Below are 57,671 nucleotides of genomic sequence, written 5' to 3' on the forward strand. Positions count from 1 at the left end.
ATTTAAGAAATTCAAACAAATATTATATTGAATATAAAAAATAAAATAATTACAAATCCTCAAAATTTTCTAACATTACTATCTTGTTTTAAAAATTTTTGTGGGATATATCGCATTGCCATTTGTATCTTTCCAATATTCAGTACGTCTCCAAATGCTACTATTATCTTTACTATATACCATTTCCTTAGAAGCATAAGACATTAAAAGCAACTTACTAAGCTTAAGCCTTAGATCAAAATCTATCCAAAATTCATCATAAATATCGCTATTGCTACTAGATGAAACTGGCGATTCACTATAAATACTGCTATTGCTACTAGATGAAACTGGCGATACACTATAAATACTGCTATTGCTACCAGAGGAAACTCGCCTTATAATATACCCCATAGTTAGTGTATTACCAGAACGGTTGTTACCTTCAGAGCGATAATTAACATATATAAGTTTCGCATCCGGATTTATATAAGCATCATACATTTCTATTGGGAATGAACTAGATATATCACCAAAATCATATATCTTCCCTAATTTAAAACTTTTAATTAAGTAATTGATCTTATCCTTTAAAGGCAAATCAGCATCTGTCCATTTAGTGACATTCAAATTATTAGGGTCTAAAACACAATATCTACCACTAACTTCAGTACCTATATCTGATGTTCCAAAAATCCTACCTTGATCATCAGTATATTCAGAACACTTAGGTTGAGGTATCTCAACACATAACCCCATTTCTATCGGATGTTTATTTCTTATTCCATAATTACTACTAATATGTGCTGCATTTGTATTGGGATTATAGAATTTATCACTACTTAAAAAATAATCTTTATAACTTTTAATATCTCCTGGTAAATCAGGAAACACTCTATCACTCAATATATTACTAACTTTGTTATTTACTATTTTGGATAAAACACATTGTGTAGTATTACTACTACAAGGCACCCAATTTGATATTTTTAAACAAGCATATTTCCCTCCTCTGATATACTGCCCATTTAAATATTCAATACCATGTAGATATACATTACTATTGGTACCATCTAATATTAAATCTTTATAATAACCTCCTATTGTGCTCGGACCTATAGACTTAATACCATCAAATGGCTGATATCTATAAGATTCATCTGTTACAAAAGAATCAAATATATAGCCTGCTAAGTTATTATGGCCTCTAGTATTAGTAGGATACCTACTGGTATTAGTAGTAACAATAGTAGAAGTAATATTTGTATCCTGAGATATAGATGCTATAAATTTAGGTTCATAATATATATCACTTGTATCACACACAATGGGGGAAGTAGTATCACCACATTTATATATCTTAGGTATTACAATATTGGCTCTGGGCTCACAACCTACAACAGTTTTCGTATCAATATCAAATACGCAAATATAGTTTGGATCTTGACGAAAATCATTATATTCTATCTTTATACCGGCACTACGAGTTATAGAAGCAGAAAAATCCTTTATAGCATTCATATTATCTCTTAAAGTAAAACTTTGTTCAAGCGGAGTATTGACATGAGAATCTTCTTCTGCAGGAAATTTTAATATTATATCTTTAAAATCTCCTAAATTGACTCCCCATAGTTCTTGACAAAAATCGTCACTATTATTTTGACATAAATTCACATCATCAAAGAAAAAATGGCTAATAAAAAATTGACCTCCAAATCTAACGCTATATACTAGCCTAGATTTACTTACAATAGATTTTCTTTTGATATTTGATAATATTAGTGATGAAGTATTTTTTAAATTGTTACTGTTAGCATCAATTACTGGAGAAAGGTAATTTTGTTCCCTTATGCTAGGAGTATCAATTATCCCAGAAGTTATTTCATCACTACTAGGGTTAACCCTAACACATCTTGAATAATTACCAACATTACATAGTGGTAGCATATATTCATAACCAACTCTAACTATATTATTTATTATATTATTTTTAGTACCACTCAATGTCCTAACGCAAGGGTTATCTATTTTAGATTGTTCATTATGTTCACAAATTCTCTGAGTTTTAATAACATTAGAATTCACATAATCATGTTCAAGTTTAATAAAATTACTTGTAATAGAATTATCAAAGATAGTATTGGAGACTGAAAATGAATCTGGTATTCTAGTACATCCTATCTGTGTTGCAGTAATAATATTTTTATTAACTGCTAATGTATCTGGATATTTATTCAATAAATACGCAAAAAAGAATAAATTATATCTTTTTTTCATATTCAAAATATCATTTTTATAAATAGTGTTTATATTTTTAATATAAACCTGAACTATTGACAATTGATCTGTTAAGGTAATTAAATCTTGCCATTTTAGTTTTTCACCAGAATCCCAAGGTTGTAAAAATTTACTTGCATCAAAATATTCTATACCAGTTCTATAAAAATTTAGGTCACTATTATTATCAATATATGCACAAAATTTTATATCAGAAATATCTTTTGACTCGCTGTTATCTTCTATCCTAGAACAAACACGTATAAAATCAGTAGTATAAGGATTATAATGAACAATTTTACAATCTCCATGGCCTTGCAATATTTGGTTACCTTCATTGCACTCATAAGCATCGCATATCTGATATCTTAATCTTAACTTTGGTACAAAATAACTACTACTGGCTATAGGTTCTACGCATAAATTTATTTTTAAATCCAGAGAAGAATGAATTAGATTGTGAATTATACCTGCAGAACCAATATCCGAGAGACAAGTATTACTACTAAGATTGCTATTAATTGGAGGACAAAAATTATTCACTATATCTGGATATGGACTGCAAATATTAGTAGGGCTATCTTCCCAGCTATAAGCTGCATATATATTGTGAGATATAATCCAAAATAAAATAACTAAATATAGTTTAATACTATTATTAATTACAGCAATCATATATCATCTAGTTTATTCAATTCATTAAAAAAATCATAAACCCAATTTTCTAATTCCACACCCTTATAACGATCAGAGAACTGATTGAAAATTGAAATTGTATTATCGTCAGATGACAATATATTACAAATATATGGAGGAAAATTTTTAGGGAGTCTTAATATAACAGTCTTACCATTTTTAATCATCAATATCTCACCAATAAAATTATCAAGACTCAGCAACATCTTACAGTCTTCTTTAGTAATATTGAGTATTATATCTAGTTTATCTATTGCTCTATTCATTGGTAGCAATATTTTTGTTGCGACTTGTTCCATTAAGAGATTTGAAATATCTTGATCGCCATCAAGATATAAATCATATAAATTTAACGTAGCAATAAATACAGAGTTATACGAGTGAGAAGTATTTATCAATCTAGAAATCTGAGTAGAAAAAGATTTGATATCTACTAAATGGCCTATATTATCTATAGCGATTATTTTATGCGAATCCTTATTATAAAAATAATATAAATGAGTTACAGACCAAATTATTGCCATTTTCACATTACATAATATATTCAACTGCTCATTAAATTCATGCAGTAAACTTTGATCTTGAGGAAAATATTGTTTACTGAATAACTCTTCTCCGAACTGCTCCAAATTAAGAATACAAATACCAAAATTCTCAATATTAAAAGGGATATCAGATTCAAATATCTGATAAAATTTACCAGCTGATGTGAACTCAAATAATCTTTTTTTAATATCTATATATTCAGGATTATTCTTAGTTATCCTATCAATAACTAAAGAAAGTAACCTCTCCTCCACCGGTAACAAAAGTATCTCTTCTACAAATTTTGTAATTAACTCTAGTGAAATAGTTTCCAATGTAGACTTGTAATAACCCATGATAATTTTAAAAAATTCTAATAAAAAATCACGAGAAGCTTCAGAAGAATCAATCATTAGTGGGTTAAAAATGGATCGAATATTATCGATCCAAAGTGCATGCCCTAAATTAGCGAATAAAAAGGCTTCTCTATTGTTGGTGATATATAAAATCTTAGGTAAAAATTTATAACTTTCTATCAGTAGTAAATTGAGTAAAAAACTTTTTCCAGAATCCTCTGTACCAATTATGAAATTACTACCAGATCTATCTTGATCATGAAAATTGAATAGATAAGGTACAGAATCTTTAGTACGAAATAATGTTATAAATTCTCCTAAGGGGCTAACTGAAAAATCTAATTGGGGTAAGGTAGGAATGGATGCAAATAACGCTACATATCTTAGATAATTTACATATTTTCTTTGAACAAATTTAAAATTTCCTGGCAATTGAGACCAAAAAATTTTTTCTAGATTAATATCCTCCCTTACCACTATGATACCAACATCAGCCATAATCTCAGATAAAATATACACATTATATTCTAACAATTCGACTGTATCTGCTATAACCATTAAAGACAACTGTTGATAACATAATTTACTATCTTTATGATTCTTATCACTAAAATTAGTTAAGCTCATATCAGTTAATAATTGAGTATCATGACTTAAACCGAGAATATATGACTGTAAAGTCAAATCCCCTGAAAGATCAGTAGGTACTACAGAATAAAATATCTCAGTAATAATCATATTAACATTTGATTGTAATATCTTATTTATCACAGAATCTGGCAGATCAGTACATTCTTTGATAGATAAAATTGCTGCAAACCGACTTTTATTTGTCTTACTCACGACTTCAATTTTGTTGTTACTAATTGCATAACTATGCTCGCCTAAATATTCTGACATATCTACAAAATTCAACTCTGGTACTGATGATTGGTCTAGCTGTATAATAGACTTATATATGAATAAATTTTCAGAAAAACAAATTTCATTTTCTAAATCCTTTTTTATAGATAATCTAGAGACATCATAATGCTTTAATCTTAACAATATAGAATCACTAATTTCTGTAATTTTTTTTAAAGCATGTACCAAGTTATGGTTTATACTATTTGCAATATTGTTCAAAAAATAATTATTAAAATTGCCTATATCTAGTTTAAAACTATTACTACAATAAACTATTGTTAGATAAATTTCGTTAAGCATATGAGAAGAACCATCATTTAGATCCACCCAATATTTATGGAAATTAGCAAAAAACAGAGAATCATATTCTATACTCTTATTATCATAATCTATTTGTTTATAAAGGTTATGGATCCAGAAAACTAATCTGGGATTATCAAAGCCAGATAATATACTACGAAGATCTGCTCTAATATTAGCGATATTACTAATATCACTTTTATTAGGGCCAGATATTTTTATAGTCTGGATCAATTCAGAGTTTTTTGTTAAAAGCGTACAGTCATTGAAATAACCTACTATAGGAATAAAATTCTTTGCAGATTGACTATAAAATAATTTTTTATATCGTGCATCGTAGGGCATTGTATACTACAGTATGTGTAAGTCTTGTATAAAATATTTCAATATTTAATAGAAGATTTATATCTTAATTAATTATTAATATCTCCTTCAAGATTATCTCACATAAAATAATAAGATTAAACAAAATCCCAGTTTGTAGCTGTATTTTATTGATTATTGTTACATCTTAACTAATGTAATATCTGATAAATTTAACTACCAAAACTAACTCCAAAAACTAAACTCTATCGCTACCACAATAGTAATAATAACATTAGGTTACAAAAATAATTTAACCATTAATCTATTGTTATCAGCTAAAATTAAATATAATAATCATTAATCTATAACAAAATAGTATAGATAATTACATTACGAATATGTTGTAACACAATCAAATTGTAAAATGGAAAAGATAGCTAAAATAATAAAACAAACACTTAATATTCATTCTAAACATTGTTTCAAGATATTCGCAGAAATCAGAAAACATAATGGCAAAATTAGAGTAATAGGTGGGGCAGTGAGAGATGCTTTACTAGATATACCATCACAAGATATTGATTTGGCTACTGATATCATTCCGGATAATGTAATTAAAATATTATCTGGTAAATCAATTAAAACATTTAAATCAGGGATAGAATTTGGTACTGTTACTGCTATAATAGAAGATGAGATATTTCAGATCACCACATTAAGAAAAGATAAAATTTGTTACGGAAGACATGCTAAAGTTGAATTTTCTAAAAGTTTTTTTAAAGATGCTTTAAGAAGAGACTTCACCATTAATGCACTAAGCTATTGCCCCATTGAGCATAAGATATATGATTATTTTGGTGGCATAGAAGACCTAAAAAACTCAATAGTCAGATTCATAGGTGATCCATATCAAAGAATTAAGGAAGATTATCTTAGAATATTGAGGTTCTTCCGTTTTTCTTGTAAATATTCAAATCATTTCCATAAGATATCATTAGATGCATGCATAGAACTCAAAATAAATCTTGCAATATTATCTCAAGAAAGAATCAAGATGGAATTAGATAACTTGTTAAGTTTAGAACAATGCAATAAAGCAATTGAATTAATGTTTAACAGTAAAATATTAGAACAAATTATTCCTATATATTCATTAAATACTGATTTAATGAATAAAATAGTCCAAGTTGCAAAACAATATAATTTAGAAATAACAAAAATCACAAGATATTCAATAATATTTCTGTCATTAACAAATATAAGCATTGACAAAATACTCAGTCTAAAATTTAGCAAAAAAGATGCTAAAATAACTTTTAACCTAATATCTTTCATAAAAGATATTTCATCTGACCTGTATACAATTGATGAATTACTGCATCAATTAACATTGATGAGATTAGAAAATGATATTATATATTTTAATCAATATTTCATTCTTGCAATATCCATAAAAGAACAATTTGCAACGAAAATTAATAAATTGTATAAATTTTTGATATCAATTGAAACAATTCCTAAATTTCCTATAAATGGATATGACCTAATTGAACTTGGTTCTCCAAGGCAAAACATAGGATTTTACCTAAAAATATTAAAGAAAAAGTGGGTTGAAAACAATTTTCATTTGACTAAAGATAGGTTAATTAAAATTGCGTATAAACTAATAAGACAAAAACATCATACCGACTTTATACAAAAGTAGATTTAATTCTTTTAATATCTACTCCGCACAGTGATAATTTACGCTCTATATCTTGATATCCCCTATCAAGGTGATACACTCTGTGTATTTTAGTAGAACCTTTAGCTACCAAAGCTGCTAAGATTAAAGCTGCGGCGCCTCTTAAATCACTTGACATCACATCAGTAGCAGAAAGAGATGAAACACCACATACTATAGCCCTATTATGTTCTATTCTGATATTAGCCCCCATTCTTATCAATTCATGAGCATGTAAAAATCTATTTTCAAATATTTGCTCATGTATGACAGATTTCCCTGAGCTCACACTCATTAATGACATAAAAGGAGGCTGTAAATCAGTTACAAAATCAGGATATGGAGAAGTATTGATATCGATCGGATAAATTAATCCATCATGTCTAATCCTAATACTTGACTGATATACATCAATAATAGAACCAACATTTCTCAATATAGTTATCAATTTCATGAGATGTTGTGGATTCAAATTATGTAGCACTAAATCTCCTTGGGCTATTGCTACAGCTATCATATAGGTGCCAGATTCTATTCTATCTGGAATTATCTTACATTTAGTACCTAATAAAAAGGCAACCCCATAAATTTTTATTGTATCTGTACCCACGCCCTCTATTTTAGCTCCCATCTGAATTAAACATTCACACAGTGCTACTATTTCAGGTTCTTTGGCACAATTCTGAAATACACTATCGCCTTCAGCTATTACTGCTGCTAATACGGCAGTAATAGTAGCACCTACAGATACCTTAGGAAAAGAAAAATTACAACCTCCTAATTTTTTTTTATTATTATTTGCTATAATATATCCAGATACTATTTCAATGGTTGCCCCCATGGATCTAAGTAACTCAATATGTAAATCAACCTGACGTACACCGATAGCACAACCCCCAGGTAACGAAACCCTAGCGCGCCCAAACCTTGCTAATAACGGAGCTAACACCCAAATAGAAGCCCTCATTTGACTTACTATCTTATAATCAGCTGTAAAATGATTAATATTATTAGAAAAAATTTTAAATGTTGAACTATGATCTGCTAAATCAGAATCAATAATACATCCATGAGATTCCAACAATATTTTCATAACATTTATATCAGAAAGAACAGGGATATTAGATATTTCTAACACAGATTCAGCTAATATTGCAGCAGCCATAATAGGCAGTGAAGCATTTTTAGATCCGCTAATACATATTTCTCCTTTTAACCTGTTACCACCATTGATAATAATACTATCCATTTAATATAATCCCACTAAAGCTGACTGATCTACATCATATAAAAATCTGCATAATTAACTAATATTGTAGATCAATTCTCCTCTTGTTTTGAAGCAGAACTTATTGTTATATCACTTTCAACATTAGTTTTAGATTCACCCTTAACAGAGGCTTCACTTTTTTCATTAGCTTCCTTATTATTTTCATTAACGGCTTGGTGTTTTTGATCATATTCCAATGCCTTAATTGATAAGTTGATTTTACCATTATCCTTGATAAATATTATCTTAGCATCAAAACTATCATTAATATGAAATTGCTTGGTATCTTGATATTGTTTATCAGAAGATAATTCAGATTTCTTAATAAACCCGTGTACATGATCATTAATTTTAACTCCAATAAATTCATCTTTTATATCATTCACAGTACATGTCACTACCATATTTTTACTCAATCCATTTACTACTCTTGCAGGTTCAGGAGTAAGCTGTTTAATACCCAACATTACCCTTTCTCTATCAAGATCAATATCTAATATTTTACACTCTACTAAATCACCTTTTGAGTAATTTTTAATAAGATCAGTGCCTTTATCAACCCAACTTATATCTGATTCATGTATCATACCATCATTGGTAGGGCTTACCTCAATAAAAAGACCAAAATCTGTAATATTTCTTACAGGTGCTTTAATCACTGTACCGACTGGATGTTTTGCTATAAAATCCACCAAAGGATTCTCCATACATCTTTTCATACTTAAAGAGATCCTATGTTTTTCGATATCAATTGCTATAATCATAAACTCTACTTCATCCCCAATTTTCAGTATTTTTCTGGGATTATAATTCACCTTACCCCAAGATATTTCAGATGAATGTACTAAGCCTTCTATACCATCTTTCAATTCAATAAATGCTCCATAATCGGTAATATTAGTAATTTTACCTTTCATTGCAGTTATTAAAGGAAATTCTTCAACAATTGTATCCCAAGGATTGGTCTCCAATTGCTTCATTCCTAATGAAATTCTTTTAATATCTTCATTATATTTTATTATTACCACCTTTAATTCCTGACCTAGTTGTAATATTTCAGAAGGATGATTAACCCTACTCCAAGAAATATCGGTAACATGTAACAATCCATCTATACTACCTAGATCTATAAAAGCTCCATAATCAGTAATATTCTTCACAACACCATCTAAAATCATACCTTCTTTAATTGTAGCCAACATCTCTTCTTTAGCTTCAGATCTCGATTCTTCTAACACTGCTTTTCTAGAAACTATGATATTGGATAATTTTTTATCTATTTTAAGTATCTGAAATGTCTGATTAACCCCCATCAAAGTAGTAAGATCCTTTATTGGTCTGACATCCACCTGACTCCCAGGTAAAAAAGCTACCACTCCATTAATATCAACAGTAAAGCCTCCTTTAATCCTACCGAATATCACACCTTGTACTTTTTCACCTTTATTAAAGGATTCTTCAATTTCTGACCATGAAACTTCTCTTAATGCTTTAGTCTTACTAAGTACTGTACCTTTGATACCCTCAATTTTTTCTATATAGATATCTATTATATCCCCTATATTAGGTAATTCCAGCTGACCATTTATAACAAATTCTGATGAAGCTACACAACCTTCACTTTTAAATCCTATATCCACCGTAACTAGGTCTTTATTAACATTTACTACTTTACCTTTGACTACGTTATTTTCCTGTATATCCTTATTAGCAAATTGATTTAGCAACATGCTAAAATCTTCCTGGTCTGGTTCAAAATCAGTTAATTGAGGCACAAAACGTTTTTTACTATTATTCATAATTATACTTATAAAACGTCTATACTTAAAGTATAACTAAAGTATAAACAAATTGTTATTATTAAATTTGAAATTTCAAATTTTCATTCAATTCAGCATTAACCACAAGAATATATAAACTCATCTATTTTCATTAATACATCTTCAGGAGACAAAGATGTAGTATTGATAACTAATCCATCTGTTGTTGCAGATAAAGGAGACAAATCACGAGTTGAATCTCTAATATCCCTAGCTTGCATACCAGATAAAACAGTACTAAAATCAACACATATATCACGTGAATAAATCTGCTCATAGCGCCTTACGGCCCTAACATTTATATCAGCCATCATAAATATTTTCAAATCTGCATTAGGCAAAACAACCGTAGATATATCTCTACCTTCTACCACCAACCTATTATTAGACTCTAGTAACTTATTAATATGTTGATTCACTACATATCTTAACTCTTTTATTGTCGCTAATTCTGAAGCTAACACCCCTATTTTTTCATTCTTTAATACAAGAACATCCAAACCCTCAGTATTAAATGGATCATTTAAAGCCAATAAAGCACTGACATCACAGCGATCCACATCACTCACAGATTCTTGTAAGCATCTATAAGCAAACATCCTGTAGTACATCCCAGATTCTATATGAGATAAAGAAAATTTATCAGCTAACATAGAAGAAACGAGGCTCTTGCCTGAAGCTGCTGTACCATCAATAGCTACAATAAAACTAGAATTTTTATTATGGGCTTTATAAGCCAAAGACATTGAACAAAAACAATTTAAAAAAATATACGATAACTTACACAAAAGCAATTTTTACATTATTTAACTAAATATTACAATAACTAATTTCGTAAATTAATACTAATAATTCTTACTCTACTACCTAAAATAATTATTCTAGTAAGAAATATACCTAGAAATTCAATAATATTTAAGAATTCTTAGGAATTAAATTAAGCTTGATTCTTAATTTTTATTAATATATTATATATAGTAGTCAAATATAATTATTAAATAATATTTACTTAAGTCTAATATGCAAAAATTCTACTTATCCCTTCTGTACGTATCTAAATTCTTGTTAATATCTATAATATTATTGACTAACACTACTGCAACAGCAATTGGGCCTGAGATTGACCCCAAGGATACAAAAGAAATTCTCAACTCCTTCCGGTATTTTTTTAAAAATGATAGCAATGTAGAAAGATTCACACAGCCAAACGCTCAGATAGTAAACACAAGTAAAAATAAAAAATTATTTTTAAAACAAATGATGTTTGGAAGAAAGACCATACACTCTTATCCTGAGATTACGAAGATATCTCAAGGTCAAAATAAAAATTTTGATGCAAATTTTATTCAAAACAATACAAACTTAATAAAAAGCAGTGATTTTTATAAACCAATAAATATTTTTTTCTCTGGAATTGGAGCAAATATAGGCGCAAATACAGAACTAGAGTTCATAAATCAATCTGATCAATCAATGCTGTCACAGATAGCAGCAAATAAAAATCCTGGTATTTCGGAGGATTATTTAAATATAAACTGTGCTCAAGTAGATCTATGTGGTCAAGGTATAATATCCCCCCCAGAAAACTCAAGTAATGATGATAGTAAGCGATACCATATAATAAATCATACCTTCACTCTAGGAATAAATAACATGCGAAATAACAATCAAGGATTAAGTAGTAATACCCAAATTAACAATCTATATAAAAAATTTTTAGCAAATGCACTTGATTCAAATATAAAAAATATAAAAACACATCTTGAAAAGAATGCAACATCATTAACTCAATATAAGAATATACTTTCAAACTATGTGTTTTTAGTAAATCCATTATTACCAAATATTAGCGATCAAACAATCGTAGATAAGGTCAAAATGAGAATAAACAAAATAATTATTTTTTTTAATTCCAAGCATCAAAACAAAAAGCAAGAATTATTACAGCTAGTAGCTGAATTACCTGAAATCCATGAAAACGTAAACAACATAGCAAAAATAGACAAAATCAATATTACTTATCCAGAAGCATTAGTACAAGAACAAAAATTACTAAATACAATTAAAAAAAAATTAGGAGAACTTAGTGGAGCAACACTAAAAGACAATATTGAAGAAATAGATATAAAACCTAGTGATATGGTAAACGTATATAATGCATTATCAGATACATGTCAAGCATATATCACTGATCATATACTAATCCGAATTAACAATTATGCAATGAGCATTAGCATGTTACTTAAAGAAATAGAAGATCAACAATCCACCAGCGAGAGCACAACAGCTAATAATACTGTAAATAATAATACCAGAGAGACTTCAGATAACAAAAATAATATCAATGCTAGCGGAACTGATACAAATTCTAATCAAGATGGATACCATACACCAAATCAAGAATCAGATAAAAAAATTGAACAAGACACTACGCAGCAATCAACAACAGACTTAAGGGCAAAACACGCTAAAGAAGACGAAGAAAGGAAATTACTATTAGCACAACTTCAAGCAAAAAGAGAAGCAGAAGAAAAAGCCGCACAAAAACAAGTTGCAAAAGAAAAAGCCGCAAAAGAAAAAGCTGCTCAAGAACAAACTCAAGAAGCAGAAACACGTACTAAAGCAGCGCAAGACAAAGCTAAAGAAGATGAAAAAAAACAACTATCAGAAGCAATACAAAAATTAACAGAAAAATACACTGAAGCAAAAACACGTACTGAAGCTGCACAAGGCGAAACTAAAGATGCACAAGACAAAGCTAAGAAAGCTGAACAAAACCTGGCGCAACTGCAACAACAAACTCAAGAAGCAATACAAAAATTGAAAAAACAAGCTGAAGAAGAAATACAAAAACAAAAAGAAGCAGAAACACGTACTAAAACTGCACAAGGCGAAACTAAAGATGCACAAGACAAAGCTAAGAAAGCTGAACAAAACCTAGCGCAACTGCAACAACAAGCTCAAGAAGAAATACAAAAATTGAAAAAACAAGCTGAAGAAGAAATACAAAAACAAAAAGAAGCAGAAACACGTACTAAAGCAGCACAAGAAGAATCTGGGAAATCTCAACAACACCTTGCACAACTATCAGAAGCAATAAAAAAATTAACAAAAGAATACAATGCAGCAAAAACACGTACTGCAGCAGTACAAGATGAAGCTGAGAAATCCGTACAAAACCTGACGCAACTAAAAAAACAAGCTCAAGAAGCAGAAAAAGTTCTAGAATTAATAGTAAATGAATCTAAAAATAAAGCTCAAAACGATGATGAAGTAAAATTTTTGAATGAATTTAAAGAGAAATTAAAGATAGAAATAGAACAGTTACAGAATGAAATAAAAGGATACAATAAAGCACTACAAGATATAGAAAATAAAAAAAGAAATCAAGAACAAATGAGATCAGTAAAACTCTTATTACAAAATAATCCAAATTGGAATGAAGAAAATGACAATGCTAACTTCAATAATTTAGCTAAATTAGCATATAAAAACACAGAAGAACAAGAAAATGCAAATACAAGTATAATACATAAAACAGCCAAATTATTACTAAACCCAGAAATATCTAACGAAATAAAATCAGATGCTTATTTCAGAATAACAAGGCTTAACCAAGATGAAGATTTGATATTATATAACATGCATAAATTGCCAGAATATTCTGTACAAGCACGTATCTTACTGCTAGCAATGAATAATGATTTGAATTCTCAATCTTATAACCTTGCAAGTAATAGTTCGATACCACATAACTTGGTACCAAATAAACATGAAAATAATAACAATATTTGGATAAATTACTATAATACACAAGAAAAACAGTCAAAACAGAAAAATACTATAGAATATAGTGCTAAAGCCAATGGTGTAATTTTAGGAGGTGAAATAGTCCGGAATAAAAATCTAATTTTGGGGTTAGGTATAGGTTATTGTAATAAAAATGTAAAATTTCATGCTCAACATGAAGGGAACACTGCTAAAATAGATTCAATATTAACAACACCATATCTATATTATAAATTTGATTCTAAAATATTTATAGAAGGCAATGTTAGTTTTAACATCAATTTGATAAAAAATGATAAAATACTAGTGGATCCTACAACAACTAAGAATTGTAATATGCTTGCAAACTATAGAAGACTATCTACAACTATCAATTCATTGATAGGATATCAACATACTATAGGAGAGGTAGCAATAATACCAAAAGTAGGAATGAAATTCTCTAAAGTAGGATCAATATCCTATACAGAAAAAAATTCTGACTTTAATCAAAACATCAAAGCAGACTCTGTAGATAATATATATGCATCAACCTCAATAGATTTAATAGGGAAGGCACTATCCAAAGGCAATTTTACTATAACACCAAAGATAAGCGGGTCATACATTATACCACTGCACAAACGCAACGTTAGCTATTCTTGTACAATACCAAATTTAAGCCCTAGCATCATTGATAATAACATTATAAAAGACTGTCCTGAATATAAGATAAGCATAAACTTAAGCAATCTATACCAACAAAATTGTCAATTTGATATAGGATATAGTCTAAACATGAAAGGTAAAAATGTCTCACATAATGCAAATTGTAAAATACGTTTTAACCTATAAAATATCCTTCCTACCTATAAAAAGGAAGAAGTTCAATTAATACAAATTATATGAAGCAGTCTAATAAAAGAAATGACATTAATTACCTCAGATGTATAAGATAAATCTACAGCTTTCTGGTATTACTAGATATTTGTCTATCTTTTACCAAACAAGAAAACGATGGTGGGCTTGAGAAGACTTGAACTTCTGACCTCACGCTTATCAGGCGTGTGCTCTAACCAGCTGAGCTACAAACCCATTTTATAAAAAATCTATACTATAACACAAGCCACCAAATAGATCAAAATACAAGCACAGCTACAAATAGTGAAGAAATGATCCAAAGCAAGGGGATTGTATCTTATAAGAATAGTATAATCAACTTTTAAATAATGCTTAATTAAAGCCTGCGCTGCATAATAATAAAATACTAATTGTCATGTTTCTTTTGGTTCACTATTTTTTCAAAAATGGTAAATATTTGAGATACAAAAGCCCCAGGATTATTTAAATCTGCTGGCAAGATAATGGTACTAGATTCTTTTGCTATATTCGAAAAAGCATTAATATACTGTTCAGCAATTTTAAACGCAACAGCTTCAGCAGAGCCATTTTGCATAAAGGCGGAGGCAACAGACTCTATACTAGCTGCTGTTGCATTGGCCAGCATAGCAATCGATTCTGATTGACCTTTTGACCTATTGACCCAGTCAGTATATGCTGCTTCTGAAGAAAGAACTACAGAGACTTTATCACCTTCCGCGGTATTAATTTTTGATTCCCTGATACCTTCAGATTCAAGTACTACAGCACGCTTTTTTCTCTCTGCGGCTACCTGTAATTCCATAGCTTGCAATATCGATTTAGGAGGTTGAATATCTTTAATTTCATACCTCATACATTGTATTCCCCAGTTGGTAGCAGCCTGATTTATAGATGTAACAATAGCATGATTTAGTGCTTCTCTTTCTTCGAAAGTCCTATCTAAAGTTAATTTACCAATTTCAGAGCGCATATTAGTTTGAGCTAACTGTGATATAGCATAATATGGATTACTCACTCCATAAGATGCTGATACAGGATCTATAATTTTCACATATAATACACCATCTATAGATAGGCTAACATTATCATTAGATATGGCAGTTTGTGCTTTTACATCTAACGCCTCTTCTTTCAATGTATGCTTATAGGCAATTCTTTGTATTATTGGTATTATAACGCTTAACCCAGGCTCTAATACTTTATCAAACTTACCTAATTTTTCTACCACCCATGCCTCTTGCTGTGGTACTATTTTTACTGCATTCAATATAATAAACACTGAAATTATACCAACAACCGATAAAGTGATTAACATAAAACTAATAATTATTAAATTAAGAATAAATCATCAATAGCTTTTAAATAAATATATTAGATCCAACTTACTATGTATCTAAAACAATATTAACTAAGCTAACAAAGCAAAAAGCTATCACTATTAGTGTAAATAATCAAACAAAAAGAAGCAATTTAATATTCGTCTGATATCCAATCATTAATAACAAATATAATTTTTAATTATTATTTATTTTTTAAATTGTCACTAATTTTTTTTATAGAGATAGAGCTATTAGCCAGATATTCTCTATTATCAGAAAAATTAATAATTTGTTTAGGTCTTAATTTATTAGAAAACCAAGTAATTTGTCTTTTAGCATATTGTTTAGTTCTAATAAAAATCAGCTCTATAGCTTTTTCTAAAGAAATTTTATGTTGCAAATAAGCAATAATCTCCTTAATGCCTAATGCATGTATTGCAGGATTATTTATCACACCAAAATTATCCAATAAAGATCGGATTTCTTCTATAACTAAATTGTCTGAGAACATATTATATAAACGATGTCTACATAAATCATATAAGTAATTTCTTTCTGGCAACAACATAATAACATCTAATGTAAAATCTTTTAAAGAGCTTATTTTGTACCTTTCTTGGTAGAAATCAAGTATTGAAGAACCGGTCTGAAGTAACACTTCATAAGCTCTACATATCCTCTGGGAATCGTTAATATTTATCCTTGTTTTCAGTAACGGATCTTTTTTACATAAGATATTAAATACTACTTCCCTACCAAATTTGTCATACAAATATTTAGCTTCTTGCTTAACATTAAGTTCAATACTAGGGATATTATGATACCCATATATCAAAGAATTAATGTACATACCACTTCCAGAGACTAATATAGCAGTACTACCTAAATTAGATAAATTTTTAATTACATCGATTGCAGTTTTACAATATAAATCCACAGAAAAATATCGATTAACATCCAAAAAATTATATAGGTAATATCCCAATTTTTCTTGCAATTGTTTGCTAGGAGAACTAGTGATAATAGGTATTTGTTTATATATCTGCATAGAATCAGCATTCACTACACCTACCAGATCAGCCCCAATTTCTAGAGCTAATCTATGAGCAAAATCTGTCTTATTACTAGCAGTAGGGCCACAAATTACGATAACCCTTTTCACTGATTTACCCATTAGCAACTAATGACACCTAAAACCACTCTAACAATCAAGTATCTTCATAAGATCTTGCCATTCCCTAATACCCATACTAACAGACTGTCTATCTACAAACTCCCCTTTAATCATTTTACGCACTACATCCAAAGCTGTCTGGGAAAGATTAGCAGCTTTAAGTTTATATTCGATAAAAGCATCATACACGTGTGGTGTCCATAATTTGACTACATCTATTATAGAATTTGCATACATTCTAATTTCATACTGAGCGGTTTCATCTGCTCTAAGTAATAAAAAATGTAACAAATTATGCAAATCAATTTTCCAGTAGATTTCAGTATAATGGTTAAGAGTCAAGTTAATTCTAGCTAACTCTCGAGAAATGCCAATATTATTATCATCAGTAATGCTACCATCTGGATCACAATTCATCATTTCTCTATAATGATTGTGACAATTAATAGAATCAGATTTTATAAACTCTATGACTTTATCTACCAAATCTTTTGGTAGTGTTTTATTATTTCTACCTTGCTTATTGGTAGAAGATTGAGATAAAATATTTTCTGCCAATGGTATATAAAATTCATTACTTAGCACTGAATATCTTGCAGAATATTCATTGATATTGGCAGTTCTATGTCTTATCCATTGTCTTGCTACAAAAATTGGTAGTTTAATATGAAATTTTATTTCACACATTTCAAAAGGAGTAGTATGCTGATGACGCATTAGATAACGAATCAGAGCTCTATCTTCGGAATGACTTTTAGTGCCCTTACCATAAGATATCCTTGCTGCTTGCACTATAGCTTCATCATTACCCATATAGTCTACTACCCTGATAAATCCATGATCCAAGATATTAAATTTCTGATATAAAATATTCTCTAGATCCTCTGATACAGCCCTTCTAGTAACTGATGTTTGAAATAATTGATTGTTAACACCACTATTCATCTTATTATATATATAATTGTACTATTCATCATATATTATATTGCTTAATAATATTTATTTTATAATATATAAATATAGCATAATTGAATTATATATCAAATAATCATGTGGTATTATTTAGGTGCATATAAGCAACAATATATTTTGTACTTAGTGGTTATTATATTTTAGTTCTAAATTAACTAATACTATATAAATTATATTTTATATTTACTATGTTATCCAGCATTTGCATATTCATATTTTTATTTATTTCTGCTGCCATCTCAGCTATAGAAACTGCAATTACCGCAACTTCCACAGGAAAAATACAAAAACTACATTCTACAAAAAATCCAAAAGCAAAAATACTATTGAATATTCTAAGGGTGAAAAATAAGATAATCAGTATACTCCTTATAGGAAATAACGTAATAAATATTCTATGCACCACCTTAGCTACAGCATTATTCATAGATTTGTTAGGCAATGATATAGGCACAATAGTATCTTCTATTATAATGTCTGTGGTGATTATTATATTTGCAGAAATTCTTCCAAAAACAATAGCGGTAAAAAATCCTGAAAAAATAGCATTATTTGTATCATCAACCCTTAAATATTTCTTAACCATATTCCAACCTGCAAATATTGTTCTGGACTATTTTATAAGAGGATTCTGTTTTTTATTTCGTATTAATTTAAAACATGAGTTCTCAGCGAAAGACGAGGTAGAAGGTTTAATAGAACATCATGTACAAGAAGGCCATGTGCTAAAATATGATAAAGATATGATAGAAGCAGTACTGAATATCAGAAATATCAAAGTAAGCGAAATTATGACGCATAGAAGTAGCATATTTGATATCAATATCTCTTTACCATTCGAAAAAATTACTGAAATAGTATCAAATTCATCATACACCAGGATCCCTGTATGGAAAGATAACAGAGATAATATAGTTGGCATAATTCATACAAAAGATTTCTTAAATAAAATACACTGGAATAAAAATCGATTCAGCGAACTATCTATAAAAAATCTCTTAATAAAACCTTTATTTATTTTAGAAAATGTATTACTGATTGATCAATTAAAGGCTTTTAGAAAAGGTAAGAGCCATATCGCCTGCATAGTGAATGAATATGGCGATTTCCAAGGTATCGTTACATTAGAAGACATATTAGAAGAGATAGTAGGACAAATTTACGATGAATATGACTTTAGTACAAAAAAAATTATTACAAAATCTAAGCAAGAATTTATTATTGACGGCCTGGTATCGATTAGGGATATAAATAGAGAACTAAACTGGAATTTACCAAAAACTGAAGGTACTACAATTGCAGGATTCATTATTAACAAAATGAAGAGAATACCTCAACAGGGAGAATTTTTACTATTTGAAAATCTTAAAATAGTGATAACAAAAAAATCCTTTAACAGTATTAAAACTGTTAAAGTAATACTACAAGACCAACCCCAAAGTAATAATGAGCATTAGTAGCATTGGTAATTATTCATTATTACTTTCTATAATAATATTATTAATTACTATTATAGTACCACTCAACCTAAATAGTAAAAAACACTTATTTTATTCGTATAATATAATAAATATTATCTGTTTTATCATATTATTATTAGGATTCATCATTGATGATTTTTCAATAAAAATCATCTTATTCAATTCTAATACCAATAAATCAATGATTTACAAAATCGCCTCTAGCTGGTCTTCATATGAAGGATCAATGATTTTATGGATGTTTTTATTTTCTATAATGAGTATCACTGCAGTCTACTATAATCAAATATCTAATATTAGCAAAAGTTTACAAATCAATATTTTATCTATAATTCAATTTTTGTTTCTAGTATTCATATACTATATGTCCAATCCATTTGAGACACTAAATATTAGCAATCTCCCTACAAATGGAATAGGATTAAACCCAGCACTACACGATCACACACTAATAATACATCCCCCACTACTATATTTAGGATATGTAGGATATGTCATCCCATTCAGTATGGGATGCATAATTCTAATAACCAAAGATAACTATCATACGACAATTTCATATATCAAAAAATTCGCTAACATATCAATTGCAAGTTTATCTCTTGGAATCACTACAGGTGCTTGGTGGGCATATCGAGAGCTGGGGTGGGGAGGATTCTGGTTCTTTGATCCAGTAGAAAACATATCACTTATAATATGGATAGCTGGAATTATGTTACATCATTTTCTATTAATATCTCTCACGAATGTAAAATATCTGCGTTGGACAATAATATTATCAATTGTCATATTCACACTCATTCTGTACGGCATATTCATAGTCAGAAGTGGGATTATAGATTCAATACATTCCTTCACATCTTCTATTGAAAGAAGCCAATATATATTATTTATTGCAATTGTTACTAATTTAATATCAATTATGATATTTTTAGTAAGACATAAACATGTTAAATTAACAAATACAAAATATCAGTCCTGCAATAAAAATAAATACATATTTTGGTCTAATATCTTGTGGCTAATATCACTAACAACATTGTTGTTATCCATAATATATCCAATTTACTACAGGTTGGTATATGGAGAAGAAATAGTGATAGATAGCAGATATTTCATAAAAATTTTTATACCACTAAATATACCAATGATAATTCTGGCAGGATTAGTACCATGTTTGAACTATAGCAGCATTTTAGTACAAATATTCCTAATATTATCTTCACTAATAATTACATCAGTAATAAATATTTACTTAGATACTAAAATAATGAATTTAATAATGATATTTTCTGCCATATACCTAATATTTTCACAAATATACTATATTAAATACAATAGCAATAATTTCTGCAATACATTAAATACACAGAAAATATCATCAACTGTCGGACATATAGGATTTGCAATATTAGTACTTAATATCACACTAAACAGTATTTTATCAAAAGAGATTAGTTTTACAGGCAAACTAGGTGATGAATTAAATAAAGATAATATATCAATAAAATTACAAAATATTAGGCTTAGTGATCAAAAGGATTATATAATGCAAATTTCTGAGTTTTTAATCAGATATGATAACACAACAATATTACTAACTCCTGAAACTAGGTTATATAAAGCACAAAAACATATATCACAAAAATCAGATATATATTCTTTTTTATTCTATGATATTTATTCGATAGTGAGCAAGATAGAAAATAATATAGTACATGCACAAATATCATACAGAGCACATATTAGCTTCATATGGTTATCCTCTATACTAATCTCTATAAGTTTTATATTATGCATATACAAAAAGATACCATACAAAAGGCTAAAAGAAACTTAAAATGAATAGCCATTAAGAGTATATTGCCACTAAATTAATACTACCCTAGATAGTTTTATTTTATCTATATGAATATCATATTGAAGATCAGTATGCTTTACATTTATACAAATGTGATTATCTTTTACATCCAATACTTTAGCAATATATGTCTTATTACTATCCAACGGTTCATATAAATTAATCTTGATAGATTGACCTATAATACCACAATAATCTTCTACAGATTTTAGTATCCTCTCTACCCCAGGAGAAGAAACAGATAAGTAATATTTGCTAGAAATAAAATTTGCAACATCAATTGCTACAGAAACATTACTGCTAACAAATGAGCAATCTTGAACTGTAACCGGAATATTTTGCAAACTTTGTATAGATATATCTAATATTGATACACTAGATAATTTACCACGCTTGCTAACATTTTTCTTAGTTTTGAATTCAAAACTGTATAACTTAAAGCCTATACTGACTAAAACGTCAGAAATCAATTTCTTTAACTGCTCACTATTCATAAATTGATACAATAATTAATTAAAAATTACTATTATTTAAATATTTTGTTATAAAAATTACTTAATATATATTATAATATTCTGTTATGTGGTTCATGTAAGGAATTGAGTTGTTTTTCTAAAAGATATTCTCTACAATATTGGTAAATGAGTTACAACCATAGCTAGTAGATATTGATAATTCTTACATTAAAATGTGAAATTACAAACTTTAATATATATCATAATTCAAATTAAAAATAGATTATAAAATGAAAGACAATAGTAATATTGATATAAAAAATAATCCATTAAAAATAGCAATAAAAAAATGTAATTTTGCATTCAAGATTACTTTCTGGTTTGCATTCGCCACCAATTTGTTGATGTTGCTTACACCGTTATATTCACTGCAAGTACTAGATAGAGTATTAGGTAGCCGTAATCTTAATACATTGCTTATGCTTTCAATCATCGTGGGATTAATTTATCTAGTATATGCTATGCTACAAACAGCCAGATCTTTCACGCTGATTAAAATTGGTGAGTGGCTAGATAATAATGTTTCGCCTGAACTTTTTCATCATTCAGTTTCTGCCGCTGCATCTAAAATGAATCAATCATCGAGCCAATTATTACGAGATTTTGAAACAGTAAAACGATTTTTAACTAGTACAGGAATCAATACACTATTCGATGCACCCTGGAGTATAGTATATTTTATTGTTGTATTCTTAATACACCCATATATAGGAGCAATTGCTCTGTTAGGAGCGGTATTAATAGTTAGTTTCGGTCTATTTAATGCAGTGGCTACAAATCAAGAATTAGGAGAAGCAACTCATCATATCAGAAAAGGACACATACAAGCAGATATAGCAAACAGAAATGCAGAAACAGTGGAAGCAATGGGAATGATGAAAAATGTATCTAAAATATGGTCTGTATTTAATAAAAAGTCACTTTCGCACCAATCCAATGCAAGCTACAGAAGCGGTATAATATCGAATATATCAAGATTTGTAAGAAACCTTATGCAAATGGCAGTAACCGGGGTTGGAGCATATCTAGTAATTGATACGTACGGCAACGCAATGACAGCAGGTAATATGATAGCAAGTTCTATTATAGTAGGTAAAGCACTTGCACCTTTCGATAATGCTATAGTCATGTGGAAAGAAATTAGTGGCGCACTAAGATCATATAAAAATATTAATATGGGGTTTGATCAGTATTCAACTAGAGTACAATCAATGGTAATACCAAATATATCAGGTAATCTTGTAGTAGATGACTTACACTACGCTTTGCCAACTATTGCCAACCCTAACATAGGCAAGATACAACATACAACAACACCTAAATTTATAATAAAAGGCATCTCTTTTGGTTTAACTGCTGGGGAATCCTTAGCAATTATAGGCCCTAGTGCTTCAGGAAAATCTACTTTAGCAAAATTAATAGTAGGAGTATGGAAAGCATCTTCTGGAGTAGTAAGATTAGATGGAGGAGATGTGTATACTTGGAATAGAGAGAATTTTGGCACACATATAGGATATTTGCCACAAAATGTGGAATTATTTAGTGGTTCTGTAAAACAAAATATAGCCAGAATGTCTGAAGAGATAGATCCTGAAAAAATAGTGGAAGCTGCTACAATATCTGGAGCTCATGAAATGATACTCGCATTACCTAACGGATACGATACTGATATAGGGATAACTGGTACTAACTTATCGGGTGGACAAAAACAGAGAATAGGATTAGCAAGATCATTTTATGGTACACCTAAATTACTCATATTAGATGAGCCAAACGCAAATCTCGATAGATCAGGAGAATCAGCTCTTGCAAAAGCACTAATTAAAGCTAAGCAACTACAAATTACTGTAATAGTAATCTCACACCGTTCAGATATTTTATCAGTAGTAGATAAGATAATCTTTTTAAAAAATGGATCAATTTTGCAATTCGGTTCCAAAGAAGAAATTCTTCTAGCATTACAACAACAAAAAATCAGTTAATTAATAATTATTATGTCTAATGATCAATCAAAAAAACATTCTGATAATTTAATTAAATTACAGCAATTGTTAGAATTACAAAATAAGGCAAAAACTAATTCCTCTAATAAAACTTTCAGAGATAAGTTTAAAATACAGAGTATATTACAATTTATTATCAAGAAAATGCAAAAATGGGTGGGATATATTGATCTTGCAATAAATTTCATAATAAATAAAAAACTACATCCAGAACATGATGTAGTAAACCATGCCAGGGCCCCCATATTATTCGGAGCATATATTATAGTATTTTTTGTAATATTTGGCCTAATATGGTCAGTTGTAGCACCTCTAGATAGCTCATCTACTGCAATAGGACGTGTGATTAATACTAGTAAAACAAAAGTTTTAAACCACCCAAATGGCGGGATAATAAAAGAAATTCACGTTAAACTCGGAGATAGAGTGAAAAAAGGTGATACATTAATTACCTTAGATGATATAAAAGAAAGAGTGAAATATGAAGATGTACTCAATCAATATAGAGAATTGGTAGCTTCAGAAACTAGGCTAATAGCAGAAATAAGTAACAGTGATCATGTAGAATACAATGATCCATTATTAGAAGATCTTCAATTAGATCCAATAAAAAAAATCATTAAAATACAAAATAGTATTTTTGAATCAAGAAAACAGTCACATCAAGCCAGTATTAATGCATTTTTAGAAAAAATTAAACAAACCAAGCAACCCATAGAAGGGTTAAATGCAAGAAATCATTGGCTAAAAAATAAACTAGAATTAGCTCAACAAAGAGCCACTAACGCAAAAACGCTAGCAAAAAAAGGATTCATAAAACAAGATGATCTAATGGAGGCACAAAATAAGGTTATAGAAATTCAAAGTGCTATAGATACTAATTTATTTGAAAAGTCTAAAATAGAGAACGAAATATCAGAAATCCAATTAAGATTGATACAGCATAAAAGTGAAATAAACGTAAAAACATTTGAAGAACTAAAAGAAACCAGAACTCGTGCTAGATCCGCTAAAGAAAGCTTAACAGAAATATCTTATTATCTTTCAAAGTCAATCATAAGAGCTACAGAAGATGGAATAATTAACCGTATCAATTTTCATAGCGTAGGACAAAATATTCCTCCTTCTTATACCATACTTGAAATTTCACCACTGAATGATAATTTGATAATTGAGGCACAAATAGAACCTAGTAATATAGATTCTGTCTCTGTAGGGCTTAAAACAAAGATAAGATTTAGTGCATTTAAATCGAGAACCAGCCCCGTATTCAAAGGTGAATTGGTATCTTTATCACCAGATGTTATATTGGAAAGATCAGAAGATACAGGCAGTAGAGCCTATTACCTAGCAGAAATTAAGATAGATATAGAACATTTTAATCAGCTAGCAAAGCTTCGTAACTTAGAAATATCTCCAGGTATGCAAGCTGAAATACAAATAGTAACAGGTACTAGAACGTTATTTAGATATTTAATAGACCCAATAATTGATGCCATGTTTAAAGGTCTTAACGAAAGATAAAATAAAATATCTTACAAACTATCTTATAAACTCACTACACCGATTATATAAAGAAAATATATGTAGGACTAATAAACAACTGTCATATTATGTTGATTTAATATATACTATACCACTGTTAATTACTTATTGTTGTATTGTAGGTCTGTTTACCTATGTCAAAAGAATTTATTCGTAACTTTGCTATAATAGCACATATAGATCATGGAAAGTCCACTATAGCGGATAGATTAATAGAATATTGTGGAGGACTAGAACAAAGATATATGAAAAATCAAGTTTTAGACTCCATGGAGCTAGAGAGAGAAAGAGGTATAACGATTAAAGCCCAGACTGTACAGCTTAAGTATAAAGCAAAAAATGGCCACATATATCAACTAAATTTAATTGATACACCAGGGCATGTAGATTTTTCTTACGAGGTAAGTAGATCACTAGCAGCATGCGAAGCTTCGTTGATGATAATAGACGCAACTCAGGGTATACAAGCACAAACAATCGCAAATTTACATCAAGCTCTTGAAAATAGGCACCATATAATTACTGTACTCAATAAAATTGATCTAGCTGCATCAGAACCTGAAAAAGTTATAGCACAAGTAGAAGAAATATTAGAAATAGATACAAAAGATGTATTATTGGTATCAGCTAAAAAAGCAATAGGTATTGGAGATCTTCTAGAAACAATAGTAAATAAAGTACCAGCCCCAAATTTTGGTTATACTGAGCTAAATAATGATAAAGAAATACTAAAAGCTTTACTAATAGATAGCTGGTATGACAATTATCTAGGTGTAGTAATATTAATTAGAGTATTTTCAGGAGTTATACGCAAAAATGCTAAGATCAAAATGATTGCAACAAATGCTACATATAACGTAGAAAATGTTGGATATTTTTCTCCTAAAAAAACAATATGTGATGAACTCACCAGTGGAATGATAGGCTTCTTTACTGCTTCAATAAAAGATATAGATGATTGTAAGGTAGGAGATACAATTACAGATTCTATACATGAAAATATCAGATGCTTACCTGGGTTTAAACCTAAAACTCCAATGGTATTCTGTAGTTTATATCCTGCTGAAACATCTCAATTTGCTAATTTAAAACATGCATTAGAAAAACTCAGATTAAATGATTCAAGCTTAGAATTACAAGTAGAAAACTCTCATGCGCTAGGCTCAGGTTTCAGATGTGGATTTTTAGGATTATTACATCTAGAAATAATCCAGGAACGCATAGAAAGAGAATTTGATATTAGATTAATTACTACCGCTCCAAGCGTCATGTATAAAATACAGCTCAATAAATCAGGCAAAGAACTAGTTATCCATAATCCTACAGAATTTCCTGCATTAAGCGAAATAAAATCTATGCTCGAACCATGGGTCAGAGCAACTATAATAGTGCAGGAAGAATTTTTAGGCCTTATTATAGAATTATGCATCAATAAGCGGGGAACACAACTAGATATGCAGTATATCACAGGACAAAGAGTAATATTAACTTATTCTTTACCACTGAATGAAATAATGTTTGACTTTTATGATAGTCTAAAAAGCTATTCTAAGGGATACGCCAGTTTTGACTGGGTTATGGATACATACCAGCCTACAAAACTGGTAAAACTTAGTATATTGGTAAATGGCAGCACAGTAGATGCCTTATCCCTGATTATTTTTAAGGACAATGCTGAACAAAAAGGCAGAATCTTATGCAAATCATTAAAAGATCTAATACCAAGAAAATTATTTCAAATATCTATACAAGCAGCTATTGGTAGCAAAATTATAGCAAGAGAAAATGTTAAGGCATTGAGAAAAGATGTAACAGCCAAATGTTACGGGGGAGATATTACTCGTAAGAGAAAGCTTCTTGATAAACAAAAAGAAGGTAAAAAGAAAATGAAGAACATTAACAATGTAGATATACCAAAATCTGCCTTTATAAAGGCACTAAAAATAGGACATTAATGAATATTTCCTATTATTTTTAGGTTTCTATAGAATATTACTATAAGTAAGCACCCAGATTTTATTGATATATAATACTGAATACAGAATCTTTTTCATAATTAAAATGCATATAAGAATCGGTACAAGAAAAAGTTTGCTCTCTTTACGACAAACACAATTAGTGATTGATAAATTATTATCAATATTTCCCAAATATAGCATAGAAATTGTCCCTATAACAACTAAAGGGGATCAAATATTAAATAAAGCACTTTATGAAATAGGAGGAAAATCTTTGTTTATAGAGGCAATTGAAGATCAATTGATAAAAAAACACATAGATATAGCTGTGCATTCTTTAAAGGACATGCCAGGGATTTTAGACAGAAAATTCTCAATTGTAGCAGTTTTAGAAAGAGAATGCCCAAATGATGTATTATTCACAGGTAATAATAATAAATATAAAAATATTTTAGATTTACCTAAAAATGCAATAATTGGTACCTCATCTCCAAGACGTACAGCTTTTATTCAATCATTGAGGCCAGATATCAAAGTCGTAATATCACGAGGCAATATCAATACTAGAATTCAAAAGATAGAAAATCAAAAAATAGACGCACTAATTCTAGCATACGCAGGGCTAAAAAGAACAAATTTATACGATATAAAAAATACTAATATTATAGAAACCACACAGATCTTACCCGCTGCAGGGCAAGGTATAATCGCAATAGAAACTTTATCTAATAATATTAAAATGAAAAGAATCTGCAGTCATATTAATGATACGAAAACTTGGAATCTAGCGATGTCAGAAAGATCATTTTTAGAATATCTAAACGCAGATTGCCGCACAGCGATATCTGCATATGCCAGATACAATGAAAAACAGAATATTATCACTCAGTATATGCTATCGGACCACAAAAGCAAAAAAATGGTTTTTTGTACCGAAGAAACAGAAGTATCAAATGTAAAAGAAACTAGTATAAAAGCTGCAAAAAAACTTTTAAAATCCTTATAACTAGGCAGGCAACTGTATGAACAAGATATCCCTAAAAAACTATCACAAAATTATCGAATAATAAAACATTGCAGCCACGAGGCGTGCGGATAGGGTGGGATTCGAACCCACGGTATAGTCACCTACACGCTGGTTTTCAAGACCAGTTCCTTAAACCACTCGGACACCTATCCAAAACAATAAAATATAAAATATAAAATATAAAATCGACTATCCACTACCTAGAAAAATACTCGACTACCTTACTAAAATCTGGCTTAAATGGATAAGGAATATCATCGATTTTAGGGACCCTAACAAAGCATCCAGACATTTTATCAGAATCAACAGACAAATACTCAGGAATAGAATTCTCCCTTCTAGCTAACGAATCCTTACAAATATTAAGATTTTTAGAAGTATCCTTAATCTCAATAGTATCAGATACAGACAATCTGATACTCGCTATATTAACTCTTCTCCTATTTAACATTACATGACCATGTGAAACAAGCTGCCTTGCAGCAAAAATTGTAGGAGCAAAATTCATTCTATAGACTACTATATCCAGTCTCCTCTCTAACAATCCTGCAAAATTTTCAGCGGTATTACCTTTGGCCTTACGAGCTAATAAAAAAACATTCTTAAACTGTTTTGATGTAATCCTACCATAATGCATCTTTATCAATTGTTTAGCTTTAAGATGATCACCAAAATCTGATACTTTAGCTTTACTATAAGAATTACCATGTTGGCCAGGAGGATAATTTCTTTTATTATAAGCATCCTTACTACTACCCCATAACGTACTACCTAACCTTCTACTAGCCTTATATTTAGATTTAATAATATTTGTCATTATTTTCAAATTAATTTGATTATTTTACATAAAAAACAGGATAAGACCTCCTAAAATCAGCCACGACATTATAGCTAAATATCTGCTATCATACAACATCTAGATTAATGATAACAAAAAATATATAGCTAATCACATATACCCAGCAGAGCTTATGACAATCGTTTGTAAATCCAAAGTTCAATACCGATTCCAAAAACACAGTCATAATATAAATGATTAATCATATAAATACAACAAATCCTTTAGTAAAAAAAAGATTTTCACTACTAATAATGCAATACAGAAGATCTTAAATAAAAAATATACACAATAAATATAATAATTGTAATAATAAATTACACTGATCGATTCCAAACTGAATTATGTTTTGTAAATAAACTTAGTGTTATTTTAGATTTTAATGCAGATCTTTCTATCAAATCCTTCATATTATCAAATTGTATAGCTGATTCTTCTGTGAATATGTAGAGTATGTTTTGTAACCCTAATTTATCAGTATCTAATAATAATAAATCTAAAACTAACTCCTTATGTACGTTAACCAAAATTATCGACTTCCCCGAATTAGGCACTTCCAACTTATCAGTAATATATACAGGCTGTACATCTGTATATTTATCAAATTTAGTGGCATGAGGTATAAATTTTCTAGAATACGTCCAAAGCAATGCATCTAATTTAGTAATAGATTGCTCACGATCATTAACGATTACTACAGACCTAGCACCAGACAAATAACATTTTTCCGCCAAAGCACAAACAGTCATTAACAAATCACTTAATAAAACTTGATAGCAATTGACTTTAATCATGTACAAAAATAAATAACAAAAAAATTAATAATACTAATATAATTGATATTGCAAACCTCTGATCACATAAATAATTCACTGATTCTACTCTACCCCTCACAGAAATAGAAATATTAACCAATTTTGCTAAAATAATATTTTTTATTCTACTAATTATGCTAGAGATAAGCGAAATAGCATAACCATAAAATTTGGCTAACATATTACCTATATCAATCACCAAATTTATAGTAGATTGATTACCATGTTTTATAAAAATTACTTGTGAAACCAATATAACAGTAAAAATAATCAATATTTGTTTAATAACAGTAAAAATAGAAACATCTATACTGCTAAATAATATAGAACCATCTACATACCATCCTATAAAGTATAAACAACTACTAGCAAATAGTAAAATTGAGACTAATATAATACTAACTTTATCTGTAATATTTACTGTACAGCTAGAATATTTATTTAATGAAATATACCTATTCCAAGGCAGAGAAGCAATTAATACTATATTAAAAAATGATGTAATTAAAAAATAAAACTTATCCATAACAGTATTTGCTATCATCGACTTAATAAAAAAACTTGCAGTAAATGGAAAACTAATCATGTGTAATATAGATAATATCCAACCAGATATTATCCAAATATTATTTGTTTTAACAATTAAACTAGATTGTCTAATGTTATATTTATCAATAAAAATAACAGTAGAAAGATTAAACAAGGTCTTATAAATAATACTAATAAAGAAATACCTAACAATTAGATGTTCTACTTTATTAACATCTGGCACTGTAGTATAGCATAAGAAAATGCTATACTGAATAACAGAAAATAAAGAGATTAATTTCAATAAATCATCCATAAATATAGACTTTATATATGAATAAATTAATGTAGTGATCGCAAACAACGCAATTATGAATCTAAATTCCTGGTGTGAAAACATCTTCAAAACAGTGAAACAAATAGATATACTAGAAAAAAATAAATATAAAAATCCGCTACAAGAGGCAGCCGAATAATTTTCAACTATAGCTCCACAAAATGGAAACACCGCAAGGCTAATTAAAAAACCTAATAACATAATAACAGTAACAATTGCAGCTATCTGCGAAGTTTGGTAAAAATTACTCATATTAATTATATTATAATTACCTGTCGCTTCTTTAATATATAAAACACCTAATAATACCATATAACCACACACCAAATGTGTATAAAAATATCTGTTAGAAGAGATTAGATGTTTTTTACTGTTTCCTGAATAAAATATAAGAATTGCTCCTGCAATAGCGCTTATCTCTATAGCAATAAATAATGAAATAAAATCACTAGAAAAAATTAATAAATATGAACATCCGGCTATAATAGAACCCAATATTAACTCGAATATACGGTTATTAGACAAAGAATTTAGGTTAGATGACAAAAACATTATATTTAAAGCACAGCATATTAATCTATTATCATATGAAAATTGAAAAATTATTGATGAATTACTAGAAATATTTATATTATATTGCCCATCTAGAAAATATAATGATACAAATACTAATAATGTCGGTATAATAGAGAGTACGTAACACATAACTCCTAAATAATTAGAATTATTAGCTCTGAGAATATTACGATATACTAAAAGTAATATAGAAGATATTATTGTAATACAAGAAGGGTGTAAAATTATTACTTGCATAAAATTAACCAATTACACTATCTAAATTAAGTTATCTATAAATAGCAAAGTTGAAATTGTCTGTAAATTAATTCGTAGAATACATTAATAAAAATTTAGTATAAAATTTTTGATCATTGGAGATAAAAATCCAAAAAACACAGTAACTAAAACACAAAATATAATACTTAGCAACATTGAGATAGGTAACTGTTTTTCTATGATAAAACTATCATTACCATCTGACAATAACTTACAAAAGTTTGGCTTCATTTTTACTAAAGATGTGAGTTTATTACTAATAGGTCTGTATAACATATTTAAGATTTTTAGAGTATAAATTGAAGAAATGATACTACTTATGATTACAATCATTATAGCTAAAATCTGTTTTTGAGCAATTGCAGCTCTAATCAAATAGATTTTACTAAAGAAACCTGAAAAAGGTGGGATACCTATTAACCCTAAAGAAGATACAAGAATTACAGCACTCGTAACCGGCATTATTTTTGAAATACCCAATAAATCTCTTACATTATATGCAGAATTTACACTGTATATCAAACCCATAGCATAAAATAAAGATATCTTAATGAAAGCGTGCGAAATCATCTGTATTATAGCTGCAAATAAAGATTGATCACTCAAAATAAATATTGCAAGTAATCCTAAATTTAACTGATTAATAGTAGAATATGCCAAAATCATCTTAATATTGTTAAATTTTAAAGCTTGCAATGAACTATGTATAACAGCAATCATAGGCAATAAAATAATATAATTATAATGCTCCATTAAATATTGCAAATAATTTAATCCGAATATATAGGTAAGGATTTTATACATACAAAACAAACCTGTTTTGACCACTACTACGGCGTGTAATAAGGCACTCACAGGATATATTGCAACCATTGCATCGGGCAACCATTGATGCATAGGAAATATAGAAGTTTTACTAATACCAAATATAAACATCAGTAATAATATGATTGAAAAATTCTTACTAAAAGTCGTATTATATGCTGTAAATATACCATATTTTATAAAATCTCCATTGCCAAATTCAGTGTAGATAATTACTACTGCTGGCAAAAATAATCCCAAACTAGAAATTTGTAATATTTTTAGGTAGTTAAAAACATTTTTTGTCAATTTTTTTGAGCCTCTTTGATAAGCTACCAAAGGTATAGTAGCTAAAGTTAATAATTCGTACCCAATGAACATTGTAAAGAGATTCGCAGATAGTGCTACTATGTTACCAGCTACTATACAAAAATTCATGAACAAAACAAAAATATTAATATTTTTAATAGAATGAATCTCTAAAAATTTTGTACTATATATAGTAGAAATTAGCCATAATACAGATAATAGATCCAAAAAAATTATACCTAATACCTCTAGGTGAAAAGATATCTTATAACGCGCAAATACTTCTATTAAAGTTATACTAAATTGCTGATAATGCAAAAACTGATAATTAATGATCAATATATTTATACAATATAAAAACACTACAAAAATAAATATTTTATTGCGATAACTTGAGTGCTGACTAATAAATAGAGGTAAGGTAAGACTAAAGAATAAAATAATTGATAAAGAAAATAATGAGGTATAAATTTGCATAAACTAAATTCAGAAAATCACATTAGTAATATATATCTAAAAATCAACAGAACTAAATATAAATTCCTAATCACTACAGTTAATAAATAAAAAGATCAATTGTATTAATATAAAAACCGATAATCCTAAACAATTACTATCGATAGTGATACTACCGTTAGACTTTGAAGAGAAAAAAAACACTTTAGCTATTCTTAAATGATATAACAATACAAAAATACTAGAAATAACCATAGCAAAAAATTCTATGTATAAATGCTTACTAAGCAATAAAGTAAATAGCTCTAATTTTAGTATGAATAAATTACTAATAGGTAGGCCTGCGCTGGCTATTAAAGTAAATATAGTTAAAACTATAAATAATTTTTTATCATGGATCAATTTAAATCTCTGCAAATTGAAATCGCTATTTTTCTGAGCTATATAAGATATCACAAGAAATAATGAAGATTTATTTATACTATCTGCTATAATAAATCTCAATAAAAACTCTGAATTATTAGAAACTAAAATAAGTAATAATATATATCCTAAACTCGATATAGATGAATATACCAATAAAGTCATCAGATCCTTAGAAAAAAACAAAGCTAAGATAGCACTCAATATTGATATAGAAATAAAGAATAATCTGATAATCTCTCCCAAATCTGATATATATAATGCATCCAAATTTATTGCGTAGTCAACAAATCTCGCCACCATATACAAACCAGTAATAGTTGGAATTGTAGCTATATATACTAAGCTACATTTAGCTGTCGATTTATATGCACGCATCATCCAAAAATGCATAGGAAACAGTGCAAGTTTTAACAATACTCCTAACAGAAAAAATACTATACTAATTACATGCAAATTAGAGATTGCTTGACTAGATAAAATTTGTCTTACATCTGTTATGTTCAGACTACCTGTCATTGCAAATATAAAACCTATAGCAATCAGTATAAATGTCGCTCCTATTGTACCTATAACCAAATAATCAAATGCACCTATTAGAGCTTTGTTACTTGGCCCTTGAGAGAGGATTACATAGGTAGCTAACGAAGCAATTTCTATAAATACATATAAGTTAAATAAATCATTAGTACTTAATATCCCTATATAACCTGCATGCGCAAAAAATAGTAATACAAAAAATAAATTCCTCCTAGATTGGTTTACGTATTTTAATAATAGATCACTAATTAATGACTTATTAAATATAATAAATAACAATAAAAGTAAATTACTGTATATAATCAATTTTTGATTAAAAGAATCCAATAAATATTCTATACCTATAGAAGGATGCCAATTACCAAAACAATAAGAATAACTGCCATCAATGTATCCAAGTACATAAACAGATAAAGCAAAAGATGCCGATGCAAAAATAATGCATAAATACCAAGCAATATGAATATTAAAACTTAAAATAGCAAATAAAGCTGCTATGAAAGGTAACAAAACTTGTAAAGCTGGCCAATGCCTAATAATCACATCCATCATCTGAAATTGCTTTATTGATTACAGATTCTGATATTGAACCATATGCTTGATTAATCTTAAATATGAACGCTAAACCAACTGATAAAGTCGCGAATCCAACCACTATAGCAGTAAGCATTAACACATGAGGCACAGGGCTAGAGAAAACATAATTAGCATTGACAGTAACATCCTCCACAGAATTGCCATAAATTGGTGCTGTAGCTCCACCGACCTTACCTAGAGAAATATAAAATATTAATATAGAATTTTGAAATATTGATAAACCTAACATTTTATAAAAATAACAATCACTAGTTAACAATATATATAATCCTACTATAAATATTGCTAAAGCCAAAAAATAAACCAGATTATACATATGCCAACATATTAAAATTCAATCGATCACTATCAATCAGTCTTTTGTAATAACAAATATATTAGTACCATAATCGATGACACTGTTACCCCTACACCTAATTCTACTAAAAATATTCCAAGATGTTGGCCATCACATTTATTAACAGATAATACATAATAATTCAAATAATTATAGCCAAATATTATAGATATTAGCCCAGTACAAAGATAAATAACAACACCTAAAGCAGAAAATACAACCAGAATATCTGTAACTAATTGACGATCAAAATTGATTTTATAAAGCAAATCAAAAGCTATAGCTGCACTAGCAAAAATCACACCTGATTGAAACCCCCCTCCAGGAGATTCTTCACCATTAAATTCTATATAAAATGCATAAACCATAATATATGGTATAATACAACTAATTACATGTTTTATAATAACAAATTTTTTCATAGAATTATTTACTTATATATAGTCAAATATTAATTAAATCAAACATCCTTCTGAATTCTATTGCTAGATAATATTATCAAAACAGAAAGACCCGCTATCAGTATCACTATTGTTTCCCCTAGTGTATCGTACCCTCTATAACTAGCCAATATCGCTGCCACTATTGAAGAAATACCTATTTCATTTTTAGTATTTTGTATATAATATTCCGTCATGTAATTTTGTACATTTGAGTCAACAGCAGCAAATTGTGGTAAATCTTTACCAGCAAATGATAAAATACATATAAGACAGATACAAAGAACTAGGGCAACTTTTTTTCTAATTAATTTTTTTGATTTAATATATTTGATATTGCCTACAACTTTAACCATATTTAATAATACACAGGTAGAAATACAAGAAGCAATTGATACCTCTGTCATTGCAACATCTGGAGCATCCAGTAAAAGATACACAAAACTAATAAATACGCTAAACATTGATAAAATAGTTATAGATTCTAGCATACTACTAGAAATAACAAATTTTATTACAACTAATACTAACATTCCTAAAAATATCAATAATAATATAAAATTAGTACCAAAACCTAATTGGTGTGGTATCGATAGAAAAAGATCCATACTACAGCTACTATATAAATCAAATTAGAATAATTAACCAATAACAACAAATAGTTTTATTTGTTTCTATTCTGAAAAAAATTGGCCATTGCTATAACATAACTAGACATAGGGTTAATAAGAAAGATCAATATAATGAGTATTAAAAACTTAAAACTACTATACCAACTATCTTGCAATAACATTAAACCTAATAAACAAAGAATCGTACCAAAACTATCTATAACTGATATACCGTGCAATTTATTATAGAAATCATCAGTTCTAAATAAAAATATAATACTGGAAATAATACAAAATAATCCGAATGCGATAAACGTATAAGACAAATAAATCATATATACCATCCACATTTTTAAGATGTAATAAGAAAGGCGATTGTACCATACAACACGAGCAAATTACAGCATAAGATTAATTCAAGCAATCAAACTATTATTAAACATATTTTATTTATTATAAAATATTAGGAAATATGTCTAATATACGACACTCACTGATTTAATTAGAGATCAAATGGAGTTTTTTTCTAATATCAGATTTAGAAATCTTCATATTGTGACGGTACTTATTTACTGTTCTTCTAGAAAGATTAACATTAAATCTGCGTAATTCTTCTACAATCTTAAAGTCAGATAAAACAGACTCCTTAGGTTCACTCTGAATTATATATTTAATCATTTCTTTGACCTTAGTGCTAGAACAAATATGAGTAGAGTAATTGTTTAAAGCAGAAGAAAAAAAATACTTAAGCTCATATATACCAGAAGGAGTAGATAGATATTTATTAGCAGTAGCTCTACTAATAGTACTTTCATTAAAACCAGTTTTCATGGCTATTTGTTTTAAATTCATAGGTTTTAAATTCATCACTCCATATCTAAAAAAATTTAATTGTTCTTCAACTATTGCTTCTGCTACTTTTAAGATAGTTGCTGATCTATGTTTTACATATTTAATTAAATTACTAGCAGTAGTAATTTCTGATTTAATAAAATTACTCTCTTTTTTATTAAAAATTTTATTTTTTAATTCTAAATAATATGAATAATTTACTTTGAACCTAGGTAATATCTGATCATTAATTGATAACCGTATTCTATTATTGCTATCTAAACACATTATTATGTCCGGAATTTTGTATGATACTATATTTTCAAAAGAATTATTAAGAGGCCTAGGATTTAATGTCTTTAATATAGTTAACAATTCTTGTATTTCTCCTAATTCCACATTACATAATCTTGCAAGCTGTTTTAAATCTAATTTTGTAATTGAGAAGATATGGGATATTAGTTTTAATAATTTACTATTATTGGGATACAATTCTTTTGCTTGTATTATCAAATACTCTTGCATACTAGAAGCAAATACACCTAATGGTTCTAATCTATGCAACTTATTCAGTACTGTATTAATGTAATCTATACTGCAACTAAATATTTTTGCGATATCTTCTATCTCATATGTTATGTAAGCATCATCCTGTAATAAAAATAAAAAATACATCCCTATTTCTCGATCTAACTTGTGACTAAAAGTAAGATTAATCTGTTCTAGTATATCTTCCCTTAGTGTTTTCTTATAGGCTATATTACATATCCAATCTTCATTAGAGTTCTCATGATTGCGCCTAATTGGAGCTTTTAAATAGTCATCACTATTATCGCTATCTAAATTCATTTCTTCATCAAGCACTCCCAATTCCTCAATAAAAGGATTTTGGTTACATTCCTGATGAATTTTATGCATTAATTCTGAAATAGACATTTGCAGAATCTTGATACTTTGACAAGAAATATTATTCATAAACAAAGAATTTTTTGCTGTAATCAACTGTCTAGTATCCATATTAAAACTATATATTTAATTAATAAATAAACCTTTTGTTAACTAAATATATAGTTTACAGGATATAAAACAAAAATTGGTATCAAAATCATCTACGAACAAGATTTTTAATTTTATTATTGATAAATAAATCCTATTTTTAAAATGAGATACTGTAAAAACAATATCAGCTAAAATTTTAGCCTATCAGACAATCAACACCCTAAAATTATAACTAACTCACATTTTGCAATCGATTAAAATATCAATCATTTACCAATGGATAAATAAGAAGATCTGGATAAAACACAAAAAAATATAGCAATTGAAAACAAAAACAACATAGGATAAAATAAGACAATATATATCAATTTTGTCTTGTTCCATAGTAATATGCTGATAATAGGTGCGCTAGATGAGAGTAAGACACTCCCCAATGAATGAGCCAAACTATATAATCTAGCCCTAACTTCGTAGCCCAGTATACTCTGAATTTTACTATGAATGGGGATTATATAAAATGGCATAAGAAATACTATAGAAATATGAATATATATTACCAAGTAAAACGAACATGAATCCTGAAGGTTCATGTAAAAAAATACCATGATAAACGATAATATAATGCTAAGTGCTAAAGAAATTTTTACTTGTATCAGAAAATTTATATTTTTAGTGACTATACCTGATAACAATAAAGATAGTGAATAGATAATGACTAAAATCATACTAAGCTGGCTTTGAGTTACATACTGTATGTTATATATTTTATCCTGAAAATTAGAAAAAAATATAATCCAAAAATTATATAGACCACCTATAGATCCATGCAGTAATACAAAAGATATAAACTGTAATTTGTATCTTTTGATAGTGCTGAAAACACCAAAGTCAGTGATGCATTTAATATATTTTAGATTATTTTTATATAACTTTAATCTAATATAAAAATAATATTGTAATATTGATATTACCCCCCCCAGTATACCACCTATAATAAAATTTATTTTCCAGTATTCTGTAATAGCGCCAGAAGTCAGATAATAAGATAATGCAGCTAAAACCACTCCAATTTGAGCACAAAATGAAACAATAGCATTAATCAAAAATTTATTGTCCAAATCAGTATATTCTACTAAAAAAATTCTAATGATATCTGATTCACTGTTAATAGTAAGTAAAAATATAGCTCTAACAAATATCAAAAAACAAATAGAAACATTTCCCCATACATGATAACCAGGTATCGCAGCAACTAAAAACATTGATATAGAAGAAATAATAGTAGATATGAAGATAGATTTCACTCTGTTATCTTTATCTGCTATATATCCAAAAATCAAAGACCCAAGTGGCTTCACTATAGACAAAGCAGCATATATGACAAAAAAACTAAATAATTTGTCAATTTTTTCCTCACCAGGCATAAAATACGAGGATATGCTGGATGCAGATAATCCAAAAATCGCATAGCTATAATAACATGATATAATATTTAATAAATTAATTAAATAAATCTTCATATTGTTTATAGAATTGCTACAGGATATTAATATCAATATTAAGTTTTAGAGATAATGATTTAGTTTCTTGGGGCTTAACTATCACGGTATTACGGCTAACAGCTAAAATTTTTATTTTACTTTCTGCAAGCTGCAAGATAGTTGTAGGGCCTATTGTTGGCAGATCTAGTCTTAAATCCTGGTACAGCTTAGGTATTTTAACAAAAACACCAGAATGATTGTTTTTTTTTAACAGAGCACATCTCTGTATTAAGTTATTAGTTCCTTCTGCTGCTTCAATTCCTACTACATAACCATTTTCTATAACGACAGATTGTCCTATATCAAATTTACTCAATTGCTTAATTATCTCTATTCCCAAATCGATATCCAACTTATCTTGCTTAGTAAGTTTTGAATTATCTATATAATTCAAAAACCCATAATTCACACTAGATAATATAGTTAAAGGAGAGACAACATTAAAGCCTTTTTTTTCAAGATATTCTGCTACAACTGTTAACAATTTATTATCTCCAAAATATTTATTTTTTAGAATTTGTGCTAACAACTCTGTACCAGCGATATCTAACTTCAGAGCACTAAGATTTGGTCTTTTTATACCTCCGATCAAAATAATATTTTTAACATCATGTTGATAAAAAAAATTTATTATTTTACCTACTGATGTAATAGGAAAAATTTCAAAATTATAGTTTGAAATTGAACCCAAATCAGCTTCACCATCTATTGCTGCGATAAAGCATTGCACAGCTTTTTTAGAGTATAAATACGCTATTTCTCTAGGCAAATCACCGTTACCAGCAATAATACCTAATTTGTTAAAAGTAGAAAAATTCGAACACACATCTAATAACAACAGATAATAATTTGTTAGATATTTAAGTTTACCATTTAGAAAGCACTGAATAAACTATTTATAATTGATATACACTATTAACTATATTTTTTTTCTATATCCTTTAGAGTCACAATATTGATCACTAAAATATTTACTTATTCTTCTTAAAAATAAAAACTCTAAACTTGCAAGTAAATCACAAAACAGCACCTTAGATACATCAGACCTAGGTATTAGGATAATAGATATATTATCCTTTACAAAAACATTAGGTATTAATATTCTTACCAAATGCCTTATTCGCCTCTTTATCTTATTCCTCACTACGGATTTCTTAGATATTTTTTTACTAACTTTCATTCCAAGAAACACTGAACTTTCAGAATTTATAGAAAAACGTTTTACATCAATAGCAAAAACAACAATAAAATACTGAGTATAAAACTTCTTTCCATATCTATTAACTAGATTAAAATCTGAAGTATTTTTTAAAGAATAAAATCTCACAACAACTCTATTATTGAATACGCTATGCTGAAAGTCTTTTTCTATTCTTAGCTCTTCTTCTATTTATTATATTCCGACCATGCCCAGTACTCATCCTGACACGAAACCCATGTCTTCTTTTTCTAACTATATTACTAGGTTGAAATGTACGCTTCATAACATTATCCAATTAAGATCCATTCTCAAACAACATAAAAATTGATTCACAACAATAAACTTTTACTTTAAAATCTGTAAATATATAATCCTACTTATCTATATTTTCTGCTAACTGGTATCTAATAAAGTCAGATAAAACAATAGATTTACCTATTTTTTTACTAAATTGTAAAATCAAATCACCAATTTTAGTTTTTCTATCAAATAGAAATGGCTGATCAAGCAATATATTGTCTGAAAAAAACTTGATCATTTTACCTTCCATCATTTTATTGATAACAGACTCAGGTTTATTTGCTGAATTTTTTCTTATCTGCTCCATATGGAATTTTTTCTCATTCTCAACTATTTTTTCATCTAAACTATCTCTAGAAATTGCTAAAGGATTACTATCTGCAATATGCATTGCAATCTGAAAACCCAACTCTCCGATTTCACTGTGATCTGCTTCAGATTCTATTGATAAAAGAACAGCTATCTTACCCATATCCTTTCCCAAGGAGTTATGAACATAGGAAGAGATAATGCCTTTAGTTACATCAATAGTTTTCATTCGCCTTAACTGTATATTTTCTCTTAGTACAGAAATATTATCCTCCAAAATATCTGATACAGTCTTTCCTTGAAATGGGACTGAAAAAGATAACAAATGCTCTAATGAAGTACAAGACAAAGCAGATTGAGCTATATGTGTTACTAAATTTTGAAAACATTCATTACGAGCTACAAAATCAGTATCTGAATTAATTTCTACGATACTCCCACGATTACCCTCAACAGCTAACGCTACAACTCCCTCCACAGCAATAGAGGTAGCATTTTTTTTAGCAGCCGCGGCAGCTCCTTGCAACCTCAACCACTTCATAGCCTCTTGTATATCAGCATTATTCTCTGACAAAGCCTTTTTACACAGCATTAAAGGAGCACCAGTTCTAATTCTGAGCTGTTGCACTAAAGAAGCAGATATTGACATAAAATTTTTTTCAAATTATACAATTTTTTTAGACTTTTTAAAATCTAACCTATTAACAATATCAAAAACTAATAACAATCACACTACAAGAGAGCATTACTAACTAATCATTCAGAATCTACTACAGATGACTGGATAACATTCTTTGTTATAACATCATCAGAAAGTTTATTTCTATTTTTATTAAGCTTTTTATAAATTTTATTAGATTCAGAGTTATCTTCTCCAGTTACTAATGAATGTCCTTCACCGATATCCACACCAGCATCAGTGAGTGTATCTTGTATACCTCTCAATACGGCTTCTGCAAAAAGCTGGCAATACAACTTAATAGATTTAATAGCATCGTCATTACCAGGTATTACATAATCTATATGTGTTGGATTTGAATTAGTATCTAATACAGCTACTATAGGTATACCCAGCTTCACAGCTTCTTTTATAGCAAGATGCTCTTTATTAGAATCAATTACAATTAAAAGATCTGGCAAGGATTGCATCTTTCTAATACCTATAAAAAACTTAAGTAGCTTTTGTCTATGATTCTCAAAATTCAACAACTCCTTCTTGGTATATCTTTCTCTAATTTTTTCATCACTAATAATTTTTTCTATATCATCCAATTTACGTATAGAACTGGATACAGTCTTCCAATTAGTTAAAGTTCCCCCTAACCACCTATTATTCACATAAAACTGCCCGGATTTTTCTGCATACTCAGCTACCAAATCAGATGCATAACTTTTACTACCAACTATCAATATCTTTTTCTTATTTTTTGCAGCATCGTAAATCTTACTAAGTGCGAATTTCAATAAAGCAGCAGTCTTATTTAAATCCAATATATGCACACCATTCCTGACACTATGGATATAAGGAGCCATACTAGGATTCCAACGAGAGGTTTTATGGCCAAAATGCACGCCAGCGTTTAACAGATCGCTCACGCTAAAATCAGGAATATTTGACATAGTAATTCAATATTTTATTTAGTTAATCTTCAGTAGGAACATCACTGAGTACAAAACAACCAAAACAACTAATTCTGAAAAAATAAACAAAATCCAACACAAGAAAAAAATCACCATACTATCAATATTAAAACTCTTATATACCACAAAGATAGCGATATTAAAAACTTTTAACACTGACATTAATGAGTGAGAGCATAAGAATAAACATTAGAAGTTAAAGCTAATTATCTAAATATTCAAGGATCCAAAACCTAAAATCAAAAGATCTTACCCAACAACAAATATAACCCTACTCTTAATCACCAATAAGATTCTCCAAATCCGATGGTGCAACTCACCAGAACGAGAGACAGGATACATTTTATATACACCACTGTCAAGCATTTCATTATCAATACTTAATATAATTTTGCTATATCAATTAGCTAATTTCATATAATGAAAAATCTGCAAGCAATAATTTTAAAAATTGATGATTGATAGCATGGCTGGTTTTATACCCTGTAATAGAACATATTAGAGTACACCCAATAGTATTCAAGTCACCTAATAAATCTAATAGTTTATGACGTACAAACTCATCATGATACCTTAATCTATCATAATTCAACACTGAATTATCTGCAATTGCAATTGTATTTTCCAATGAAGATCCTTGTGCTAATCCCATATTTCTCAAGTAAGTAAAATCTTTTACAAAACCAAAAGTACGTGAATACATAATATCATTTTTTAATTGATACATATCATTTAATACTAATTTTTGCTTACCTATTATAGGATTTTTAAAATCTATTGTAAGATCTATTATCATATTATCTGAAGGATAAGCACATATTGTACTATCTTCTATATTAACAGAAAACTCTTTAGTTAATCGAAGAATTTTTTTACTAGCTTCCAAAAATTTTATACCAACATATTCTATCATAAATACAAAACTCCTACTACTACCATCCATTATTGGTACTTCTGGTGAATTGATCTCTATATATACATTATCTAGCCCACAACTAAACAGAGCAGCCATTAAATGCTCAATCGTTGCAACGCGTACACCAGATTCATTTGCAATTGTTGTAGAAAATGATGTATCCACAACATTTGAATATAGCGCTTCTATCCTATTATTAACATCAAATATATCTGTTCTAATAAATACAATTCCGGTATTAATCGGAGCTGGCTTAAGTTTAAGCTGTACATTACGTCCAAAATGTACTCCTATTCCACGACATACTACTTCATCATATATAGTAGCTTGCATCATCATAATAAACACCTTTTAATGTACACCATAACACTCATCCTCCCTAAAATACTGAACTTATTACAGGCTAGCACTGTATTATAATAATAAATATTAATCAACTACTACATAATGCCAAATTATAATTTGGCCATTTCTTATATAATTTATACCTAAACAACTTTAGAAATTAGAACTACAAACGATTTTACGCTAGAGTTATGACTTAACAAAGTTTACAAATTTATTCTCAATATCTTTATATTTATCAGCATCTGGCAGAGGATCTTTCTTTGTAGTGATTTTAGGCCATTTATTAGAAAATTGTTGATTAATCTCTATCCAAGAAATCAAATCACTAGATTCAGATCGAATAGCATCTACAGGGCACTCTGGCTCACACACTCCGCAATCTATGCACTCTTCTGGGTTAATAACAAGCATCATATCACCTTCATAAAAACAATCTACCGGACACACTTCAACACAATCTGTATATTTACATTTCACGCATGCATCCGTTACCACATATGTCATATTGTAACTTATTACTAATTCTAGCCTCTAAAATCAGACTATACGTCTTATACATCAACAACAACAGAAATAACAATAAAAAAGATACCGCCATTAATATAAGAGGAATTAACATAGTATTATGTATTGCAACTCCACCTGATCGAAAAATTGTTGAAGGTTGATGTAGGCTATTCCAAATATCTACAGAAAATTTTACTATCGGAACATTAATGAATCCAAGTATTGCTAATACTGATGCAGGCTTTTCAGATCTGACGATGTTGGAATTTGTATGTACAACAATAATATAGCTTATATATATAAAGAACAATATTAGCATAGATGTTAATCTTGAATCCCATACCCACCAGACACCCCAAATAGGTCTGCCCCATAAAGATCCTGTAACTAAAGTAATAGCTGAAAAGACAGTGCCAATATAAGAAGAAGCAACTGCTAATAAATACGCAATCTTAATCTTCCGTATTAATACCAAAATACTACAAAAAGCTATAAAACTATATATCATCAAACTAATCCAAGCAGATGGTACATGAATATACATTATCCTTACTAGCTCTCCTTGCTGATAATCTGGAGGTGATATTACTAAAGCATAATATAAAGCAACTATATTAACTATGGGTGTTAGTATAGCTAATATAGGTAATAATTTTTTAGCAATTTTATTAAATAACAAAATTGAAAATATATTCATTTTGCAAATTACTTTCTGATAATTATTGACAATATGCTTTGTCGATATTCTTCATTATTGTGCATTGCTCTCCTATAACTAGGATATTTTTCTTGCATACTATAAGTATCTTCATTAATTTGTTCTACAATTTCTACAGATTCGTCACGTAATCTGTCTATTACAAATCCGGGAAGATCGAACATATAATACTCATTACAGTAAGAATTTACAAAATATTTTTTATAATAGCGAGAAGTTTGTATAAAATCCTGATAATATCCAAAACTGACTTCATAAGAGTACTGCTGTATTGCAGGGCCTATAATAGCCTTAATATTTCTGGCTCCATTTTTGCTCATCAAAGAAACCAAGTTACGTATAATATGATGCTTTGCACCTCTCCAACCGCAATGAGCTACAGCTATAAAATTTGAATAATCCGAATAAAGTAATACGGGGACACAATCTGCAGTCTTAACTGCTAGAGCAATATTTTTGTCCGAGCTAATTATTGCATCACCTATTATTTTGTTATGGATGATTTTTATATCATTATATTTATATTTAATTTCATCAAAATTCAATACTATATTACTATGTATTTGTTTAAGTGTAACAATTTTTGAAGCATTAAGATCGTTTAGTATACTGAGCAAATTTTGATAAATTTCCTTAGACTGGATAGCACAAAATCGTTTATCATTAGGTACAGAATACACGTGTGTAGAATTATTATATGTTTTATCGAATATTCTATAGAAAGAGTTTAGTTGCATAATAAATTATAAATTTAATATAATATTTTGGTGATACTCTTATATTTACTAAAGCTGTAGATATTCTCTTTTATTTCGATAAATTTAAACCAATTAAAATAAAAGCTACTATCCAAGAGAAACTATGTTATACAGCAGTATTATTGGAATGTTAACAAAAAATTATGCAATTATCTAAACATCAGCTCAACGCCTTAATAGCATATATCAGAAAATTCAACCTTCTAGATAATATCGTTCAGTATATTAAGAACCGATTTAATCTTACCATATACTTAGGTGTAGAACTAGAGTTTTACATCCAAAACACCAAAGATGATATTGCATTAATCAACCAATTAGAAGCTCATATTAATAATAAGATTGAAGTAGAACAAGGCAACAACCAATTTGAAATAAAATTGAAGGCATCCAATAATATTTCAAAATACGCAAATTACATCTGTTATATCAGAAATAGTATAATATATTTTTGTAATCAGCTGGGTACAAAAGTATATTTTAATGCTAAACCCTACCCTGAAGATTATGGTAATTCAATGCAAGTTAGCCTTAGTTTTTTAGAAGAAGATCATTACGAAAAATATGCCAACATGTTATGTTACTATTTACCAGATACCATTAACATGTTCTTTATGAATGATGAAGATTATAAAAGGTTAGATAGTAAATACATGGCCCCTACTCATATATCACATGGAAACAATAATCGTACAACAATGATTCGCTTCCCAGATAGTTATCCTAAAAGGCTAGAACACAGGCTTGCATCAGCTGATGCATCCCCCCATTTAATATTATACGCGATACTAAATTCAATATATAACGGACTACACAACATAAACCATATACCAAATTTCAAAAAGATCTATGGAAATGCACATGATCCACAATATGGATTAACAAAAATTTGTAATTTACACGGATTGCAACAATCTAAACCCATAAAATTCGGTGAAAATACAGTATATGATGTTAAAAATTACAACTTATATCTATAATAAAAATAAGATGATTAATATTGATATAAAGTATAGTTTCTGATTTAATCAATCCCATAACGAACGATAACCTAAAAGAATATTTTGATTATATCAATTATATTGAATTTTAATGTGAAACAGATTAATCCTAACCCTAAATCAAAAATACATATTATTTTTAACTAGTTATGAATATTTCACATAGTCAGATACAAAGAAAACCAAATTGGATAAAGGTCAAGGCTCCAAATTCTGATGAGTTCACTAATACTAAAAATCTAGTTAAAGATTTAAATCTAAACACTGTATGCGAAGAGGCTGCTTGCCCAAATATTGGAGAATGCTGGCAGAAAAAACATGTAACGGTTATGATATTAGGTTCTGTATGCACTAGAGCATGTAGATTTTGTAATATAAAAACTGGGAAGCCCGAAGCATTAGATCATCAAGAGCCACAACGCCTTGCTGATGCAGTAGCACAATTACAACTAAACCATGTAGTGATAACCTCGGTAGATAGAGATGACTTAATTGATGGAGGAGCAAAACACTTTGCAAACTGTATAAATGCTATAAGAGAAAAAGACTCTAACGTAAGTATAGAAATATTAACACCTGATTTTCTAAAAAAAGATCAAGCATTACAAATCATATCCAGTGCGAGCCCTGATGTATTTAACCATAATATAGAAACTGTGCCCTCACTATATAGAAATATCAGACCAGGGGCTAGATACTTCCATTCACTGAATATTCTATACAAAATCAAACAGTTAAATCCAAGAATTTTTACTAAATCTGGTCTCATGGTAGGGTTAGGCGAAACTGATGAAGAAATACTACAAGTAATGGATGATCTAAGAGCAGCAGAAGTAGACTTTTTAACAATAGGTCAATATTTACAACCCACGGCATCTCACGCTAAAGTAGAACGATATTTATCACCAGCTGTATTTAAATATATGGAAAGAATTGCTCGTACTAAAGGATTCCTCATGGTATCTGCTAGCCCATTAACCAGGTCATCCTACCATGCTGGTGAGGATTTTAAAAAATTAAAAGCGTCAAAATTAAAGAGCTTAGCTATAAGTGAAGCATAACAATTACTTAATGACTATTAAGTAATTATATAATATCAGGTAATGAATTTGGCAAAATCATTTTATGAAATCAGAACTGTAGAATTTGAGTTAAATCTTATAAAAGAAATAATCTTAGACGTTAAAAACTATCCAAAATTTCTGCCTTGGTGTAAATCGTCATCGATAATAGCACATCATGACAATTTTTTCTTAGCAGATCTTGAAATAGCATTTAAAGGATTAAATACGAGTTATAGATCGAAAATCACCCCCGCAATATCAGATAGCAAAATCTATACTATACATATAGAATCAACACAAGGACCTCTACAATATTTACATAATATATGGAAATTAAAACAAATGAATCATTTTACTCAAATTCAATTTTTTATTAATTTTGAATTTAAATCCACAACCTTAAATATGATAGCTTCAATGGGTTTGTTTATAGTAAAATCTAAAATTTTAAATGCATTTATAGAGCGAGCAAAACTTATTGCAGAATTACATCAACTGAATGTATAAATCTCATACTTTTTAAGCATTAACAGTATATATAAATGAATTATTACACAATAATTGGGTTGATTGTTCATAACATATAGGTTAAAATCTTCGGTATGTATATAAAATTTTTAATTTTAGTTAATTTTTATGTAAATTATGAAATGATATATAAGAAACCTTCACAAAAATTGGTACTATTCACTGAGAGTGATACAGATTTAGTAAAAATATCAAAAGATATAGAAAATGGCTGGTCTATAGTGAATTTAGTAAAAAATGAAAATCACTACGTGGGTATTATGGAGCAAATTACTAAAGAGTATAATGAAAATGGCGAAGAAATCGTGTTTATACCACCAAGAAAAAAGCTCAAAATTTCTACATAGTGATACAAGTCAATAAACTATATTATCTACTATATAAATATTGTATTCAACTTGTTAATGGATTACATTATCCACAATAATGATGTATCACATTATACTATAAATACCTATGGATATAATCTTCATGGGCAGTGGGGAGTTTGCTGTTAAATCTTTTGAGCAAATAGTGAATTCTAAGTCACATAAAATTGCTGCAGTATTTACCCAAAACCCAAAAGAAGGAGGCAGAGGTATGAATTTACTGCGTACCCCAATACATAAAAAGGCCCTAGAGCATAATATTCCGGTATACACCCCAAGTGATATTAGAACAAAGTATATATTAGAGCTAATAAGTGGTATTCACGCAGAGATAATAGTGGTGGTATCTTACGGGTATATATTGCCTAAAACAATCTTATCTTTAAAAAAATATGGCTGCATTAATATACATCCATCAAAATTGCCGCGATACAGAGGCCCTACTCCTATAGAAAATGCTATATTAAATGGAGATAAAGAAACAGCTGTTTCAATTATACAAATGGATGAAAATATGGACTCAGGAGATATAATAGCTCAGCATGTAATTGACATAGGACCAAAAGTAAATTCAATAGAATTACACAAAATATGCAGTGATATATCCGGAACATTACTGATAAATACGCTGGATAATATTGATATACTACCAAGATTAAAACAATCAGACCAATTAGCTAGCTATACAAAAAAAAATAGTCAACATAACAAGATAATAGATTGGAGTGGTACAGCGTATAAAATAAATTGTCAGATTAGGGCTTTTTTTCCTTACATTTCTATTCCATTCATGTACAATAAGCAAGAAATTAGGATTAAAATCTTAGATTCAGATTATAAAATAATAAAACATTCATATAACCCTGGTCGATTAATACTTGATAAAACAATGAGTGATAAACTTTCAGTTGTGTGTAGTGATGGTATTATAGAACTAAATTATATACAACCAGAAGGAAAAAAGGTTATGAGTTCGTCTGATTATTTGAATGGGATTCAAGATAAAACAATGTTTTTTAAAGAAATAAATGATATAGAATGCAAAATATAGAATTTTACCAAAATTCTGGACCATATAAATTATCTCAAATATGTGATTTGATAGGTTACAGTAATATAAATATTAGTAATAAAGATTTGTTAATCTATGACGTTAGTTCAATAGAAAGCGCCAAAGAAGGGGAGCTAGCAGTATTACATAATATAAAATACTTGGAAATGTTATTGGCTACACAAGCTACAGTCTGTATAGTACCGAAAGATGTAGTACAAGATATACAATCAATTCAAGCTATCGTGCTAGAAATAGATAATCCACACTTTGCTTACGCTAGCATAATGGATTTATTCTACTCAAGTCATAGATATATTACTAAAAATAATAACTATAATACACGTAATAATATTCAATCCGTAATGTCAACTGCTAGAATTGCACATAACGCTAGCATAGGCAATAACGCCAATATAGGCAATAACGTTATTATAGGAAGTAATTCTAAAATAGGGAATAATGTTACAATAGGCAATGCAGTTGAAATTGGTAATGATGTTTGCGTAGGACATAACATTATAATAGAAGATGAAGCAAAAATAGCTAATAATACTGTTATTGGATCTAACAGCATTATCTGTTACAAAGTAAGTATAGGAAATAACTGTAATATATCTCCACAAGTTTACATTACACACAGTATTGTAGGAGATTTTGTTGTAATTGAACCTGGTGCAAAAATCGGTACAAATGGATTTGGTTTTGCTGAACATAATGGAAATTACAAGCAAGTACCACATATAGGGAGGGTAATCATAGGAAATCACGTAGCAATTGGAGCAAATACTACAATCAATCGAGGATCTATCCAAGATACAATAGTAGAAGATCATTGTAGAATCGATAACTTAGTGCAAATCGCACATAACGTACATCTAAAAAAAGGTTGCATACTGGCAGGACAAGTAGGCATAGCAGGGAGCAGTGTAATAGGTGAATATTCTAGCTTAGGAGGTCAAGTGGGCATAGCAGGACACTTAAATATACATAGCAATGTAAAAATCGCTGCAAAATCAGGTGTTATGAAGGATGTTAAGCAATCTATGACGGTAGGCGGCATTCCTGCTGTACCTATAAAGCAATGGCATAAACAGAGCATAATGTTAAAAAAGATTATAAATAACAAATAATAAATTGTTGAATGATGAATAAAAAAATACTTGATATTAATGATATTGTGAAAATATTGCCGCATAGATATCCTTTCTTACTAGTAGATTATGTAACCGAGATAGAGGTAGGTAACAAAATTTCTGGAACAAAAAATGTCACTATAAATGAACCTTATTTTACAGGACATTTTCCTAATATCCCTGTAATGCCAGGAGTACTAATAATAGAAGCAATGGCTCAGCTATCTGCTATTTTGGTACTAAAATCTACTACAGATATTTCACTTAATCGAGAAATGTTCTTGATGTCTGTTGAGAATGCTAAATTTCGTAAATTAGTTTTACCTGGAGACGTACTAAAAATTCATTCTAGCATTAAACAAAATAGAGGAAGCGTATGCAAATTTGAAGCATGTGTACAAGTAAATGAAAGCGTGATAGCAGAATCTAATTTTACAGCAATGTTACGAGATAGAAAATGACGATACATCAAACAGCAATAGTAGATAAAGGAGCCAAAATCGGTGATAATGTTAGTATAGGGCCTTACTGCGTAATAGGCAGCTCAGTGACATTAGGAGACGATGTTATAATTAAAAATCATGTAGTAATAGACGGAATTACTAGTATCGGCTCAGGTTCAATAATATATTCTTTTGCATCTATTGGAAGCAATCCGCAAGATCTAAAATACAACGGAGAAAAATCAAAAACTGTAATAGGAAAAAATAATATAATCAGAGAGTATGTAACTATTCAGCCTGGAACAAAATCTGGAGGCATGATAACATCTGTTGGTAATGACTGTTTGTTTATGATAGGAGCACATATAGCACATGATTGTAAATTAGGTAATAATATCATATTAGCTAATTATGTTAGCCTTGGAGGCCATGTAGAAATAGGAGATTATGCCATTATTGGGGGTATGTCTGCAGTATTACAAAAAGTTCGTATAGGCAATCACGCTATGTTAGGGGGGTTATCAGGGTTAGATAGTGATCTCATTCCGTTTGGTATTGCTAAAAATGATAGGGCAAAGCTATCTGGTTTAAATCTGATAGGAATGAAAAGAAGGAATTTTGATCATACAAAATCTCTAGAAGCTAATCGTATTATTAAATCTATGCTAAAACTAAATCATAATAATGTAATTAATTCAGAATCTGAGGAGATAGAGAAAAAATTAAAGAACCACGAAGATAATAAAATCATTCAAGACATTACAAAATTTATCACACAAGGCCCACGACGAAATATTTGTGGCCTCAAAAAATGTAAACAGCACTAGCAATATACTTTAGCATCAAGTTAGTCCCACTTGACTACAGGGGGTAGTGACATAAATATTGCTTCTACATTCCCGCCAGTTGCTAATCCAAAACTTGTACCTCTATCATATAATAAGTTAAATTCTACATATCTGCCTCTGCGCTTTAATTGATATTCTCGCTGCTGATTATTCCATTTTAAATTAATTTTAGGTAAAATAATTTCTGGATATATTTCATGTAAAGTGATACCAACATCTTTTACAAAATTTAGATCTTTTGTATAATCTCCATTATTCATATAATCAAAAAATATACCACCTACCCCCCGTGGTTCGTTTCTATGTTTCAGATAAAAATATTCATCACATTTTAACTTAAATTTTTCATAATATCCTGAATTATGTTTATTACATAATTTTTCTAATGCATTATGAAATTTTCTAGTTTCTAGTTCATCAGGATATATAGGTGTTAAATCTATACCTCCTCCGAACCAATACTGAGTTGTTTCAATATATCTAGTATTAAAATGTATAGCTGGTATTAAAGGAGATTGCATATGTGCTACTAAAGATATACCAGTTGCAAAAAACCGTCTATCATTCTCAGTACCAGGAATTTTGGTAGCAAAATCTCTATCAAAAATCCCAGATACTGAAGATATATTAACTCCTACTTTCTCAAAAATCTTACCTCTCATAATAGAAATTTCACCACCCCCGCTGCCAGCATGATGTTTCCAAATTTTCCTTTGGAATTTACTGCTGCTAGCCAACTCTGAAGCTGAACAAACTTTGCCCTGATATTCTGCTTCTATTGATTCGTATGAAAGACAAATTTTATCTCTCAATTCAGTAAAATACTTTGCAGCAATATTACCTCTATCCATAGTGTAAGAATCTATTATTTACTATTAGAAATAATCACCATATATTCTCTAAAAAAATGGGAAAATTGTAAGGCCTTACTATTACCAAATCAAACCTCATATCAAAAGAAGAATAAAATTCATTAGATGCCACAAAAACCTTAGCTGAGTTTTGAATTCTACGCTTTTGGTAAGTGGAAATTATATTATAATCATATAAATATTTTCTAAATTTTACCTCAATAAAAACAATAACGTTACTCTTAACAGCTACTATATCTATTTCACCAGTGTAAGACCTAAATCTATGTGATAATATCTTATAAAACCTAAATTTATAACAAAATATTACAAAATACTCTGAAATAATACCAATTTTGTTATTACTCAACTTATCCATGCTAATACATGATAATTCAGACCAAAATTACTTTTTGTTATTCATATTCTGATCGATTAATTGAAGGATATGCTGCTTCATATTATGAATTATCAAAATGAACACAGCTGAAACTAACATAAGATAAAATGCTGGAGAATAATATAAGCCTGTTTTTGAAGTAAGCCAGCTTGAAATCATAGCTGAGGTACCACCAAACATAGCTATTCCTAAATTATAACTAAATGATACACCAGAAAATCTTTCTTCAGGCTTAAATAAAGATATAATAAATATATAGGCTGTACCAGATATACAACCTCCTAATAATGCTAATATAGTCAAAACTAATAACTGTAGTAAAAGATTGGTTGAGCCCATTAAAAACAATGTAGGTAAAGATAGTAATAAAATCATTATGCTAGAAACATAAATCAATTTAAACCTCCCTAATAAATCTGACATATGGCCAAATAGCGGCATAGTTAACATCATTATAGTAGAGGAATAAGCTAAAAGAGATAGAGATGTAGTTTTATTAAAATGTAATATATTAGAATAATATATATTAGTGTAGACCTTAACAAAATAAACGATACTACTTGCACAAGCACCTAAAGCAAACGTTATAAACATCGACCTCCACGAAGATTTTATAACATGTATAAATGGGGATTTTAGGGTATATTTCCGTTGTTCTAACACTTTAAATATAGGAGTCTCAGATACCCTAAGCCTTATATAAAATCCTACTAATCCCATAACTCCACCTAGCAAAAATGCGTACCTCCATGCAAATTCTAAATATCCAAGATATTTATCTAATATTATCCCAATAATCGAAGCAATCATTGTTCCAGCAATATTAGAAGCGTGAACTATACCAGCTGTAAAACCAGGTCTAAGATTTTGATAATGTTCTAAAATAAATATTGCAGCCCCTGCCCCTTCTCCACTAATGCATAGCCCCTGAGACAATCGCATTATAGCAAGTGTTAAAGGCGCATAAAACCCTATATCCTCATATGATGGAATCAGCCCTATCACGAATGTAGGTATTGTCATACCTACCATTGAGATAATGAGTGATATTCTTCTACCAAATCTATCTCCAATAAATCCAAAAATTATACCACCAATAGGTCTGGTTAAAAACCCTACAGAAAAAATTGCTAAACTATATATAGTTTGTACATACTCTACATCTTTAGGAAAAAAAGTTTTACCGATAATTACTAAAAAAACAGCAAAGACGGTAAAATCATAATATTCCAGTATATTCCCTATAATGGCAGAAAATACTATAGAGGTACGCTTATTCATTAAACCAATTATCCTAAACTATCTTTAACACTTACTTAACAAGTAATACAATTAGCTAATTTATAAAGAAACAAATCATTATCAGATAACGATATAGATTTACTAAACTAAGAATAATCTTTTACTTTGTGATAATCATTTTATATTGACATAATAGCTAATTCACTATATCACTTAAGAAGTGGGTGGATAGCCGATAATACACTGAATTCTTAGCCATTCAATCAAGTCATATACTGTAATAATAAATATCAGAATCGTAGAAAATGATCAAGATAATTTTAGATAATAATGAAATTAAGCATTTTAATTCACCATTAACCGGTTTAGAGCTTGCAACCTCTATTTCAAAATCACTTGAAAAAAATGCATTTGCAATGGAAATTGATGGTAAGTTGTATGACTTAAATCAACTCATCACTGAAGACAGTAAAATTAATATTATTACAATCGATAATGAAAAAGCACTAGATATTATTAGGCATGATACAGCACATCTTTTGGCATCAGCTGTTAAAGAAATTTTTCCTGAAGTACAAGTAACCATAGGCCCTACTATCAAAGATGGATTTTATTATGATTTTGCTACGAGCTATAATTTTAAAATCTCAGATTTACAAGTGATAGAAAAAAAAATGCACCAATTAGCAAAAAAAAATGATAAATTTTGCCGGCAAATATGTAGCAGAAAAGAAGCCATAGAATTATTCAAAAAATTAGGTGAAGATTATAAATTAGAAATAATAGATTCCATAGATAAAAATGAGCCTATCAGCTTATACAAACAAGGAGATTTTATAGACTTATGCCGAGGGCCACATGGTACCTCTACAGCAAAATTAAAATACTTTAAACTTACAAAAATAGCAGCAGCATACTGGCGAGGAGATAACAGTAAGCAAATGTTACAACGCATATACGGCACAGCATGGAGCACTCAAGAACAACTGGATAATTACCTCTATATCCTAGAAGAATCTGCAAAAAGAGACCACAGAAAAATAGGTAAGGAATTATCCCTATTTCACTTCCAAGATGAAGCGCAAGGTATACCCTTTTGGCATCATAATGGATATATTATATACAAAATTCTTCAGGAATATCTTAGAAAAAAATTGATTAAAGCATCCTACATAGAAGTAAAAACTCCAGGGCTGGCTGATAAAAAATTATGGGAAGATTCAGGTCATTGGGATAAATTTCAAGAAAATATGTTTATTTTAAAAGATGAAGATAAAACATATGCTTTAAAACCTATGAATTGCCCTTGTCATATACAAATATTCAATCAAACACTAAAAAGTTATAAAGAATTGCCAATCAGAATGTCTGAATTTGGATCATGCTATCGAAAAGAGGCATCTGGGGCGTTACACGGCCTACTAAGAGTGAAAAATTTCGTCCAAGATGATGCTCATATATTTTGTGAAATAGAACATATAAATAGTGAAACAGTATCATTTTGTAATTTGCTTACCGGCATATATGAAGATTTTGGCTTTAAAGATATTAGTATAAATTTTTCAGATAGACCATCAATTAGAGCAGGATCTGATGAAATATGGGATTCAGCCGAGTCTGCACTCAAATCAGCAATACTAAAAACTGGATTAAAATATCAACTTAATAAGGGGGATGGAGCATTTTATGGTCCAAAACTTGACTTTATACTAAAAGATGCAGTAGGAAGGCATTGGCAATGCGGAACATTACAGGTAGACTTCATATTACCATCTAGGTTAAATGCTAAGTATATTAATAAATTGGGTAAAAAAGAGACCCCTGTAATATTACACAGAGCAGTATTAGGAAGTATAGAAAGATTTATAGGAATATTAATAGAAGAATTTGCAGGTAAATTCCCCATTTGGCTTGCGCCAGTACAAGTAGCAATAGCAACCATTACTAATGCTCAAGATAGCTATGCACGAGAAATATATAATATATTATTAAATGCAAATATCAGGACAATGCTCAATATTAACTCTGAAAAAATAAATTATAAAATACGTCAGCTGTATAATCAAAAAATACCAATAATTGCTATCATAGGAAAACAAGAAGCATTGAATAACAACATAACCCTTAGATCTGCTCAT

The 57,671-nt window shown here is 29.1% G+C and carries 50 protein-coding genes and 2 tRNA genes (2 of these 52 cut by a window edge); 18 read left to right on the forward strand and 34 right to left on the reverse strand.

Annotated elements, in window-relative coordinates:
• On the forward strand, positions 1-44 hold the 3' portion of the coding sequence (locus IHI24_RS03370) for a cell division protein FtsQ/DivIB (protein ID WP_194966654.1). 763 nt of this gene lie to the left of the window's left edge; the window shows 44 of its 807 coding nt (coding positions 764-807); its start codon lies beyond the left edge, outside the window; it ends in the stop codon at positions 42-44.
• Between the two features lie 34 nt (positions 45-78).
• Here IHI24_RS03370 and IHI24_RS03375 read toward each other — a convergent pair whose 3' ends face one another.
• Complete coding sequence (locus tag IHI24_RS03375; protein ID WP_194966655.1) at positions 79-2,931, reverse strand: hypothetical protein; 2,853 nt, start codon at positions 2,929-2,931, stop codon at positions 79-81.
• A complete protein-coding gene (locus tag IHI24_RS03380) occupies positions 2,928-5,384 on the reverse strand; it encodes a VirB4 family type IV secretion/conjugal transfer ATPase (RefSeq protein ID WP_194966656.1) in 2,457 nt (818 codons plus the stop codon). The genes IHI24_RS03375 and IHI24_RS03380 overlap by 4 nt, the downstream gene beginning before the upstream one ends.
• A 385-nt stretch (positions 5,385-5,769) precedes the next feature.
• Between IHI24_RS03380 and IHI24_RS03385 the strand changes: the two genes are divergently transcribed.
• Positions 5,770-7,050, forward strand: a complete 1,281-nt coding sequence (locus tag IHI24_RS03385) for a CCA tRNA nucleotidyltransferase (RefSeq protein WP_194966657.1) — start codon at positions 5,770-5,772, stop codon at positions 7,048-7,050.
• Here IHI24_RS03385 and murA read toward each other — a convergent pair.
• The 3 genes from murA to cmk all read right to left on the reverse strand — a co-directional run bounded on the left by murA (position 7,037) and on the right by cmk (position 10,904).
• Positions 7,037-8,317 carry a UDP-N-acetylglucosamine 1-carboxyvinyltransferase gene (gene murA, locus IHI24_RS03390; protein WP_194966658.1) on the reverse strand — a complete coding sequence of 427 codons (1,281 nt, stop codon included), beginning with the start codon at positions 8,315-8,317 and terminating at the stop codon, positions 7,037-7,039. The two genes, IHI24_RS03385 and murA, sit on opposite strands and share 14 nt — an antisense overlap.
• A 71-nt stretch (positions 8,318-8,388) precedes the next feature.
• On the reverse strand, positions 8,389-10,137 hold the full coding sequence (locus IHI24_RS03395; protein WP_194966659.1) for a 30S ribosomal protein S1: 1,749 nt from the start codon (positions 10,135-10,137) through the stop codon (positions 8,389-8,391).
• Positions 10,138-10,235: 98 nt separating this feature from the next.
• Positions 10,236-10,904: a (d)CMP kinase gene (cmk, locus tag IHI24_RS03400; protein WP_194966660.1), complete on the reverse strand. Its 669-nt coding sequence runs from the start codon at positions 10,902-10,904 to the stop codon at positions 10,236-10,238.
• Positions 10,905-11,178: 274 nt separating this feature from the next.
• Here cmk and IHI24_RS03405 point away from each other — a divergent pair, with 274 nt between their 5' ends.
• Positions 11,179-14,781 carry an autotransporter outer membrane beta-barrel domain-containing protein gene (locus tag IHI24_RS03405; RefSeq protein WP_194966661.1) on the forward strand — a complete coding sequence of 1,201 codons (3,603 nt, stop codon included), beginning with the start codon at positions 11,179-11,181 and terminating at the stop codon, positions 14,779-14,781.
• 163 nt (positions 14,782-14,944) lie between these two features.
• Here the strand turns inward: IHI24_RS03405 and IHI24_RS03410 are convergent.
• The 4 genes from IHI24_RS03410 to thyX form a co-directional block, all read right to left on the reverse strand.
• Positions 14,945-15,021: transfer RNA gene (locus IHI24_RS03410), tRNA-Ile, on the reverse strand.
• A gap of 172 nt (positions 15,022-15,193) precedes the next feature.
• Positions 15,194-16,123: an SPFH domain-containing protein gene (locus IHI24_RS03415; RefSeq protein ID WP_194966662.1), complete on the reverse strand. Its 930-nt coding sequence runs from the start codon at positions 16,121-16,123 to the stop codon at positions 15,194-15,196.
• Positions 16,124-16,329: 206 nt separating this feature from the next.
• Positions 16,330-17,301: a tRNA (adenosine(37)-N6)-dimethylallyltransferase MiaA gene (gene miaA, locus IHI24_RS03420; RefSeq protein ID WP_194966663.1), complete on the reverse strand. Its 972-nt coding sequence runs from the start codon at positions 17,299-17,301 to the stop codon at positions 16,330-16,332.
• A 27-nt stretch (positions 17,302-17,328) separates the two neighbouring features.
• The gene (gene thyX, locus IHI24_RS03425) at positions 17,329-18,246 is read right to left on the reverse strand and encodes an FAD-dependent thymidylate synthase (protein WP_194966664.1); all 918 of its coding nucleotides are present in this window, start codon (positions 18,244-18,246) and stop codon (positions 17,329-17,331) included.
• Between the two features lie 215 nt (positions 18,247-18,461).
• Between thyX and IHI24_RS03430 the strand changes: the two genes are divergently transcribed.
• The gene (locus tag IHI24_RS03430) at positions 18,462-19,730 is read left to right on the forward strand and encodes an HlyC/CorC family transporter (RefSeq protein ID WP_194966665.1); all 1,269 of its coding nucleotides are present in this window, start codon (positions 18,462-18,464) and stop codon (positions 19,728-19,730) included.
• The gene (locus IHI24_RS03435; protein WP_194966666.1) at positions 19,720-21,594 is read left to right on the forward strand and encodes a cytochrome c-type biogenesis CcmF C-terminal domain-containing protein; all 1,875 of its coding nucleotides are present in this window, start codon (positions 19,720-19,722) and stop codon (positions 21,592-21,594) included. The genes IHI24_RS03430 and IHI24_RS03435 overlap by 11 nt, the downstream gene beginning before the upstream one ends.
• Positions 21,595-21,623: 29 nt before the next feature.
• On the opposite strand, the gene IHI24_RS03440 is transcribed toward IHI24_RS03435, so the two are convergent.
• Positions 21,624-22,109 carry a ribosome maturation factor RimP gene (locus IHI24_RS03440; RefSeq protein WP_194966667.1) on the reverse strand — a complete coding sequence of 162 codons (486 nt, stop codon included), beginning with the start codon at positions 22,107-22,109 and terminating at the stop codon, positions 21,624-21,626.
• 251 nt (positions 22,110-22,360) lie between these two features.
• Here IHI24_RS03440 and IHI24_RS03445 point away from each other — a divergent pair, with 251 nt between their 5' ends.
• The 4 genes from IHI24_RS03445 (at position 22,361) to hemC (ending at position 28,642) form a co-directional block, all read left to right on the forward strand.
• Positions 22,361-24,112 carry a type I secretion system permease/ATPase gene (locus IHI24_RS03445; RefSeq protein WP_194966668.1) on the forward strand — a complete coding sequence of 584 codons (1,752 nt, stop codon included), beginning with the start codon at positions 22,361-22,363 and terminating at the stop codon, positions 24,110-24,112.
• A gap of 12 nt (positions 24,113-24,124) precedes the next feature.
• Complete coding sequence (locus tag IHI24_RS03450; protein ID WP_194966669.1) at positions 24,125-25,657, forward strand: HlyD family type I secretion periplasmic adaptor subunit; 1,533 nt, start codon at positions 24,125-24,127, stop codon at positions 25,655-25,657.
• Positions 25,658-25,812: 155 nt separating this feature from the next.
• Positions 25,813-27,633 carry a translation elongation factor 4 gene (gene lepA / locus IHI24_RS03455; protein WP_194966670.1) on the forward strand — a complete coding sequence of 607 codons (1,821 nt, stop codon included), beginning with the start codon at positions 25,813-25,815 and terminating at the stop codon, positions 27,631-27,633.
• Positions 27,634-27,739: 106 nt separating this feature from the next.
• Positions 27,740-28,642: a hydroxymethylbilane synthase gene (hemC, locus tag IHI24_RS03460; protein ID WP_228777150.1), complete on the forward strand. Its 903-nt coding sequence runs from the start codon at positions 27,740-27,742 to the stop codon at positions 28,640-28,642.
• Between the two features lie 86 nt (positions 28,643-28,728).
• Here hemC and IHI24_RS03465 read toward each other — a convergent pair.
• The 21 genes from IHI24_RS03465 to pgeF all read right to left on the reverse strand — a co-directional run bounded on the left by IHI24_RS03465 (position 28,729) and on the right by pgeF (position 46,580).
• Positions 28,729-28,815, reverse strand: a tRNA-Ser gene (locus IHI24_RS03465).
• Positions 28,816-28,859: 44 nt separating this feature from the next.
• The gene (rpsD, locus tag IHI24_RS03470; protein WP_194966671.1) at positions 28,860-29,480 is read right to left on the reverse strand and encodes a 30S ribosomal protein S4; all 621 of its coding nucleotides are present in this window, start codon (positions 29,478-29,480) and stop codon (positions 28,860-28,862) included.
• Between the two features lie 338 nt (positions 29,481-29,818).
• The gene (locus IHI24_RS03475) at positions 29,819-30,250 is read right to left on the reverse strand and encodes a DNA polymerase III subunit chi (protein ID WP_228777151.1); all 432 of its coding nucleotides are present in this window, start codon (positions 30,248-30,250) and stop codon (positions 29,819-29,821) included.
• A gap of 37 nt (positions 30,251-30,287) precedes the next feature.
• The gene (locus IHI24_RS03480) at positions 30,288-31,994 is read right to left on the reverse strand and encodes a proton-conducting transporter transmembrane domain-containing protein (RefSeq protein WP_194966673.1); all 1,707 of its coding nucleotides are present in this window, start codon (positions 31,992-31,994) and stop codon (positions 30,288-30,290) included.
• A gap of 84 nt (positions 31,995-32,078) precedes the next feature.
• Positions 32,079-33,605 (reverse strand): proton-conducting transporter transmembrane domain-containing protein, encoded by a 1,527-nt coding sequence (locus IHI24_RS03485; RefSeq protein WP_194966674.1) that lies wholly within the window; start codon positions 33,603-33,605, stop codon positions 32,079-32,081.
• 66 nt (positions 33,606-33,671) lie between these two features.
• Complete coding sequence (locus tag IHI24_RS03490) at positions 33,672-35,099, reverse strand: proton-conducting transporter transmembrane domain-containing protein (protein WP_194966675.1); 1,428 nt, start codon at positions 35,097-35,099, stop codon at positions 33,672-33,674.
• Complete coding sequence (locus IHI24_RS03495) at positions 35,080-35,460, reverse strand: cation:proton antiporter subunit C (protein WP_194966676.1); 381 nt, start codon at positions 35,458-35,460, stop codon at positions 35,080-35,082. The genes IHI24_RS03490 and IHI24_RS03495 overlap by 20 nt, the downstream gene beginning before the upstream one ends.
• A gap of 32 nt (positions 35,461-35,492) precedes the next feature.
• Positions 35,493-35,903, reverse strand: coding sequence for a Na(+)/H(+) antiporter subunit B (locus tag IHI24_RS03500; protein ID WP_194966677.1), 411 nt, complete (start codon positions 35,901-35,903; stop codon positions 35,493-35,495).
• Between the two features lie 38 nt (positions 35,904-35,941).
• Positions 35,942-36,529, reverse strand: a complete 588-nt coding sequence (mbhE, locus tag IHI24_RS03505) for a hydrogen gas-evolving membrane-bound hydrogenase subunit E (RefSeq protein WP_194966678.1) — start codon at positions 36,527-36,529, stop codon at positions 35,942-35,944.
• 56 nt (positions 36,530-36,585) lie between these two features.
• Complete coding sequence (gene mnhG / locus IHI24_RS04810; protein ID WP_407690725.1) at positions 36,586-36,882, reverse strand: monovalent cation/H(+) antiporter subunit G; 297 nt, start codon at positions 36,880-36,882, stop codon at positions 36,586-36,588.
• A gap of 148 nt (positions 36,883-37,030) precedes the next feature.
• Complete coding sequence (gene rpoN / locus IHI24_RS03515) at positions 37,031-38,380, reverse strand: RNA polymerase factor sigma-54 (RefSeq protein WP_194966680.1); 1,350 nt, start codon at positions 38,378-38,380, stop codon at positions 37,031-37,033.
• 248 nt (positions 38,381-38,628) lie between these two features.
• Positions 38,629-39,882 (reverse strand): MFS transporter, encoded by a 1,254-nt coding sequence (locus tag IHI24_RS03520; protein ID WP_194966681.1) that lies wholly within the window; start codon positions 39,880-39,882, stop codon positions 38,629-38,631.
• A 16-nt stretch (positions 39,883-39,898) separates the two neighbouring features.
• Positions 39,899-40,729 carry an LpxI family protein gene (locus IHI24_RS03525; protein ID WP_194966682.1) on the reverse strand — a complete coding sequence of 277 codons (831 nt, stop codon included), beginning with the start codon at positions 40,727-40,729 and terminating at the stop codon, positions 39,899-39,901.
• Between the two features lie 93 nt (positions 40,730-40,822).
• Entirely contained in the window at positions 40,823-41,230 is a 408-nt protein-coding gene (rnpA, locus tag IHI24_RS03530; protein WP_194966683.1) for a ribonuclease P protein component, read from the reverse strand.
• Between the two features lie 22 nt (positions 41,231-41,252).
• Entirely contained in the window at positions 41,253-41,387 is a 135-nt protein-coding gene (gene rpmH, locus IHI24_RS03535) for a 50S ribosomal protein L34 (RefSeq protein WP_194966684.1), read from the reverse strand.
• Between the two features lie 90 nt (positions 41,388-41,477).
• Entirely contained in the window at positions 41,478-42,362 is an 885-nt protein-coding gene (gene tsf / locus IHI24_RS03540) for a translation elongation factor Ts (RefSeq protein ID WP_194966685.1), read from the reverse strand.
• A 107-nt stretch (positions 42,363-42,469) separates the two neighbouring features.
• Positions 42,470-43,333, reverse strand: a complete 864-nt coding sequence (gene rpsB, locus IHI24_RS03545; RefSeq protein ID WP_194966686.1) for a 30S ribosomal protein S2 — start codon at positions 43,331-43,333, stop codon at positions 42,470-42,472.
• Between the two features lie 424 nt (positions 43,334-43,757).
• Entirely contained in the window at positions 43,758-44,606 is an 849-nt protein-coding gene (gene lpxC, locus IHI24_RS03550) for a UDP-3-O-acyl-N-acetylglucosamine deacetylase (protein WP_194966788.1), read from the reverse strand.
• A gap of 198 nt (positions 44,607-44,804) precedes the next feature.
• Entirely contained in the window at positions 44,805-45,122 is a 318-nt protein-coding gene (fdxA, locus tag IHI24_RS03555) for a ferredoxin FdxA (RefSeq protein ID WP_194966687.1), read from the reverse strand.
• On the reverse strand, positions 45,085-45,822 hold the full coding sequence (gene ccmC, locus IHI24_RS03560; protein WP_194966688.1) for a heme ABC transporter permease CcmC: 738 nt from the start codon (positions 45,820-45,822) through the stop codon (positions 45,085-45,087). Before ccmC ends, fdxA begins: the two co-directional genes overlap by 38 nt.
• A gap of 8 nt (positions 45,823-45,830) precedes the next feature.
• Positions 45,831-46,580 (reverse strand): peptidoglycan editing factor PgeF, encoded by a 750-nt coding sequence (pgeF, locus tag IHI24_RS03565; RefSeq protein WP_194966689.1) that lies wholly within the window; start codon positions 46,578-46,580, stop codon positions 45,831-45,833.
• Positions 46,581-46,744: 164 nt separating this feature from the next.
• Here pgeF and IHI24_RS03570 point away from each other — a divergent pair, with 164 nt between their 5' ends.
• The 8 genes from IHI24_RS03570 (at position 46,745) to lpxA (ending at position 53,019) form a co-directional block, all read left to right on the forward strand.
• A complete protein-coding gene (locus tag IHI24_RS03570; RefSeq protein WP_194966690.1) occupies positions 46,745-47,581 on the forward strand; it encodes a type I glutamate--ammonia ligase in 837 nt (278 codons plus the stop codon).
• Between the two features lie 170 nt (positions 47,582-47,751).
• Entirely contained in the window at positions 47,752-48,663 is a 912-nt protein-coding gene (gene lipA, locus IHI24_RS03575; protein WP_194966691.1) for a lipoyl synthase, read from the forward strand.
• Positions 48,664-48,705: 42 nt separating this feature from the next.
• Entirely contained in the window at positions 48,706-49,173 is a 468-nt protein-coding gene (locus IHI24_RS03580; protein WP_194966692.1) for a type II toxin-antitoxin system RatA family toxin, read from the forward strand.
• 143 nt (positions 49,174-49,316) lie between these two features.
• Complete coding sequence (locus tag IHI24_RS03585) at positions 49,317-49,541, forward strand: DUF2674 domain-containing protein (protein ID WP_194966693.1); 225 nt, start codon at positions 49,317-49,319, stop codon at positions 49,539-49,541.
• 109 nt (positions 49,542-49,650) lie between these two features.
• Positions 49,651-50,613, forward strand: coding sequence for a methionyl-tRNA formyltransferase (fmt, locus tag IHI24_RS03590; protein ID WP_194966694.1), 963 nt, complete (start codon positions 49,651-49,653; stop codon positions 50,611-50,613).
• A complete protein-coding gene (locus tag IHI24_RS03595) occupies positions 50,601-51,746 on the forward strand; it encodes a UDP-3-O-(3-hydroxymyristoyl)glucosamine N-acyltransferase (RefSeq protein WP_194966695.1) in 1,146 nt (381 codons plus the stop codon). Before fmt ends, IHI24_RS03595 begins: the two co-directional genes overlap by 13 nt.
• Before the next feature lie 14 nt (positions 51,747-51,760).
• Positions 51,761-52,210, forward strand: coding sequence for a 3-hydroxyacyl-ACP dehydratase FabZ (fabZ, locus tag IHI24_RS03600; RefSeq protein ID WP_194966789.1), 450 nt, complete (start codon positions 51,761-51,763; stop codon positions 52,208-52,210).
• On the forward strand, positions 52,207-53,019 hold the full coding sequence (gene lpxA, locus IHI24_RS03605) for an acyl-ACP--UDP-N-acetylglucosamine O-acyltransferase (RefSeq protein WP_194966696.1): 813 nt from the start codon (positions 52,207-52,209) through the stop codon (positions 53,017-53,019). The genes fabZ and lpxA overlap by 4 nt, the downstream gene beginning before the upstream one ends.
• Positions 53,020-53,039: 20 nt before the next feature.
• Here lpxA and hemF read toward each other — a convergent pair whose 3' ends face one another.
• From hemF to IHI24_RS03620, 3 genes are read right to left on the reverse strand one after another with little or no spacing between them, the layout of a single operon-like run.
• Entirely contained in the window at positions 53,040-53,891 is an 852-nt protein-coding gene (gene hemF / locus IHI24_RS03610) for an oxygen-dependent coproporphyrinogen oxidase (protein WP_194966697.1), read from the reverse strand.
• A 34-nt stretch (positions 53,892-53,925) separates the two neighbouring features.
• Positions 53,926-54,270: a YraN family protein gene (locus IHI24_RS03615; RefSeq protein WP_194966698.1), complete on the reverse strand. Its 345-nt coding sequence runs from the start codon at positions 54,268-54,270 to the stop codon at positions 53,926-53,928.
• A 27-nt stretch (positions 54,271-54,297) separates the two neighbouring features.
• The gene (locus tag IHI24_RS03620) at positions 54,298-55,572 is read right to left on the reverse strand and encodes an MFS transporter (RefSeq protein WP_194966699.1); all 1,275 of its coding nucleotides are present in this window, start codon (positions 55,570-55,572) and stop codon (positions 54,298-54,300) included.
• Positions 55,573-55,838: 266 nt separating this feature from the next.
• On the opposite strand from IHI24_RS03620, the gene thrS reads away from it, so the two are divergent.
• Positions 55,839-57,671: the 5' portion of a threonine--tRNA ligase gene (gene thrS / locus IHI24_RS03625; RefSeq protein ID WP_194966700.1), read on the forward strand. Its footprint extends 75 nt past the window's final position; only the first 1,833 of its 1,908 coding nucleotides appear in the window; it begins with the start codon at positions 55,839-55,841; its stop codon lies beyond the right edge, outside the window.

Source organism: Rickettsia endosymbiont of Cardiosporidium cionae, assembly GCF_015476335.1.
Taxonomy (GTDB): domain Bacteria; phylum Pseudomonadota; class Alphaproteobacteria; order Rickettsiales; family Rickettsiaceae; genus JADHZC01.

Bases quoted from the DNA above. Each gene is read 5' to 3' on its own strand.
- IHI24_RS03595 (WP_194966695.1), top strand. From the start codon at position 50,601: ATGCAAAATATAGAATTTTACCAAAATTCTGGACCATATAAATTATCT.
- rpoN (WP_194966680.1), bottom strand. From the start codon at position 38,380: ATGGATACTAGACAGTTGATTACAGCAAAAAATTCTTTGTTTATGAAT.
- fmt (WP_194966694.1), top strand. From the start codon at position 49,651: ATGGATATAATCTTCATGGGCAGTGGGGAGTTTGCTGTTAAATCTTTT.
- IHI24_RS03450 (WP_194966669.1), top strand. From the start codon at position 24,125: ATGTCTAATGATCAATCAAAAAAACATTCTGATAATTTAATTAAATTA.
- IHI24_RS03620 (WP_194966699.1), bottom strand. From the start codon at position 55,572: ATGAATAAGCGTACCTCTATAGTATTTTCTGCCATTATAGGGAATATA.
- IHI24_RS03430 (WP_194966665.1), top strand. From the start codon at position 18,462: ATGTTATCCAGCATTTGCATATTCATATTTTTATTTATTTCTGCTGCC.
- rpsD (WP_194966671.1), bottom strand. From the start codon at position 29,480: ATGACAAATATTATTAAATCTAAATATAAGGCTAGTAGAAGGTTAGGT.
- ccmC (WP_194966688.1), bottom strand. From the start codon at position 45,822: ATGAATATATTTTCAATTTTGTTATTTAATAAAATTGCTAAAAAATTA.
- IHI24_RS03580 (WP_194966692.1), top strand. From the start codon at position 48,706: ATGAATTTGGCAAAATCATTTTATGAAATCAGAACTGTAGAATTTGAG.
- IHI24_RS03405 (WP_194966661.1), top strand. From the start codon at position 11,179: ATGCAAAAATTCTACTTATCCCTTCTGTACGTATCTAAATTCTTGTTA.
- IHI24_RS03445 (WP_194966668.1), top strand. From the start codon at position 22,361: ATGAAAGACAATAGTAATATTGATATAAAAAATAATCCATTAAAAATA.
- lpxC (WP_194966788.1), bottom strand. From the start codon at position 44,606: ATGATGCAAGCTACTATATATGATGAAGTAGTATGTCGTGGAATAGGA.
- lipA (WP_194966691.1), top strand. From the start codon at position 47,752: ATGAATATTTCACATAGTCAGATACAAAGAAAACCAAATTGGATAAAG.
- cmk (WP_194966660.1), bottom strand. From the start codon at position 10,904: ATGTCTTTGGCTTATAAAGCCCATAATAAAAATTCTAGTTTTATTGTA.
- IHI24_RS03435 (WP_194966666.1), top strand. From the start codon at position 19,720: ATGAGCATTAGTAGCATTGGTAATTATTCATTATTACTTTCTATAATA.
- IHI24_RS03380 (WP_194966656.1), bottom strand. From the start codon at position 5,384: ATGCCCTACGATGCACGATATAAAAAATTATTTTATAGTCAATCTGCA.
- lpxA (WP_194966696.1), top strand. From the start codon at position 52,207: ATGACGATACATCAAACAGCAATAGTAGATAAAGGAGCCAAAATCGGT.
- murA (WP_194966658.1), bottom strand. From the start codon at position 8,317: ATGGATAGTATTATTATCAATGGTGGTAACAGGTTAAAAGGAGAAATA.
- IHI24_RS03615 (WP_194966698.1), bottom strand. From the start codon at position 54,270: ATGGATAAGTTGAGTAATAACAAAATTGGTATTATTTCAGAGTATTTT.
- IHI24_RS03440 (WP_194966667.1), bottom strand. From the start codon at position 22,109: ATGAATAGTGAGCAGTTAAAGAAATTGATTTCTGACGTTTTAGTCAGT.
- IHI24_RS03480 (WP_194966673.1), bottom strand. From the start codon at position 31,994: ATGCAAGTAATAATTTTACACCCTTCTTGTATTACAATAATATCTTCT.
- IHI24_RS03495 (WP_194966676.1), bottom strand. From the start codon at position 35,460: ATGTATAATCTGGTTTATTTTTTGGCTTTAGCAATATTTATAGTAGGA.
- hemF (WP_194966697.1), bottom strand. From the start codon at position 53,891: ATGGATAGAGGTAATATTGCTGCAAAGTATTTTACTGAATTGAGAGAT.
- thyX (WP_194966664.1), bottom strand. From the start codon at position 18,246: ATGAATAGTGGTGTTAACAATCAATTATTTCAAACATCAGTTACTAGA.
- tsf (WP_194966685.1), bottom strand. From the start codon at position 42,362: ATGTCAATATCTGCTTCTTTAGTGCAACAGCTCAGAATTAGAACTGGT.
- IHI24_RS03490 (WP_194966675.1), bottom strand. From the start codon at position 35,099: ATGATGGATGTGATTATTAGGCATTGGCCAGCTTTACAAGTTTTGTTA.
- miaA (WP_194966663.1), bottom strand. From the start codon at position 17,301: ATGGGTAAATCAGTGAAAAGGGTTATCGTAATTTGTGGCCCTACTGCT.
- hemC (WP_228777150.1), top strand. From the start codon at position 27,740: ATGCATATAAGAATCGGTACAAGAAAAAGTTTGCTCTCTTTACGACAA.
- mnhG (WP_407690725.1), bottom strand. From the start codon at position 36,882: ATGTGGATGGTATATATGATTTATTTGTCTTATACGTTTATCGCATTC.
- IHI24_RS03375 (WP_194966655.1), bottom strand. From the start codon at position 2,931: ATGATTGCTGTAATTAATAATAGTATTAAACTATATTTAGTTATTTTA.
- IHI24_RS03570 (WP_194966690.1), top strand. From the start codon at position 46,745: ATGCAATTATCTAAACATCAGCTCAACGCCTTAATAGCATATATCAGA.
- pgeF (WP_194966689.1), bottom strand. From the start codon at position 46,580: ATGCAACTAAACTCTTTCTATAGAATATTCGATAAAACATATAATAAT.
- fabZ (WP_194966789.1), top strand. From the start codon at position 51,761: ATGAATAAAAAAATACTTGATATTAATGATATTGTGAAAATATTGCCG.
- IHI24_RS03395 (WP_194966659.1), bottom strand. From the start codon at position 10,137: ATGAATAATAGTAAAAAACGTTTTGTGCCTCAATTAACTGATTTTGAA.
- IHI24_RS03415 (WP_194966662.1), bottom strand. From the start codon at position 16,123: ATGTTAATCACTTTATCGGTTGTTGGTATAATTTCAGTGTTTATTATA.
- fdxA (WP_194966687.1), bottom strand. From the start codon at position 45,122: ATGACATATGTGGTAACGGATGCATGCGTGAAATGTAAATATACAGAT.
- IHI24_RS03485 (WP_194966674.1), bottom strand. From the start codon at position 33,605: ATGCAAATTTATACCTCATTATTTTCTTTATCAATTATTTTATTCTTT.
- rpmH (WP_194966684.1), bottom strand. From the start codon at position 41,387: ATGAAGCGTACATTTCAACCTAGTAATATAGTTAGAAAAAGAAGACAT.
- mbhE (WP_194966678.1), bottom strand. From the start codon at position 36,529: ATGGATCTTTTTCTATCGATACCACACCAATTAGGTTTTGGTACTAAT.
- rpsB (WP_194966686.1), bottom strand. From the start codon at position 43,333: ATGTCAAATATTCCTGATTTTAGCGTGAGCGATCTGTTAAACGCTGGC.
- IHI24_RS03475 (WP_228777151.1), bottom strand. From the start codon at position 30,250: ATGACTGTTTGTGCTTTGGCGGAAAAATGTTATTTGTCTGGTGCTAGG.
- IHI24_RS03385 (WP_194966657.1), top strand. From the start codon at position 5,770: ATGGAAAAGATAGCTAAAATAATAAAACAAACACTTAATATTCATTCT.
- IHI24_RS03585 (WP_194966693.1), top strand. From the start codon at position 49,317: ATGATATATAAGAAACCTTCACAAAAATTGGTACTATTCACTGAGAGT.
- IHI24_RS03500 (WP_194966677.1), bottom strand. From the start codon at position 35,903: ATGAAAAAATTTGTTATTATAAAACATGTAATTAGTTGTATTATACCA.
- IHI24_RS03520 (WP_194966681.1), bottom strand. From the start codon at position 39,882: ATGAAGATTTATTTAATTAATTTATTAAATATTATATCATGTTATTAT.
- lepA (WP_194966670.1), top strand. From the start codon at position 25,813: ATGTCAAAAGAATTTATTCGTAACTTTGCTATAATAGCACATATAGAT.